The following is a 57,671-nucleotide window of genomic DNA, read 5'->3' as shown; positions in this document are numbered from 1 at the left end:
CCTCGCAGCGCTGATCCGCCCGCTGCCGGCACTGGTCCACCGTCACATCGAACTTATCGGCCAGAAAACCGGGGAGATAAGCCGTGGAAAAGGGCTTCAGCTCCTGATAATCATAGGGCTCGATGGAATCCATGTGGTCGTCCGGCATCTTGCTGGAGGCATCCGCCGGGATCTTCTCAAAGGCGATCCATCCGGCCCGGTAGACGTCGTAGTGCTCCGTCTCCGTGATCTCATAGTCGCCGGAGCGGTATGTATGGGAGCGGGTAGCGGCATAACGGGCATCGCCCTCCGCCTCGCCGTCGAACATCCAGAAGGGGACATAGACCCCCTGGATCTTCTGCACATGGTTCTCCTGGGTAAAGCTCTTGGGTAAGAGAATTTTCCCTTTATAGTGGTTTTTCAGGGCCTTGACGGCATCTTCCTTGCTCAGCTTGAAGGGAATGATGAAATCCGGCTTCAGCTGCCCGGAAAACTGCCCCGGCACCACGGTGGGATTGCCGCAGTAGGGACAGGAGGTGGCCGCCGTGTTTTCGTCGCAGATGAGCTCCGCGCCGCAGCTGGGGCAGCTGTATGCCCGCATGCCGTCGCCCTCCGTGCCCCAGTCCTCGGAAAAGCCGGAGGTGTCCCACGCGTCTCCATCCTCAGAAGGCGGGTTCTGTCCGGCATTCGCCTCCTCTGCCGCCTGCTGGGCTGCCGCCGCTTTTTCCTCCTTCTCTGCGTAAAGCGCCTCAATTTCCGCTACCTCATAACTGGCGCCGCAGTATTCACACTCCAGCTTTCCGGACGCTCCCACGAAATGGAGCGGGCCCGTACAAGCCGGACACTGATAATTTGTGACCTGTGTTGGCATGTAAATGCCTCCTTTCCGTACCGGAGCAGACCGGGAACAGCCCAGAATCCGCAGCAGTTTACCAGACCGAGCTTTCAGTGAACCAGCTGTCCAGCGTCAGCGTATACGGCTGTGGGTCATCCTGCGGCATAAACGGCAGACTGACACCGTTCTCACCGGCGCCCAACACCATCTCCTCGCCGCTGGGGCTGATCAGAAGGGGATAAGTCTCAGAGATATAATACGGGCCGTCTGTGACGCCATAGTTTTCGCCGCCCACCAGGGACAGACTGATAGTCACATAGCTGGGCCCGTCCATGACGGATGTGATCTCCCAGTAGCCGCCCCACATCTCTTCGAAAAGATCCGAGCCCTCGTACTGCCAATCCAGATCTACACTTCCGCCGTTCTCATCCTCAGGGAAGAACCACAGGTAGTAATTTGCTGTGCGGCCCGTATCCCACGCCGCTGCCTGTGTGGTCCAGCAGCCCTCAAGCCCCCACGAATAGACTCCGCTATAGCCGTCACTCAGCCACGGTGCAAGCTCCGAAGACACGTCCTGCCAGCCGTATTCCGTAAAGTCGAAGGAGAGGTAGTCTCCGGTTTCCGATATGCACGGCCAAAGATAGCTCATGGAGTCGAGGGATGGGTACCATTCGCAGGAATTCCCGCTGTTGTCAGTGATCCAGACCTGCGTGTCTGCCTCGTATGCAACGCCATTGAGATTGGCAAAGAACAGCACCGGTTCCCCGCTTTCCGACCGATAGCAGACCTCTGTGTTCTCGTAGGTATAGGTATTCTCATTCCATTGCACACGATTGATGGCGACCGTCGCGTTTTCATCCACCGGCACGATACAGTACAGATGTCCCGTGCTGCCGATGATATGGTTTTCATCGATCTCCGCAAGGAAAGGATATGCCTCCAGCATGGCCTGGTCTGCCGCGGACAGCCAGTCATCACCTTCTTCCACATAGCCCAGATACGCTGCGCCGAACATGGTCTGGGGGAAATCGATTCTGTCCCGCAGCCAGACAAGAGATTGTTCCGCTTCCGCGGAGAATCCGGTCGGTGTCGGCTGCATATCCGATCCCCCGGCCCCCGGGCGCAGCTTTTCCGGCAGTTTTTGATCGGGCATACCAGACAGCGTCTCACCATCGGCGCTTCGATTTGGTTCGTCTGTTCCCGCTTGCTGTTTTTGCGCGCAGGCACAGAGAGACAGCACCAGAACCAGTATTAGAAAAAATGCGATCACTCGTTTTGATGTCCTTTTCATAACTGCTCCTTTCAAACGTCACTGCTCCATACCATTGCGCAAACGGGGATCGCTCCGACCCAAATGGGGCGGGAACGATCCCCATTCTGGTGTCATCCGATGCTGTCCGGCATAGGCTCCTCCGCATCGATCAGAGGCAGATACCAGCTGTCATAGAGATTGGGCAGATCCTCCTCGTCCACATCCACCCAATAGGTCCCCCACGGGCGCAGGTAGATATCATAGTGGAACGCATCTCCGCCGTTTTCGTAATCACCGTCAATGTGGATCATGTCCCCATAGTCCACCAGTCCCGGGTCAACGATCCAGTCCCCGTGCTCCAGCGCAATATCCGTGAAGGCACCGCCCTCGGATGTCATGGTGCCATATATGCTGGTCCCATCATCACTGAGGCTGACCGATGCGGAGACCATCGGTTCCGATTTCGTGTAGTCCTCATCCCAGAGGGTGACAGTGCCCGTGCCGTCCCCGCCGATGTCAATGGCGCCGCATATGTCCCACCAGGCGCCCTCCAGATCCTCGTAGTCGCCCGAGCAGCCGGTCATGATCCACCAGCCGTACCAGTCGCCGTTCCACCAGTCCAGCAGTATATCTCCGGTTCCAGTATCCTGACCCGTACCGCTTCCCGCCGCTTCCCGGCTGAGTGTGGACGGATCGACGGTGATCTTACCGGTTTTGTCGCCGAACGCCTCCTCAAAGGTCACCTCGACCTTGCTGGTGGTATCCGCCAGCACAAAGGCGGTGCGGAGTTCAAGGGTTTCACCCGGCGCGACATCCGTAAATTGACTGTCGATCACCGTGTCGTAGGAGTCGCTGTTCGCAAAGACGGTGGCGATAGCCAATTCTGCGCCGTTCTGTATCGCTGTTTCAGAGATGGACCATACATAGGAGCCGCTGTCCTTGCTGTTGTTGGTAAAATCCAGCGTCAGGACCAGCGCGTCGTTTCCATCTGAGTCCTCCATGATGCTGGCCCCCTTGTAGAGCAGCGCATAGTCCCCGATCTGGAGCGAATTGGACTCTTTCGGGTCGTCCTTGCCGCAGGCGGCCAGACTGAGCAGCATCGCCGCCGCAAGCAGGACGCAGAATAACCTCGTGCGTTTCATGTCAGATCCTCCTTAAAAGCCGCTGAGTTTGAATGCCACCAGTTCCATCGCGGACTCGTCCGCCCGGTCTTCGGTCATGATAGCCAGGATGCTGCCGTCAGCCAGCTTCGCGCCGCCGCAGAACCAGGGATAGTCCGTGCCGAACAGGTCGCCGTCATCCGCCTCGCCGAGATAGGCGCCGTCCTTGGTCCAGAGCACCACCTCACGCATATTTCCGTCCAGGGCCAGATAGCCATTTGCGGTCTGCGTAATAAAGGTAATGCTTCCCAGGCCGCTTCCGTCGGAATCTGCCAAAGTCATTTGCAGCGCGCCATTGCTGTCATAGACAAACACCTTGTGACCGCTGCCATCCACGGCAGACCCGCAGACATAGATGTGGCTGTCGTCGATCAGCAGATGACTGAGGATATCCACTTCCTGGAATACAATGGGCTCCGTCTTGAGGGCTCCGCCGGAGAGGGTGATCTTTTCACATTCCGGGCCGGAGAACCAGCTGACGCCCCAGGTCCCGGATGGGTGCATGGTGACGTGATCCGGGCCCTCATAGGACGCCGTCTGTGCGCCGTCCTTCCAGCTGATCAGCGGCTCCATAAAATTCGCCAGCCAGAGGGTCCCTGTGGTGTCGGCGGAAATATCCTCATATTCCGCGTCCAGCACAATATCCTCCGCAAAGTTCAGAGATGCGCCGTCGTAATCGAAGCGCTTCAATTCTCCGTCCACCAGAAGGTAAGCCTGATCTCCTGTGACAGCAGCTGCGTGATTGAAGGTCTCCTTTGTGATGATGCAGTCTGTAATAGGCAGCCACTGGCTGCTGAGCGTATACGTCCCCACCATGACGCTGCGGGGCTGGGCGGAGAAGGGCTCGCCTTCCCAGTACCAGGGGCCATCCACATTTCCCACGTCCTCCAGGTTGATGGTCAGCCCGGACAGCAGCTTATCCACCCGCTCATCCTCGTACTCGCCGATGATCTCGATCAGAACCGTTGCACCGGCGCCCTCCGCGCGGCCAAAATACCGCAGGCACGGAGACCCCCAATAGTTTCCTTCGGCCTCGAGGCAGTCAATGCCGCCGACTTGGGTAAAGTCATAGGCCTGATTGACCGCATATTCGTATTCGTCAAAGCCAAAGCTGGTGAGATAGTCACGGAAGTTATACGGCCCTTCCACGGAAACACGGATCTCCGCATTGATCACCTCTGAGCCGTCTGCTTCATCAGGAATCACCAGAATGATCTTGGAGAAATCTTCATCATCATAAAAATCATCTTCTTCGTAGACCCAGCCGTCCGCTTCATCGTAGGACAGATCCCACAGGGGTGTATGTATCGTTGATTCAGCCGCTGGCTGCGCAGGTGGCTTTGTCTGCTCCGTTCCTTTCGGCGTCGGGCTCGGCTCCGGGCTGTCCTTGCCGCAGGCCGCGAGGGCGAACAGCATCAGCGACGCGAGAAGCAAGCAGGATATCCTTAACCTGGTTTTCATTGCTATTCTCCTCCCTGTCATTTCTTATTTTTTGCTGCCGAAAAACGGCGTCAGCAGTTCTGCCACCTTGCTGATGGGCATGGTCTGCAGGATCACCTTACCGGGGCCCCTGACAACGGTATTAAAAATACCCTCGCCGCCCAGGAGCATGTTCTTCGCGCCCTTGACCATCACCACATCCATGGAGCAGCTCTCTTCCATTGCCGCCAGATATCCCGTGCTGACCAGAAGCTCCTGTCCGGCGCTCAGGTCATACTCTGCCGCGTGACCGTCGATCTCAATAAAGGCGATCCCGTTTCCGCTCAGTTTCTGCATGATGAAGCCCTCGCCGCCAAAGATGCCGGAGCCCAGTTTTTTCTGGAAGTGCATGGATAGTTCCACACCCTCCTCAGAGGCAAGAAACGCGCTTTTCTGCACAATCATGGACCGGCCGGCACTGATGTTCAGAGCCTTGATGGCCCCGGGAAAGCTGGAAGCGAAGGCGATGAACCCGTCCCCACCCTCTGCGGTGAACTTGTTCTGGAATGCGGAATCACCGGACACCAGCCGCCCCAGCATCTTCTTCATACCGCCTCCGGTGGTGGTTTCCATTTTCATATTTGGGCTCATCCAGCTCATGCTGCCGCTCTCCGTGATCATGGATTCGCCTGGGGACAATTCACATACGACGACCGGCAGATTTTCTCCTAAAATTTCATACTTCTTCATGGTGAAGCTCCTTTCATTTTCGTTGTTTTCTATTGCTCCAAGATATTCTTATCCGTTGATTGCGCCGCCGCAAAACTCGCAGCAGCCGCTGGCATCCGGTGTGGTGGTCGCCCCGCAGTACGGACAGGTCACCGCCGCCTTGGGTGCTGCTGCCGCGGCCGCTTCCTCCCGCGCCTGCTGCCGGACCTGCAGCAGCGCATCCCGGATCTCACAGCCCATTTCCTCATATTGCCGGTATTCCACGCTGGAGCGCACCTCCTCCGCGTTGGAGGTCAGGGAGCCGCCGTCCATTCCGCCGGCTTTAGCCCGGAGACCCCCGCGGGGTCTGCGCATGGCGTTGGGCCCATCCAGCAGTGTTTCCTCATCGTTATCCACTGAGCTGCTGTTGAGTTGGAAGCGGATCTCGCTGAAATAGGGATTGTTGACGTTGATCACGATGTAGAAATCGTAGGAATAGGCATACCGTTTGGGATTGAAGCTCTGCCGCTCTCCATCCTTATCCCTGTATTCGATCTCCGTCCTGCGCTCGTCGATGTCCAGCTTGCAGCCGGTCACATCGGAGAAGGACAGCACATCCGGATTGGCCTCCTCCCAATTTCTGGCGGAGGTGACCATAAACAGACCCGCATCCTCGTCCAGCAGCACCTTGGTACGCTCACCCAGAGTACGGGTGGTGCGAAAAGAGGATACCTTGGCTTGATTGGCCTCCCGGTAGGTCAGCTGCTCCTGGATCTCCGCCACCGTGCTCTGGCGGCGGTCGCTGAACCAGGGGGAGAGCTTGGCGGCACATTCCTTGCACAGATTGCCGTCCTCCAGCTTGCGGTTGCCCAGCAGCCCGATCTCGCCGCCGCAGACCGAGCATTCCTTTTTATCAAATAGTTTTCCAAAGAGCCCCATCATCTGCACCCCTTTCTGAAGCCGCTTACGCGGTGCCCTTCATCTGCATGGCGCCGTAGACATACAATCCCGGCAGCAGAAGGTTGAGCACCAGACTGGTGATGCTGAACTGGCCTCCGCCTACAAAACCGATGATGATGGAGATGATCGCTAAGATCGCAATGATAATGCCCCATTTGACGCAGGAAGCGGCCTTCTGGGGTGCGCTGCAGGCCCCGATGCCCTTAATGCCCGCGATAAACTGGATCACAGAGGCCACAGTCACAAGAATGGAGCTGGCATAGAGCAGGCCGGTACCCTCCGCGCTCCCCGACAGGGCTGCCAGGGCGCTGACGCCGAGAATGGCGATGACGCCGGCGATGGCGGCGATGATGCCGCCGATGATCATGAGAATGGATGTGACTTTCAAAATCTTCTGACCTTTCATTTGTAGTACCTCCTATGTTCTGTTTTTATGGATCGCTTTGCGTACTATGGCTGTTCATCCAGCAGGCACAGGGCCAGCTCTGTAAAATACGCCCGGAGCTGCTTCGCTGTTTCCTGATCCAATTTCTTCTGCTGCTGTTTGCCGTCAGAGTAATAGAGGGTGCAGGCCGGCTTTTCCGAGCTGCCGTCCGGCTGTTCTTCCAGACGGATCTCCTCCGCAAACGCGGTGAAGGCATCCCACTCCTCATCTGACACGGCCCAGTCACTCCAGATCTCCTGCTTCCGACCGGACGGGGTAAACCTGGCCCGGAGGATATATGGGGCGTCCTCTCCGTACACAACAGACGAACCCCGGTCGAATTGGAAGGAATAGTCCTTGGAGAAGAGAGCCCCGGACTGCCCCATATAGAAGCCGCTCAGCTCCGGCGGGGCATAGCGGGGGATCTCCCGTCCAATGGGGTCGGCCAGCTCCTCCAGCAGAGCGATCAGCGTATGGATACGGCGGTCGTTTGGCGGATTATAACGGATGCTCCGTGTTCCGTCTTCTGTGCTCCAGGTCAGGATCAGGCTGGTGGAGTCCCCGCCATCCATGACTTCGATCCCCGGTGGCAGCTTCACCTCACGCCGGTTTTCCGGGATGGGCTCCATCAGCGGGTAGAGCTCCAGAATGATCTGCTCCACATCCGACCACTGAGCCGCGGTGATGGGGACATTCTCTTTGGTGGACGGATGATACCAGTCCTCGTCCTCCGCCGTATCCGGATCAAGGGCCGGATAATAGCTTGTTTCCAGAATAGCCACCGGCGAAAGCGTGATGGCAAAATCCGCTCTGGCAACCATGCCGCTGGTGTGGCTGTATGTGACGCCGGTCAAGGTACCGGGCGGCACGGCAGATTTCTTCTGTATGGATGAATCACCTCCCTGATGACCTCTGAAACAATATCCCGCAGCCGCCAGAAGCAGGAACAGACCTACAACAGAAAATACGGCGGTTTTTCTTCCACGGGTCATCCCTGCACATCGCCATCGTCAAAGGGATCGCCGCACTCCGGGCAGAACTTGGGCGGATGGGCGGGATCATCTGGCTCCCAGCCACATTTGTCGCATTTGTACTGGGGTACGCCAGCGGGCTTTTTCGCCCCGCACTCCGCGCAGAATTTCCCTTTGTTCACCGCGCCGCAGGAACAGGTCCAGCCGTCCGCTGCGGGCCGGGGCTTGCCGCACTCTGGGCAGAATTTTCCGGTGACGGCTGCACCGCAGGTACACTGCCAGCTCTCTGCTGCCGGCTTGGGCTCCGGCTTTTTGCTGCCGCAGTTAGGGCAGAAGCTGCCGGTGATGCCGCTTTGTCCGCAGGCGCAGGTCCAGCCAGGGGCGGCAGGCGGGGGCGTGGGTACAGGTGCGTGTGCGGGCTGAGCCTGCTGCTGCGCGCCCATCTGATAGAGGTTCTGGGCGTTCATGCCGCCCATCTGTCCAGCCATCCCCATGCCCATAAAAGCCATAGCGGGACCGGCATTGGGGTTGCTGGCCGCGGACTGCATGGCGCTGGCCTGTGCGCCTACCAGATGGGCCGCCGCCCGGGTGGGGTCCATAAAGGCCGCGTTGCGCTGCAGCTCCTTGATCATCTGCTCGTCTTCCTCGTTGGCCTTGACGCTGGAGACGCCAAAGGAAACGATCTCCATGCCCCGCAGGTCCCGCCACCGGGAGGAGAGCTGCTCGTTGAGGGCTTCTGCCAGCTCCAGGGTGTGGCCGGGAAGGGCGGAGTAACGGATACCCATTTCCGAGATCTTTGCGAATGCGGGCTGCAGGGCGGTGAGCAGCTCCGTCTTCATCTGCCCCGCGATCTGCTCGGTCTTAAAGTCCTCGCTGACGTTGCCGCAGACATTGGTATAGAACAGCATGGGGTTTTTCAGGCGGATGCTGTACTCGCCGAAGCAGCGGATGGCGATATCGATGTCGATACCCGCCCGCTGGTCCACCACCCGGAAGGGGACGGGGCTTGGGGTTCCGTACTTGTTGCCGGTGAGCTCCTTGGTATTGAAATAGTAGATGCGCTGGTCCTTGGGGGCCTCTCCGCCGAAGGTGAAACGCTTGCCGATGTTCTGGAACACGCCCTTGATGGATTCCCCCAGATCGCCGGTGAAGAGGCTGGGCTCGGTGGACATATCGTAGGTGTACTCGCCCGGCTCGGCGCACATATCCACCACCTTGCCCTGCTCCACGATGAGCATACACTGGCCGTTGGCCACGGCAATGACAGAGCCATTGGTGATGATGTTGTCATCCCCCTTGGTGTTGCTGGAGCGGCCTGTGGCCTTCTTCTTTCCCTTTACCGCCAGCACATCCGCGGGGATGGCTTCGCAGTAGAAGAATTCCTTCCACTGGTCGGCCATCACGCCGCCGGCTGCTCCCAATGCAGCTTTGATCAGTCCCATAATGCGATCTCCTCTCTTGTTTTATTTTGTTATGGTGTCAGGAATGTCCACCCATCCACCAGATACCCGTTTGTGTCGGTGATGGGCCAGAGGTACCAAAAATCCTCCCAGGAGCGCTTGATGTGCAGGCACAGGTTCGGTACGCCTTCCGGGATCGTCAGGGAAAACCACCGAGGCTCATCAATGTTGAGCGTTTCGTCGTACAGGATCTCGTCCGTGACCCAATCCAGAAGCCGTCCGCTGTCATCCCACAGGGGCTCGCCCGTACAGAACCGGATCTGTGTTTCATACCAGCGCCCCACCACCAGCAGCCTGTCCAGTCCATCCGGCTCCAGCTTTGTGACCGGCAGTACCTCCAGCCATGCGGATACCTCCTCCGGCGGGTTGGTCCAGTAGAAAATCAGGCTGTCAGACGGTTCCTCATACAAAGCCGTCTGCAGCGTTTCCGGCAGGAATGCGTCTACCCGCTGGTAGACCGCCGTGCGGACTGCCGGAGCGCCGTCCGTCTCATAATGCTCCTGGAGATACAGCGTATCCGGATCGGTCAGAGTGAGAAAGAACTCCGCGCCGGTATCATCGTGAAAGAGCCGGACGCTCCAAAGCTCGTTGGAGAGGCCGTGGAACAGCGGTTCCTCCAGCAGTTCCGTCCGAAGCTCGGCTTCCTGCCGGTATTCCGGCTCATCCGTATCCAGAAAGTCCGCAAAGTAATAATCCGCTCTCAGCACATATCCCTCGATGGCGTCGCTCCACCTGCTTTCAAAAACCAGCGTGGAGGCCAGGCCTTCTTCCCGAGCGTTATAGCTCCAGCCCTCCACCTCGCCTGTGGTCATGTGCCATGTCCCATGCAGGTTTGCGATACACAGTTCGCCGCCCGGGCCCGGCCGCTCCGCTTTTTCAAAATAGAATCGATCCCCATAGAAGGATTCCAAAATGATGCGGCCATCTTCAATGCGGCCATTCATCTCACCATCTTCATCGCCGTCCGAACTTGTCAGCCGCAGGGTGTGATCCGCGCCGAGCCACCAGGTCCCGCTGCCCAGATAGCTGTTAAAGCTGTCGCCCAGGACCTCACGGAATTGCGCCGTTCCGTCCTCGTTGAGAAAGAGATCGGCCCACCACCGCTCCGTGGGCATCTGGCTCACCTCTGTGCGATCAAAGAGATCGTTGTAGGACTCGTGCTGTACAGCCGTCCAATAGGTACCGCCCAATGAACTGTCGGAGTTATGGTCGGACGGAGGGGCGGAGGTCGCTGTGTCATCAGGAGACTCGGGCGGCCCTTCTTCTCCGCCGCCGGGGGTGCCGCCGCAGGCCGTCAGGCAGAGCGCCAACAGCAAGGCCAGCATAGACATCCATACTCGTTTCATCTCACTGCACACCTTGACATCATCATTTTCCTGTTTGCAGTTACTTGCATGACGACACCTCTTTTCTTTCTGTTTTTGTTCCTCTGCGCTCTACTATGGTTTCATTTTACCGGGTGCCGCTGTTTTGCGCCCTACCCGCAGCAGGTAGTTTTTCGGACAAAACGCAAAAAAGCGGAGCGGCATTTGCCGCCCCACTTGGTAAGAATATCCTGTTATTATTCCACATACCGATAGAGGAAGGTGACGACCTGGGCGCGGGTGCAGTTGTTATCCGAACCGAACAGGCCATTGCCGATCCCGCCAGTGATGCCCTTGTTCGCCGCCCATGTGACCGCGTCGGCATAGTAAGCGCCGGCCTTTACATCGCTGAATACACTTCCTCCGCTGACCGCAGGGCTGCCCGCCGCACGGTACAGGAAGGTGACGATCTGAGCGCGGGTACAGGTAGCGTCGGGGCTGAACTTACCGCCGCCTGTGCCGCTGGTGATGCCGTTCTCAACGGCCCAGGCCACCGCTTTGGCATAGTAGGCATCTGCGGGGACATCGGCAAAGCTGTTCATGCTCTTGGTGGCGGGAGATCCGGCAGCCCTCCACAGGAAGGTGACCGCCTGGGCGCGGGTACAGATGCCGTTGGGGGAGAAGGTGGTGGCGCTGGTGCCGCCGGTGATGCCCTTGTCCGCAGCCCAGATCACAGCGTTCTCATAATAAGCGCCGGAGGGAATGTCCGTGAAGGGATGCTTGCCGGCAGGCTGCTCGACCTTGAACCTGCCCGCTACGGTAACCTTGCCGGACGGCATAGTAAAGACATACTTGCCGTTTTTCTCAGTCAGCTTGATTTCCTTGTCCTTATCGTCCAGCACAGTGAGGGTATCCAGTACATAGCCCTTGTCGGGATCGACCGTCAGGGTGACGGTGGTGCCCTTGGCAGCGGACTTGTGGCTGGCGGTCACATCGCCGTTCTTGGCGCTCTTCACGGTGATGGGATAGGTGGTGACACCGCCGCCGCCGGTGCCGGTGGAGGCGTTCTTCTCGAAGATCGCCATGATCTCGACAGCCTCGTCAGGCATGGTGAACTTGTTGTTGGTGATGGTCATGCCACCCTTGACGACCTGCCACTCCTTGAAGTGATAGCCGCTGTCGGCCTTGGCGGTCAGCTTGATCTCCGTCCCGGCGACCGCCTTGGCGTGATCCGCAGAAGCCGTGCCGTTGCCATCGGTGTTGACCGTAACGCTGTACTCGATGAGTTTGGGGATACTCTCGGTCTTGTCAGCTGCGCAGGCAGAGCACTTGTAATAACGAGTCCCCTCGGCGGTCACAGTGGGCGGGACCTCGTGATCGACTTCCCAGCTGTGGTTCTCGGTCTTTTCATAGCCGCAATCGGTGCAGGTGCCGGTGTGGGTCTTGCCGTCGCCCTTGTCCGTCCAGCTGGTGATGCTGTGCGGGGCTTCCTCGTAAGAACCGTCGTTCGCCGTGCAGTAACGGATATGCGTATCGGGAGTTGCAAAGATCCAGTTACCGCCATAGGTGTGCGTATGGGGCCCAGTCAGTGCCGGGAAGGGGTAGCTGAGGGTCACGCTGGTAGTAGTGCTGTCCGCTTCGGGAGTAACCTTGTGGCCGTTGATGGTGAATACCGCATCATTTGCAAAGGTATAGTCCGTATCCGCGGTCAGCGTAACGGTTGCGGTATAAATCTTCTCGCCAAATGCTGCATCAGTGGGGTTCCACGTCACAGCGGAAGCCGTGCAGTGAGCAGTACCGGCAACCGTCGCCGTGGTGTCGGGCGCAACGCCGTAGGCCGGAGGCGTGATGCTGACGGCTGCGCCGTTCACGGTCTTATCGTCGGCAGCGGCGGGCAGCTTGTAGGTTACGGTGATCGCGCCGTCCGGACTCTCGTCAATCCGGGTTGCGGCCGTCGGATTCTTAATGGTGGTGTGTGCCAGAACGTATTCATTCACAGCAGGGATGGTCAGCCTGTAGGTCTGTCCGGCCTGCGCGATCACGCTCACGCTCTCGCCGGTGACAGCACTATTGTGAATCACACAGCTGGGGCCGCCCCACCACGCCATTGTCTCGCTACCGTAACAGTCCTTTACGAAATTGCCAGCGCCAATACCTTCAAAATCGGCCCACGTTGTCTTGAGATCGTCGCCGGCCTTCAGCTCCGGCAGGGTGATGTTCAGCTCGCCCTCGTTTCTTGCGGTGAGCTGGAACAGAACACCGACCTTGCTGGCACCCGCACTATCGTCATCAGGCGCCTGAGTATACCAGCCCCAACCTTCGGGGACATTATCATCATCATACGAAGGTCTCTTGCTGTAATAATACCACTTTTCAACAATATAGTTTTTGACTTCGATGCCGTCCATATCGGTGAAAAGCTTGAAATTGTTGTCCTCATTAAAGTCCTTGTAGAACGCATAACCGTCCTCGGCTTCAAGGAACAGACGCACACCGTAATTTTCACCTGTTGTAAAGGTTGATTTAGCGTTGTGCGTATCATGGTTTGGGTCATCACATACAGGTGCCAAACGGCTTCCGTTACGGCTCCACATTGCAAAGTCCGGGTTATCAGCCAGAACTTCATAAGCCTCCGGATTCAGTGCATAGAGCTTTGCCTTATCGCCACCGGAAGTAATGGCGAAGGACGGATAGGGAATGTTGCTGTTGCGCACGGTCAGCAGATATTCGCCGTCCTCATCCTTCGTTTCGCTGCCATTTTTCACAAAGTTATGCGGGCTCATGCCGTCCATGGGGTAGTTTTCCATGTTCAGCACAAGGCTGGTAACGTGCTTCACATTATTGTAGTCAATGGTGGTCTCGGTATAGCCGCAGCCACTGATGCAGGAGCGGTTATATACCACGCCGCCGCTCGAAAGCGTATCGCCCGCGACCCAAGCGCCCATGTTGTGCTGTTCGCTGGTGTTCATCATCTTCTGGCCGCAGGAGCAGGCCTTCCAGTGGTACTTGGCGTTATAGCTCACGTGATCTGCCTTATGCCGGTGAACTACATCCAGAGGGAAGCTGTAATTGAGCGCACCGTCGCCATCGACGTAGCCGATGACATCCACGCCGCCGAACTTCAGGGTCGTGACCTTGCCGTTCTCGCCGCTAAAGGTATAGCCCTTCGGGGCGGGAATCGTAAAGGAGACATGGTTGATGCCCTCTTTGATGTTGGTGGGGTCCCACGTTACATCAGGGTTGATTGCCACGGGCTTTCCGTTTTTGTCCGTTGCTTCGAAGCTCAATTCACCCGGCGCACCGACGTCAGCCTTGTCCACGTTGAACGAAACGGTAGAAATGAAGGTATCCGCCGCTTCGCTCACCACCAGCTTAACGATATGCTCGTTGCTTATGATACCGACGGAGCTGCCGTTCTTATCCAGATTCAGCTGCAAATCATAGGAATAGACCTTGGGGTGTGCACCTTTCTCAATGGTGATCGTATGCGAGGTTTTATCGGCATCGATGGTATCTGTCTGCTGTACCGCGGAAGAACCGGAGATATAATGCTCGCACTTGGTTCGATAGGTATAGCCCGCATTTACCAATTCACTCGCCAGAGGATACCACTCGAACTTGAGGGTATGCGCCTCGTCGTTGTTCAGATTCTCGACGGTGCCCTTCCAGTCCTTGAAGTAGTTGATGGGGTTGCCGTCCAGCGTGACGGACTTCATGCCCCATGCGTTGGGGATGACCTCGATGGGGCCCTTCAGGTTTAAATTCAGATAGAAAGACCCACCGTAATGACTGTCGTCAAATATCACGCGCGAGCCGATGTTCTCGGAGGTATAGATCTTCCCGTTCACCTTTATCGCGCTGTTCGGGAAGAACTTCATAACGCGCTCTATCACCTGCTGTTTGACCCGCAAATCGTACCCACGCTCTCTGGTGACACCGTAAATATCGAGCTTGAGATACTGGCCGGACGCGTCAAATACGCCGCTTTTGATCAGCATCGCCGGCTCGTTCCCCTTATAATTGCTTTCTTTTATGCTTTCGGTAACATAAAGGCCATCGTTGAAGCGCGCCCCGTCTATGACCATCTGCGTCTTATTTTCCAGCAGGCTGGTCACCGCAAACGGGAAGTTGAACTCGCCGCCGTTGAGAAGAACGCGCGGCTCCGCATCTCCCTCTTTCCACGACAGCTTATCTGTCCAGACTATGCCGTTGAAGGTGCCGCCCTTGACCGTGAGCTTCGAATAGCGCAGCAGCAGCGCCGTCGGCATATACTCAACCTGCCTCATACTGGCATTGCTCCTGTCCCAGCTGTACGGGCAGTTGATCGTGCCGCCGTTGATCGTGATCTGCGGGCGCTCACCGCCCTTGAACGGAACAAAATAGTTGTCGCTGATGCAGCCGTTGTTTCCATAGACATTCGAATCTATCGGATTCAGCCTTGTCAGCGTGCCGCCGTTCATTGTGAATTTGGCAGGCGCGCCAGCACTGTCGGGGCTTATCATGATGATGCAGTGCCCCTTGGAGTCCCTCGCAAATTCAACCTCGATCGCGCCGCCGCCCTTGCTGTCGTACAGCGTGAATTCGCCGGAGCGAATTGTGATCAGGTTGTAAAACTCCGCCCGCTTGCTTGCGTCGATCCTGATCTTATGGCCGTTCAGGTCCAGTTTTTGGCTTTTCTTTATAATGATCGCATCATCATCATATCCCGTCGTATAATCGATGTCATTTTCCAGCGTGAGATCTCTTGAAGTGGGCGAACTGAGATAGCTTTTAAACCCGCTCCAGTCCTTGATGTTGCCGTATCCGTAAGTATCGTCCGCCGCGCTCGCCGTCACGCCCATGGCGGGCACGAGGGAGAGCAGCATCACCAGCGTCAGCAGTAAACTGGTAATTCGTTTTCTCATGTTCTATCTTCCTCCTATTTTGATTGGATGCCCATTGTCCGCGCATTGTTTCTCGGCGGCGGCCTCTTTTTTCCTCCCTTCTGCCCCCTAAAACCGCAGCACTTTTTCCGTTGTCTCTTGGTGTTCGCCGCCAGGCCGTCTTTGTGTATAAAACCGAATCGACCAGAGCCGGATCAACGCCTACCGTGGTAGGCGTTGAAATGGGGGTACCCCCATTTCAAAATGATCTTTGCCTATCTCAAAGGGATTGCAGACTGGCGGCCAAATAGTCCAGAGATACATCATAAAACACAAAGTCGTCGATCTCGCCCCTACGCTTAGCCTCGATGGCGCGGCTCACAGCCTCCGGCTGTCCTTCGGGGCACATCAGCATGAGCCGGCAGTGGGGCGTGACTTCCCGCAGCCATGCGCACAGGGCCAGACAGAAGTCGATGCCGTGATCGCCGTCCTCGGAGACCTCCAGCAGTGCCCCAGAGGCCAGATGGCTGCGGATGGCCACATCCGCGTTGGCATAGTCCGGCTCATAGCACAGCTGTATTCCCGGGGCGTCCCGCACTTTCGCCATCAGGCCCTGAGCCAGCGATGCCCGCCGCATGATCAGGAGCACAGTTTTCAGCCTCCCCACCTCCCATACCTTCTGTATTACAGATTTATTGTAGAGCTTATTTCGAATTTGCACCCTACCCGCTGCGGGTAGTCTTTTCCCTGAAACAAAAAATCCACCGGCACAAAGCCGGTGGATAGGAAGTGCAATTCTTTAATACAGGGGATTGATCCAGCCGTTGGAGATCATATAGAAGGCCAGATCCACCGCCTTGGAAAAGCCTGTCTTGCCCAGCATGTTCATCTTGTGATATTTGACAGTGTTTTCGCTGATAAACAGCTCCCGGGCGATCTCCTGATTTGTCATGTGCTTGCACATCAGCCGCAGCACCTCCATCTCCCGGTCGGTGAGGGGAGCCTCCCCCTGGGGGAGAGGAATGGTCTTTGGCTCCGGAAAACTGCTGCCACCCGCCATCACCGTCCGGGCCACCTCCAGAAAATCGTGCAGGCTCCGGCTTTTGTAAACAAAGCCGTTGGCCCCGGCGGCCCTGGCCCGGGGGATATAGGTGATCTCGTCAAAGGCGGTCATGACGATGATCTTGACCTCCGGATCTGTTTTGCGGATGGCCTCCACCGCCTTCAGCCCAGAGGCGCCGCCCTCGGTGCAGACATCCATCAGCACCAGTTCCGGATGCAGATGCTTACAGAAATCCAGGGCATAGTCTGCGTTGGGCACTTCGCCCACCACGGAAAAATCTCCCGCCGCCGTCAGCGCCGTGGTCAGCGATTCCCGCATGGAAACGTGATCCTCCACAATCAGAACGTTTGTCATTTCTCCACAGCCTCCTTTGGAACAGACAGTTCGATTCGGAATCGGGGGACAGTATAGAGCTCCATTCTGCCGCCAAGCTGACGGACCCTGCGGCGCATCTCGCCGATGCCGCCGCCCTCCCGGATGGGTCCGGCGGGCGGGATGCCGTTGTCGGTGACCGTCATGCGCCAGCAGTCATTCTGGAAAAAGTGGAACTGGATGCGGGTGGCATACCCGTGGCGCACGGCGTTGGTGACACATTCCACGGCGATCTCGGCAAAACTGTCCGCCACCGCCCCATCCTCCGGCAGCGCGCCCTGGAACTCCACCGACACCTCCATGCCCTGGAAGGTCTCCCGCAGCATCTCCAGACGATGGGCAGGGCTGGGTGTGCGGTCCTCCCGGAGGGCCGTGGGAAGGCTGCGGGCAAAGTCCAGCAGCAGCGACTCATCCATCTGCCGGTCATCCCGCAGCGCCCGGAGCAGCAGGCTGATCCGCTGTCCCAAAAGGTCATGTACCCTCGCCTTGCTTCGGGCGATCTCCTCCGCTTCACAGATGGCCTGTAAATGCGCAATGGTGCTGCGAAGCTCCTGTCCGCGCTGCTCCAGCGCCTGGTTTTGCCGGGCAAGAAAGGTCACCGCGTCCCAATGCTCCGTGACATCATCGGCAGTCAGCAGAAGCATGGTCTGGCGCCCCATGGGGAGCTCATGGGCGGAAAAGCTCCATACGGAGGAATCGGGGAGGCGAAACACCTGCTGTCCACCCAGAACTTCCCGTGCGCAGCCGCCGCACAGCGGGCCGCACTCCAGCAGCCGCTGAAACAGCCTTCCGTCCTGTACCGGCTGCCCCGTCATCTGCCGTGCCAGCTCCTCCATGCTGCGGTTGCATAGCAGGAGTTCCCCCGACCGCCGAAAGAACAGCAGACCGGTATGCAGGGTATCAATGGCTTCCTTGACGGATACGGAGGAGAGCTGGGTGTAGAGCTCCCGCCGGCGCAGCACGCAGATATGTACGCTGCGCAGCAGGAAGAACGCCATACTCATCAGAAAAAAGACGGGATAGGCGGGCCCTGTGACCGTCTCTGTCAGGGGGAGCAGGACAGCCGCCCCGCCCACGGCAAAAAACGGCCAGATCAGTTCCATCCCCACCGCGGCGGTGGTCCCCAGCACCGCAGTCAGCAGAAACACCGCCTGCCGGACAAGGCCGTAGGCGCTGGGTGCCAAAAAGCCGCAGAACAGCCCATACTGCACCTGTGCAAGAAGGGCGGCGAAGAGGAATAGCACCCCGAGGATGGCGCACTCCATCCCATTTTCCACCCGGCGCACCCAGCCGGTGGGCAGACGTCGGATGCTGTAAGAGATGGCCCTTGTTTGAAACACGATGCACAGGGCGGCCGCCATCACCAATGTGGTCAGCGCCCAATGGGGAAACCGGTAAAATTCAGCCACAGGACTCACCTCCCAAGGGCAGCGTCATGCAGATCCCAACGGCATCGTCCAGATCCTTGCAGGCGATCTGACCGCCCAGCGCGGCAGCCGCCGTCGTCAGTTCCTCCGAAAAGCGCCATTGTCCGGGATCACCGCCCGGAAGAAAGCGGAAAACCAGATGGGCGCCCTCCGGCTCCAGATACCCCAGCAGAGGAGAGGCGTTCTCCCCCAGGGCCCAGGATATGGCTTCAAAGGCAAAGTCGTAGCACAGTGCCGCCCTGCGGATCTCCAGCACTCCACGCTGCCCGCAGCGGATGAGCAGCTGCAGCCCCGCATAGCGGGCCAGTTCTGCCAGCTCATCCAGATAAATGCTCAATTCCTCTCCGGGCAGTCCATCCCCCTGACGTGCCAGGAAAAACAGATTGCATCTGCGTTTGATATGGCACAGGCAAAGAGTGATGTAGGCGGTCAGGCCCCGGGGATGGGGGGTCTCCGGCAGAGTCTCGATCAGCCGTCCCAGCGTCTGGATGCGGCGCTCCATGTCCCGGTCCAGCTGTTCAAACATGGCGCGGTTTGTCTCCGCGGCCAGCAGGCGCTTTTTCACCTCGCTCTCCTCACGCAGCAGGGCGTTGGCTGCCTCCAGACGGGCCTGCACAGCCTGGATCTCCCTGCGCAGCCGGTTGAGCTGGGAGAGGTCCTCCTGCCATACCGCCATACCGCCGTGAATGGGAACTGCGTGAAGCTGGGTGTCGCTGTCCCGCAGCAGCGGATGGGCCATATCCATGGAGATCCTCCGCCAGATGGAGCGGGAGACGGGAGGCGCGCCCCAGGAGGACAGGACGGTGCGGCCCTGCTCATCCAGCAGCGCCAGCCCAATGGGAGTGGCGGTGAACAGGCGCTGATACTGAAGATTGACCGGGATGAACCCCGCGTGGAGGGCCGACTCAAAAAACAGGGTAGACAGCACACAGATGTTCACGGTAAGGTCGCTCTCCCACGCCAGAGGCACCCGCCTGATGTAAGCAGTGATGTAGGCCAGAAGCCCCGCGCAGAACAGCAGCGGAACCACCCTGCCGGCCCAGTAAGGGCTATACCGCCCCCTGTGGAGCAGCTTCCAGACTGCGCAGGCCAGGAACAGGAGGGATAAAGCCATTACGCCCCAGTATCCCGGACCGTACCGGTAGTCTGAGGCCCAGTCCCCGGCCGGGTCAAAACGAAACACCAGCTGGTGGAGATCGTTTGTGAGTACCAATAGCACAGAGAGGGCATAGCAGGCCAGAGGCGGCCACAGAGGGCGCAGCGGCTTTTTCTCACCCTCCGGATGGTCCAGGATTACTGCCAGATACAGCAGCGTTACCGGAAGGGCAAGCTGAAAGATGTAATAGCCGTACCAGCACATCCGGCACAGAAGCCCATCTGCTGTCAGCTGATATTTGAACAGGCGCAGCAGCAGCCATCCCACCATCAGCCAGCCCATGACCCCCACTACCCGGCGGACATCCCGGCGGATCATCCGATGGGATACCGTCCCCTTCCACAACAGGATGGCGGCGGCAAGGAGCAGGGCGGATAAAATATGCTCCCGGAGATCTGCTGTGGTATAGCGCCGGATGTGGAGCACCTGCCGGCGTAGGTCCCGGCTGCTGTCCCCGGTCAACTCCAGAAACCAGCCGTAGTCCTCCTCGCTCAGGGTACGGGCCGGCCGGTAATCATCGGGAAAATCAGCCGGTCTCTCTCCGTCCGCCAGGGGCAGCCCTGCTGACAGAAGGGTTTCATCCAGCCCCGGCTCCAGCGTCAGAGGGGCATCGGAGAGCAGCCCCATACGGCAGGACAGCGTGCCCTCCGCCGGCACGATGATCTCGTAATTTCCTCCGTTCCGGTTCCACGCAGCAGCCTCGCAGTCCAGACAGATCAGAATAGGGGCATCCGGCGCCTCCAGCCGGAAGTTTCCGTTCTGACCAAGGTGTTCCAGCAGCTCCAGAGCGTCACGCTTGGAGGGCGCCTCCCGGTCCAGCCCGTAGGACAGGGCGCCCAGAGCCAGCATATTGCGGATCACGGAGCTGCTGCTGATACCTACGGGGACTGGACTCTCCCGAAGGCTGTTCCAGCCGGTGACGGCGGCGTCCGTCCGGCTGCGGTCCACTGCCAGGATCACGGTGGCCGTGACATGGGGATACCAATACCGGCCGATGCCCCGCTCCAGCGCCGGGATGGCCTGTACATCAAAGCAGGCCACGGCGCTGCCCCGGCTCACCTCCGCGTAGAGGGTATCCTCCCCATCCCGGAGCGCATATCCGGGAAGGAAGGGGAGCAGCGCCTCACTGTATGCTCCGGAGCCCTCTGCCGCGGAAATCAACTGCCCTCCGGAGGCCTCCGCGCTGCATCCGGTCAGCAGCAGGCACAGCAGGATCAGGAGCGACCATCGCCTTTTCATGGTGCCACCGGCTCCCCGGGCTCTTTCATGCGAGCAGCGCACTCCCGGCACAGGTCCATCTCATCGCAGATGAGAAAACAGGCATCACAGACCAGCCGCCGGCAGACAGGACATTGGCTGAACCGTTCCCTGGCTTCCTGTCCGGCTGCCAGCTTGGCCCGCTCCTTCTCCCGCTGATAGATGGCGTCATAAAGCTCCTTCTTTTCCCGGTGCTGGGCCGCCTGCGCCGCTTTGGAAAAGGAGATGCTGCTGCTGTACCAGTATTCTCCGCACACCTCGCAACGAACAGAAAAGCAGAAATACTGGGGCGTGGAGCAATCCTCCAGATGACCGAACAACAAGTTTCTCATAGAGCGCACCTCCTTTCTGCTCCTGTTATAACAGGAGCGGGGGCCTACGTATATGGTCTGCCGGATACTTTTTCCCGCTTTTTACAAAAGGTATCCATTGGATAATAGAGAAAGCGCACAAAACCAAAGGGCTGGTTTTGTGCGCTTTACTGTGTTGTGGGTAGGATATCAGAACAGCTCCTGGAGCCGTCCGCACCGGCGAAGCAGATCGATATAGAGCATCAGTTCATCCCGGGAGGCCACCCCCAGCTTCTCGTAGATGCTCCGGTTATGCTTTCGGACCGTGCTCATGCTGATAAACGCCAGATCCGGGATGTCCGCGATCTCATGTCCATCGATGTAGTAACGGAGGATATTCCGTTCCGCCTCTGTCAGCAGATCCTTCCGCGCCACAAACTGGTCGAAGAGCTCGGCAATATTGGGGGGAAGCTCGCCCTGCTCCAGACGCTGGTTCCGGGCCCGGGCGTTGAGAAACTCCGCCAGTTCATCCACCTCCGAGATCCCGGAGGACAGCCCCTGTTCCGGCAGTTCTTCCTGCTGGAACCGCTTCAGGCTGTCGGTAATAGGCCGGACAAATCTCCGCGCCAGGAAGAAGGAGAGGGCCAGCAGCACCACCAGCAGTCCCAGGGCCGCAATGATCCATGTTTTTTGTATTTCAGCGGTGTATGCCGCATAACTGTCCTGGGGGATCAGGATCGCAGCGGCCCAGGCAGTGCTCTCTGCCTCTCCCCTAGAAATGGGGATGGTCTGATGCAGGCCGATATACCGCTCGGTACCCGTGTCATATTCGTTATAGTACCGCCCCTGATGGATAACAAGTGTCTCCTGTCCGTCCAGGTAGGTACCGGTGACGCTGCCCACCAATCCATCCATCAGCAGGAGGCGGCTGTCCTGAATGGGAGCCAGAACGGTAACGGCGGAGCCGAACTGCCCCTCCGCCGCGGGATAGGACAGCTGGAAGTACAGCGCGCTGAGCTCCACGCCGCAGACGCCGTATACGCTCCCATCGCTGCCCACGATGGGAACACACAGCAGCATGGCAGATTCCCAGGTACCCTTCAGGTCGATGCGGCGGGACCAGAAATAGTGCTGTGCGGGCCGGTCCAGAGGGGAATCCATCAGTTCCCGGCAACCCGGGATCAGGTCGGTGTCAAATTCCAGATTCCATCGGTTGTGCAGTTCCAGATCCTTTTGCCGGGCAATATTCGGAATGCCGCGGAAGTAGACCACGGTAGGGGCTACCGGATTACTGGCGCTGAGGTTGGTGTAACGCAGGTAGAGCCCGCTTCTGGAGTGATCTGCCACCTCCAGGGTGGTATTGGCCGTGGCATTCAAAATTACATAAGCTCCGTTGCAGTTGGCGGTCTGGAGGGTGGTATTGACCAGCGGGTACATGATCTGCTGCAGTTTCAGCAGCCGCTCCGAGTCATCGTTGACCTCTTGCAGCGAGATGCCCTCCCGTACCAGCTCCCCTTCGATCTCGCGGCTGAGTTCTTTGGAGAGATTCAGGCTCTGGGCGGTCAGGCGATCCAGGCGACTGGCCAGGCTATCCTGTGTATTTTTCAGTTGGAGCTCCATCACCTCATGGAGCTGCTCGTCGTTTTGGGAAAAGGCCCCGGCGATGGACAGAAGGAGGATCACCGCCGCAAAGACCACCAGGATCATGGACACCCAGTAGAGCATCAGTTTTCTCTGCATGCCCACGCTCTGCTTTTTGGCAAAGGCGTTCAGCGCCCGCAACTCCCGGAATTTGTTCAGCACGGTGTTTCCTCCTCTCTTTTGTTTATCGCTCCATGATCTCCCGGAAGGCCTGGAGCCGCTCTGCGCTGATCTGCTCCAATCCGGTTTCTCCGGCCCCCAGATAATCCTGACGGCCCAGCGCAAGCTGTGAGCGCACCTGATCTTCCAGGGTCGTTTCCAGACTCAGATAGCTCTCCAGCTGGGGCGGCACATAAAACTCATAGTTTGCCTGGGTGTCCAGATATGCCTGATAGAGGGAGGCGTATTTGGCACTCTCCAGCCCTTCGATAGCCTTCGGCAGCTCATTTTCAAAGGCGGCCCGGGTCACTGGCATGTAGCCCGTTCGGGTCACAAATTCCACGTTGTGTTCCGGTTCGGTCAGCCACTTGAGGAAGGTCACGGCAGCCTGCTCCCGCTCCGGAGTGGAGCGCACGGTACAGAAGCCCGCCCCTCTCTGCATAACCAGTTTTTCCCCGTTTTCAAACACCGGGCAGGGGCGGGAGACGATGGTGATCTCCTCGGACGTATTGTCCGGATAGGTTACCACATCGCTGTAATAGAGGATGCTGGCCGAGGATGCCACGCTCACAATGCTGTCACCGGTGCGAATCGATTCCGTGGCGTAACCGCCCTTGAGCCAGACGCCTCCATGAAGCGCGGCCCGGGCCAGCGGCTCCCACGCCGCCTGGAATGCGGGGCCAAAGGCCAGCTTGTCACCCTGGAAGAAATCCTCGCCCAGGGATTCCGCCCCCACCTGGAAATAGTTGAAATAGTAGTCGTGAACGAACATGGACTTGGCGTCGCCCGGAATATCCGGCGTCTGAGCGTCGGTCCAGTCCGCATAGACCTCTGCTGCCTTGAAAAGCCCCTCCCAGGTGTCCAGGTCCGCCAGCGTCACGCCGGTCGCCTGGGAGAAGCGGTCGAAGATCGTCTGGTTGATATACATGATCTCTGTGGATTTCGCCACGGGAAGGACCACCAGCCGGTCATTGACGATCCCCTCTTCCACGAAAGCCGGCAGGAAAGCGGACAGTTCTTCCTCGCTGAAGTAGTCCTGATAGTCCACCAGAATGCTGTCGTCGGGCAGCGCCATCACCGTCTTGGGATAGGATACGAAAAGGTCGGGCAGCTCCGGAGCTCCCGGCTCTCCGTTGGCGGCCGCCAGCACCAGCTCGTGGATGGTATTGGTGTTGGACACAGAAGTGACCTGCACATTGATTTGCCGATCTTTTCCCACTGTCTGGTTGAACTGCTCAATCAGGTCATTGAGCGGGGAATCGGTCTGTCCGCCATAGACGTGCCAGACTGTAATGGTGGTGGGCATCTCTTCTTTTTTCCCCATACTGGAACAGCCTGCACACAGCAATAACGCAGCAATCAGAAAAAAGATGAAAGCTCTGCATTTCATGCATCCAGCCCCCTTATATTGTTTGCGATATCAGACGCAGCCAACCACTTTTCAAAGGCATTCTCTTCGGAGTGAGGCAAATTGCTGTCTTTTCAGTATAGCACAGATAATGCTTCCCTTCACTACCCGTAACGGGTAGTTTTGCAATCGGTTCTCATGATTTATTGCATTGAGGATGAACGTTCAGCCACCGCATCCAACACAAGATGCTTTGCTCGTTGAAGCTTCCGGGCAAAACTACCCTGAAATCGGTTTTGCAGGTGTTTCAGGGCTTGTTCCTTGGCTTTTTCCACACCGGGCTCCTTCATGCGGTTTCGCATGGCGATTTCCCGCAGATCTGACTTAGGAAAACCGTACACACCGAAATACCGTCCCAAAATCTCCTGATCCCTTTTGGAAAGCCGCATAAACTCTTCCCGCAGGCATTTCATGGTCAATGCGCGGATCACAGCATCCTCTGCAGAGCCTGAAAGGCGGTTCGTGGTGAGCCGCTCATAAACATCGCCATCATCATCTGGGTCTTGCAGATCATAGACAGAGAAGAAATGTGTGGGGTAGGCAACTGCCCTGGCAGCCACACGGAAAGAGATTCCAAGGAATATACAGATCTCGCTAAGTTCTTTCCCTTCCTGATGATAAAGACGCTGGGCCTTTCTCACCAATCCCATGCTGTCCCGGTCCAGAGAAAGTGTTCCCATACTGCATTCCAGATGCCGCCGCATGGCTCCGTCCAGAAACGGAATGACATAAGTGGTGAATTGACCCTTTCCAGCGTCGTAGCTGCCGGTGCGGGCGCATTCTACCAGCGCCAACTTTCCCACGCTCTCCAGTTCGGAGAGCGTTTCTTTTGCGTAATCGCTCAGGCTGCCGTATTTGGTTTGCCGCAGGCAATGATACTGTCGGGCAATGAACCAAGCGCGATCCTTGACTAGCCCTGTGTTCATCATGCACAGCTTGGCCAGAGCAGATTCATCACCGTTGGAGATCTGCTCCAACAGTTCCTCGTTGCTCATACGTCGTCACCGTTCTCCACCTTGCGGGGACGTCCCCGAGGCTTGGCCTGGCGGGCTATGCCGTAAAGTGGGTAAAGGCGCTCGGAGGAGATTGATTGCTTGAAGTCCTCATTGGAGATATCGGGGCTGCTCAGTGCGTTAAACAACTCGTCCCGCACAGCGTCCTTCAGGCGGCGCATCTCTTCCTCTGTAATGGCTCCCCGCTGATAGTCCTTCCGGATTCGGTTAAAGGCGGTGATCTTGGCCTGGATTTTCGGTACATCCCGGGCCAGTTCCTTCTGGATTTCATAGCTGCCGTACTGCCTGCAGGTGAAGCGCCCGTCCAACGGGCAGCGCCCCTCGCAGTAAAGAACATGGGCACCGCTGCGAACCAGGAAATATTTCTTACAGACAATGCAGCGGCGAATATTATGTCCGGCATTCAGGGCAGTCATGTAGTCCGCCTTCAGCAGCATCTGCAAACTGTCCGTTATGTGCTCCTGGGCAATAGCAAAGGTTCCGTCCGGGAATTCTCTGGGCAGATAGCTTACCACGCAGGGATCATACTTCTGGTAGAAGGGGCGGTCCGGACCGATGGGGTTCGCGATCAGCTTCTCCACCAGCCGCTCGTCATTGTAAAGCTGATACAACGCGGCGGCGTACGCCTCCGGGGAGTTCCGTTTCAATTTGGAGAGAAGAAAGTTGATAAAGTTATGGATGGTGGGATTGAACACGATAACATCATCGATGTATCGCTGATAGCGGGCCATCTGCAGTTTGTAGTACCGCCACTTGTCCGCCCTACCTCCATTCACAATGAGGAGAAAAGGTGGTGTCCGGTGTTCTTCTTTCTCCTTCTGGTACAGATCAAGACATCGTTCCACAGTGCAGTCCTTCTCATCCATCTCCTCGTCAGTGAACAAGGAATAGCTCTCTGTGTACTGCTGGGTCTCGTTGAGAAACTGGTCATCCTCTTTCAGTAAAATTTGAAATACCCGATACCGCATCAACTGACTGCGCAGCTCGATCAAATGATTGTTCAGTTCCCACCATATGCCGCGCTCCAATGTGTCCTCGTACTGCCTGACTAACTCCTTCATGCGCTCCAAAAGACGCTGGATGGGTCGGTAGTCCTGGGGAGTAAAGTTCAATATGTCTGCGGTCAGCTCGCCGGCCGCAAAAATTTCACCGCCGTACTCTATGGTACTGCCATGGGTGTAAAATACAATCTCTCCATGCATATAAACTTTGCCCCCCTCAAAATTGTCCCACCTGGAAAATAAATTGTCCCGCCTTTTTCTCAGTCTATCAAAATCTCCGACACAATACAAGCAGAAGGACATCAGTATCGCCGCTGGTGTCCTTACTTTTTTGTAAAGGAGAATCTGAAATGAAACAATCTGTCTACAAAACCTACGATGACCTGCCGCTGTTCCTGAACTCAGCCACAGTGTCAAAAGTATTGGGCGTGTCACCATCCAGCGCTTACGAGTTGATGCACGAACCGGACTTTCCGGTGCTGCGTGTGGGCAGCCGCATGGTGGTACCCAAGGAGCAGTTCATTCAATGGGTGATGGAGAACACAGAGGGAGGTGTGCACAAATGAGTTTCTTTTTCAATCAACCAGATCCGAAGCGACGCCGCTTCCCAATTCCGAATGATGTCTGGAAATGGGAACTGAAGCCCCAGGGATTTGCCATCCTCGCCTATCTCTGCTATCTGCATGTCCACTGCAACAAAAATGCCTCGCCCAGTGCAGATGAAATCGCATCCCAATTGCATATGAGCAAAGACATGGCTGCGAAGCAGATTGCCGAACTCAACCGTCGCGGACTGCTGGATCAGCACATGGTTCCGATGCTCGAAAGCAACGGCAAGAACTTTTTCTCTCTGCCCAATGAATTGTTTTTCCTGAACATCGGTCACGGAGCCATCACGGTCTACGCCTACCTGCTCTACTGCGAAGATCGTCGGACACATCAGTGTCATCCCAGCTACCGCACGATCTCGGATGCGGTACATCTTACCGTGTCCACGGTGATGAAGCTCATCGCAAAGTTGGTGGACAGGCAGTTCATCACGGTAGAAAACACCAGCTACATTGATAGACGCGGTATGAAGTGGAGCGGGAATAACCTCTACACCATCCTGCCAATCCAGACGGCGATGGAGCATTGCTATCAACAGCAGCTGCTTCGCCTGGAAGCGTAAAACATCTGTGTATCCCGCAGTGAGGCACTGTGTGCCCTCCTTCGGGGCTAGGTAGAGCCCCTGCCCCACCAGGGGCTTGGGGGGCGGATTGGGCCGCTTCTGAGGGACGAAAAAAGAAGCGGGATAAAGGCAAGGCGTCAACATCGACGCCTTTTCCAATCACTTCTGCCCGCAGTGCGGGCAGTTTCAGGCGCTTCTGTAAGTGCTGAGAATGGGGTCAAAAGCAGAGAGAACAGGAAATTCTGCGGTCGTTATCCCGCTGCGCTTACTACCACAAGGAAAAAATAGGGGTCAAGCCCCGGAAAGGAGGCTGTTATGAGCAAAAAAGAGAAATTCCCCCTCTACCTGTCGCCGGAGAAAAAAGCGACACTGGAGCGGCGGTATCAGGAGGATGGCAGCCGGAGCATCACCGGGTTCATCGAGAACGCCATCGACTTTTATCTGGACTATCTCAGCGCAAACAACTCCGGATTGTTTCTGCCCTCCGCCGTCCAGTCCTATCTGAACGGCAGGCTGGATCAGATGGAGAGCCGCATGGCGTCGTTGCTCTTCAAACAGGCGGTGGAGCTGGACATGGGACTGAGCATGCTGTTCAAGTGTGTCAATGTAAGTGAGGAGGAGCTGCGCCGTCAGCGGGCGGAGAGCGTGGCCAACGTGAAAAAGGCCAACGGCAAGGTGTCACTGGTACAGAAGCTGCGGGAGCTGGAGGATGACCCATGGCAAGACTGATCGTCAAGAGCCCGTATATCAAGTGCGGCGGCGGACAGAGCGCAGGCGGCTACATGAAGTACATCGCAACGCGGGAACGGGTGGAGATCATTCCGGATGACCGTCCGCCCACACGCAAGCAGGAGCAGCTCATCACAAAACTGGTAAAAGATTTTCCTGACACAAAAGATCTGCTGGAGTATGAGGACTACGCACAGCATCCCACGAAAGCCAACGCCTCGTCCCTCATCACTCTGGCACTGGAGGAGAACTGGTCCCAGGTTCAATCCTCGGAGGGCTACGCCAGGTACATCGCCACCCGTCCCAGAGCGGAACGTCTGGGTGACCACGGGCTGTTCGGTGACGAGGACGGTGTGGAACTGGACAAAGCCATGTTGGAACTGGAGCACTACACTGGAAATGTGTGGACACACATCATCTCCCTCCACCGGAAGGACGCCGCACGTCTAGGCTATGATAACGCCCAGGCGTGGTGTGCGCTTTTGCGTACACACCGCAACGATATCGCCGCCGCCATGAATATCAAGCCCCAGGACTTCCGGTGGTACGCTGCCTTTCACAATGAAGGGGAGCATCCCCATGTGCACATGATGGCGTGGTCGGCGAACCCTGGACAGGCCTACCTATCCAGGGACGGCATCCGGCAGATCAAGTCAGCCCTCACCAATCAGATCTTCAAACAGGAGATGCTCCACCTCTATGAGCAGAAGTCTGAAAGCCGGGACGAACTGGTGCGGGAGACCCGGAAGGCCATGCTGGAACTGTCCCGGCAGATGAGCGAATCAGTCTGTGAGCATCCTGAAGCAGAGCGGATGATCTTGAATCTTGCCCAGCAGCTTGGAGAGGTAAAGGGCAAGAAGTCCTATGGCTATCTTCCAAAGCGGATAAAGCGACAGGTCGATGAGATCGTAAACCAGATGGAACACCTGCCTGTTGTGGATAGGTGCTACCAGAAGTGGTGGGAACTGCAGTGCAAAGTGAATGACTACTACTCTGAGAAGGAGCGGCAGCGCCCGCCGCTCTCTGAACAGAAAGAGTTCCGCGCCATCAAGAATGCGGTGATTCGGGAGGCCGAGCACGTCCGGCTGAACCATATCTCTTTCGAGGACAGAGATATGGAGGATAACGGTGACTGGGTGGATGAACGATCACTCACCTGGACATGCCGGGAGATGTGGAGAATTGTTGAAAACGAGGCGTTTCCACTGGAAGAACGGGACAAGGCCGCCGAGAGGCTGGAACTGCTGGCAAAGATGGGTGATCCCTATGCCCAGACCTTCCTGGGGCAGATGTACCGGGATGGCGGTTTGCTGATCCCGGATGCAGAGAAAGCCAGGCACTGGCTGAAGCAGGCGGCGAAGCGTGAACTGCCCCAGGCGCAATATGCGCTTGGAAAACTGCTTCTCTCAGACGACCCAAATGTGCATGATCCCAGCGACAGCATCCGGTGGCTTAACGCGGCGGCGCAAAACGGGAACGACTACGCCGCCTACGCCCTGGGCAAGGAGCATCTGAGGGGTGAGCACGTACTTAAAAATGCGGATAGGGCGGCGGAGTATTTCCGGCAGGCTGCAGAGGCACAGAACCCCTGGGCGCAGTATCTGCTGGGCAAGCTGCACCTGATGGGAGAGGGTGTGGGGCAGGATCAGAACATCGCCTATGGCTGGTTCCGGGCTGCGGCAATGCAGGGCCACACCTATGCGCAGTTTTTCAAAGAGCGCATGGAGCAGGGCCAGCCTGGGCCGCCCGGCCTTCTGCTTTCTGCCACACAGCTCCTCCACCACATGGGCAACATCTTCCGGGACAATGTGCCAGAGGATTCCACAAGCACCGGGCTGCACATTGACCACAAGCGGCTTCAGGCGCTCCAGGAAAAGCGGATTGCCCTGGGGCATAAACCGAATGACCATGTGGAGCAGATGATGGGTGGTATGACCATGAGGTAGAGGTAAAAAAATCCCCGCCATATGGCGGGGAGCAAAGTAATTACAGAATGAACAAGCTGCAGCATGGTGCTGCTGCTGGGCTCCATAACCCTATTCTGCTGTCACGACATGGTCGGGCCGGAAAATGAATTATGCCCTTGCTGCAGACGAATCTGTGCCGCACAAAAGTCACGTAATTCTATAATCCCGGCCTCCGAGGTCTCCCATATTGTATCAATGTCAATATGGCCATACTCATGAGCAACTACATTTCGCATACCGCGAATTGCTTTCCACGGTATTGTGGTATGCGACTGGACAAATTCATCAGAAAGTTTCTTCACCAACTCCCCAATCTGCAAAAGGCAGAGCGCAATCGCGTTCCGATAGGTTGGATTGCTGCAAAAGGTGTTGTAGTTGCGGTCATACTCCGTATGGGTAAACATGATGTCATCACAATATCCCTGAATTTTCTGTAGGATCTGGATGTCACGATTGGGTATGGTCATATAACAGCACCTCCTCCTGAGCAATATGACTGAGGAATTGCTGGTCCAGACTACCCGTGGTCAACAGGTCCAGCTTTTTCCCAAGCCGTTCTTCCAGGTCGCTGTATAGTGCCCCCAAAGTAAACAGCCCCTTCACATTTCCTTTGTCTATGCGCAGGTCGACATCGCTGTTTTCTGTGGCCTGTCCTCTGGCATAGGAGCCAAAAAGAAAGATGCGGTCTACACCATATTGGGCGGCAATAGGGGATATCAATGCTCTCAGTTCGTCTATCGCATAGATTTTACCATCTGCCATGTAAACCTGCCCCTCCCTAAAGTGTCGTAAAGTAAGGCTACATCTGCATTGTAGCATAAGAATTTTATAGTTGCAAATCGAAAACGCGGGGTGATTTTAATACAGTGTATAACAAAGAAAGCTCCCCTGCAAATGATAACAATTTGATAACTGTGGTCAAAACCACTGGCTATTCCTCTGAGATTAGGGTATTGTGTGTTGCTGCAAAGGAGGCGGCACACATGGGCTACTACATGAGCAAACTGTACCGGCGCTACTTCCGGGCCACAGGTTTCAGTGAATTGGAGGAAGAGATTGAAAACACCCGCCAGGAGGTTCGGGACTGGCTGAACCAGGCGCAGCGGCAGCCGCTGATGCGTCTGATAGATGCGCAAGAGCAGTTGAAAGTGGAGTTGGCCCAGGCCAGCTTCGAGGCCGGGTTCCGGCTGGCTATGGGGCTGCTCCGGGATCTGGAGATGGAGCGTATCCGGCGGGAACTGGAAGAGGAGGGGTAAACATGGGGAACACACAGTTTCCCGTTCAGCGGTGCCAGTATTGCGGAAGCGAGGATATCGGCCTGGGCTGGCAGCACGGCGAAGCACTGGTGACCTTCAAAAAGCATGGCCTGCTGGGCAACCGGTTGCAGTATCTGATCTGCCGCCACTGCGGTGCGGTACTGTACCAGCGGGTGGCTGAGCCACACCGGTTCCTCCCTGTAAAGTAGCGTACAAAGATAAGACATAGGAGGTGAAGAAAAATGGCAAAGAGACGACCATCCGGGGACGGCATGGTGCGTAAAAGGGAAGATGGCCGCTGGGAGGGCCGCATCGTCATCGGCCATAAGGAGAACGGCGACTCCATCTTCCGCTACATCTATGCTGACACCCAAAAGGAGCTGACCGCCAAGCTCCGGCAAAATATCAACGTCTATCAGGGCGTGGACCTGACAGAAGAGTGTAAGATGACGCTGTCGGAATGGTTGGATCGCTGGCTGGAGCAGATGTCCTCCGTGCTCCGTCCCGGCACACTGGAGCACTACCGCAGTGACCTGGAGCATCATGTCAAACCCTACCTGGGGCAAAAGAGGCTCACGCAAATTACAGCAGACGATTTGCGAAAGCTCTACGACGCCTTAAAGCAACGAGGCAGAATACACCCCCGCCCCGGCCAGAGCCGTGGACTGTCCACAACAACCATTCACGGCATCCATACCACGCTCCATCATGCTCTAAAATCCGCAGTAGATCAACGGCTGCTACCTTATAATCCCGCTGACCATGTGGCTCCGCCTAAGGTAGCGCACAAAACCATGACCACTCTGAACGACGAGCAGATGGATATCTTTCTGTCAGCGGTGAAGCAGGACCCTATCTGGTACGACTTCTTCTACACAGAACTGACCACTGGCCTGCGTCTGGGAGAGATCTGCGGCCTCATGTGGTCTGACCTTGATGAGCGAAAGGGAACGCTCAGTATCCACCGCACCCTCCACAAAGAAAAGGGCGGGCGGTTGGTAGTAGGTGATCCCAAGACCTGCGCCGGCGCCCGCACCATTGTCCTGCCAGACAGCACAGCGGAGTTGTTGCGGGTGCGCAAAAAGGCATCTTACTCCCCCTGGATCTTTTACAATCCACTGCAGCCGGAGGCGCCCATGAATCCCTCCACAGCTTACCATCATCTGAAAAAGATATTACAGGAAAACAAGCTACCCGACATTCGATTCCACGATCTGCGCCACACTTTCGCTACCCACGCTTTGGCCAATGGCGTGGACGCCAAAACGCTATCCGGTATTCTAGGCCATACAAAAGCCAGCTTTACCGTCGATACCTACACCCACGCCACAAGCGATATGCACCGGAAAGCGGCTGAGATCGTAGGCAACTTTCTCACCGACTACCTGGGAGAGGAGATGGCCCCATGGCAAAGCACAGAAAGCGCGGCAACGGCAGCATCCATCTGAGGAAGGATGGGCGCTGGGAAGGCCGGTATGTGATTGGCCGCGACGAGAAGGGTTTTCCGGTCACCAGAAATGTGCTGGCAAAAACCAGGGCAGAATGTACGGCAAAGCTGGAGCAGTTGCGGGAAAGTCTTCAAGAACCTGTTAATAATCAACCAAAGCCGGGGGTTCTACTAAGGGACTGGCTGAACCTCTGGTACCAGGGATATAAGAAAGCAAACCTACGCCCCAACACCCAGATGTCCTATGAGCGCCGGATCTATCAGCACATCATCCCTGCTCTCGGAGGTATCCAGTTGGACAAGTTGACCACAGGAGATATCCAGAAGTTCTACACAAACCTCAAAAAAGGTGGCAGACTGCTGCGGGCAGAACTCTACGGCGAAGGTCTGTCCGACCAGACCGTTCGGGGCATCCATACCACTCTCCATGCAGCACTGAATTACGCGGTAGAAGAAAAGCTAATCTTTCGAAACCCCTCAGACGGATGTAAACTTCCGTCTTCCAAGCCCAGAGAAATGAAGGTGCTGACACCGGAAGAAATCCAGCGGCTATTGATCCAGGCCAGGGAGGACGGCTGCTACGAAATGCTTCTGCTGGAACTATCCACTGGACTGCGCCGTGGCGAAATCTGTGCGCTAAAATGGGATGACCTGAACTTTAAAACAGGGGCCCTTCGGGTAGAGCGGCAGGTACATCGAGTACAGGGGGAGCTGGTGGTGTCGCAGCCAAAGACAAAAGCCTCCAACCGCAGCGTCATACTCCCTCCCCCAGTTCTGGCCGTCCTTAAAGCCTACAAAAAATCCGCCACCACCCAATGGATATTTCCCTCACCAGTGAAAGTGGACTCACCACAAGACCCGGCAGCGGTGCGGAAACGTTTATCCACAATCTTAAAGCGCGCCGAGTGCAAGCATATTCGCTTCCATGATCTGCGGCATACCTTCGCCACTGCCTCCCTGGAGCACGGGATGGATGTAAAGACGCTCTCCACTATCATCGGCCATGTGTCCAGCAGCACCACGCTGAATATCTACGCCCATGTTACAGACGAAATGCAGAGGACTGCGGCAGCAAAGATTGATCTAGGCATTGGTAAGAAAACTCCAACGGCAGAAGCAGAAAATACTCCCCGGAAACCTGCCCCCAGCACCTTTCAGCCCTACAAAGGACAACGACGCAAACCCGGCACGGGCTGCATCAGCCAAATTAACGACCACCTTTGGGAGGGCCGATACTCCCCCGTCGTCAACGGCAGGCGCATGGCTCGGAACATCTATGCCAAAACTGAGGCAGAATGCGAGAAAAAGCTGGCGGAACTCATCAGGCAGATGAAGTCGGAAATCGCAACAGAGAAAGCCAGCTAAAAAGTATCAGGCCTCTGGAGCACACACTCCGGAGGCCTGATTTTTTCTGTCTGTGGCTTGTTGTGTGGTCAACTCTTTGACCACACAATGTTACACCGTTAGAAAGTCACAAAAGCAAAACAAAAACCGCCCTTTTCAAACGAAAAAAGCGGTTTTTTTGGAGCTGCTATCCGGATTTGAACCGGAGACCTCATCCTTACCAACGCAAAATTTTTAGTTTTTCTAATCTTTTTGCGTGGTTTATAGTCATTTCCGCTCCGAACAGGTTGCTTTCCAGCACTTTTGAAACGCAGAATTTTCGGTTGTTCCAACTGTATCTGTGGCTGGTTGTGTGGTCAAAATAGAGGAAGCATGTCCCATGTTCAAGCGGTCAAAATACAGGTGTTCTTCTTCATCTTGACTATAATATTTTAGCGCAGTGTTATCAAAGATAAGGGACAGACATTTTAGATGCTTAGTGAATGGGACCACCAGGGCCAGAGACGCGTTGTAATTTGTGAAAGGTCTTCCTTACTCCACTTTCATCATACGATATCCAACACCAATGTGCGTCTGAATATACTGCGGGGAGCCCGGTTCTTTTTCCAGCTTCTTACGCAGCGTTGCCATAAACACGCGAAGCGAGGCAACATCATTTTCCCAGCTCCGGCCCCAAATCTGCTGTGTAATAAAGGTGTGGGTTAGTACTTTTCCCACATTTTTGCACAGCAAGCACAGCAGCTTATACTCGCTGGGAGTCAAGTGGAGCTCCTGCCCATCTAAAAATGCACATCCAGCCGCATAGTCCACTTTCAGCTTCCCGTTTGTAAAGACCGCTTCTGTATTTGCTGAACCTACTTGAATCGCTGTTAATCGTCTCTGTGTCACGCGAAGCCGTGCCAGTAATTCTTCCACCGAAAAGGGCTTTGTCAGGTAATCATCTGCACCGGCATCCAACGCATCAATCTTATCGGTATCTTCACTCCGGGCACTGATGACAATGATGGGCAAATTCGACCAGGAGCGGACTTTATGAATGACCTCCACCCCGTCCATATCAGGTAGCCCAAGATCCAACAAAATGATATCCGGATTATGAGAAGATGCTTCCAAAACAGCGGATTCTCCGTTTGCCGCTGTCAGGAATCGGTAATCATGGGCTTTTAACGTAGTCGTAATCAGGTTGCGAACCGGTGTATCGTCCTCAACCACCAAAATCAACGGTTTATTCATGCAGCTCAACCTCCCCGGCTGGTACAGAAAATGTAAAGATGGAACCATGAGGCAAATGATCCGTTACGGTAATTTCCCCGCCATGTGCGTTGATAATTGACTTGCACAGCGCCAATCCAAGCCCCATGCTGCGGCGGCTGTCGGCAATCGGATTGGATGCACTGTAAAACATATCAAAAATATGTGGTTTGGCCTGGTCAGAAATCCCCGGACCGTTATCGGCCACGGAAACATAAATAAAGTTCCCTTGTTTCCGCCACCCAATGTCGATTTCAGACCCTGGGGGCGTATACTTGATCGCATTATCCACAATATTGATCATGACCTGAATCATCAGCTTCGCATCGACCTGTACCAAGAGATACTCTTCGCTGTTCTGCACGTTGATATGGTATTCTACGCTCTTCCGGTTGATATGCCGAAGTGCTTCCGCAACAATCTCATCCATCAGTTCTGTGGATATACGCAGGTTCATCCGCCCGTCTTCCAGGCGGCTGACCGACAACAGATTTTCCACCAGATTAATGAGCCACATGGCATCATCGTAAATGTCGGTATACATCTGCTCCTTCGTCTTCTCATCAAACAACGTTCCGTTGGAAAGCAGATTGCTGGCATTCCCTGAAATGGAAGTAAGCGGCGTACGCAGATCATGAGAAATGGAACGCAGCAAATTGGCGCGAAGCTGCTCATTTTTTGCCAATACGGCTGCCGCTTCTTTTTCCTCCAGGTTCTTCTGATTTTCAAGGGCAAGTGCACATTCTCCCAGCACAGAAAAGAGAATGCTTGTTTCAAAGGAATCCAGCGGCTTATCCGACGCAGCAATCCCTACCACCCCGTATACCTGCTTACCTGTGCGGACCGACAGATAGGTGCAGCACGCGTCCGAAAGTGTTTCCGTTCCCGCTCCCGCCCGCTTATTATTGGTAAGAACCCACTTTGCTACGTTCTGCTCCTTCTGCGTCGTGTAGCTGTCCGTGGACTTGTCTTCCTCCAAAAGGAATACTTCCGGGCCCATCAATTGTTCTTGCTTGACGCGGTATGCAACGATATCCCGCTGAAATATTTTCAGCAGCTGCCTTGCCGTAACAGAAATAATTTCTTCCTGATTTCGTGCCTTTTGCAGGCTCTGGTCCGTTTCAAACAGAAGCTTTGTTCGCCATGCCACTTGGGCAGAACGCTTGGCATGAGACTTCAGTCTCGAGGCCAGCGAACCGGTAATCAGCGACGCAAGGAACATGACCAGAAATGTAACGGGATATCCGCTATCATAGGCGTGCAGAGAAAACCTCGGCTCCGTAAAAAAGAAATTGAATGTCAGCACACTGACAATAGAGGCAATAAAACTGCAGACCGAACTCTTCGTGGACACAGAAACCAACATCACGCCTAAAATGTAAAGGGTAATAATGTTGGCCTCAGTAAATCCCCAGTTGTAAAACAAAAATCCGATTACCGTACTGAGGATAAGAATGGACGCACTTTTCAAGAGATCCATCACGGATACCGCCTGCATGTGCATGATTTCCCAATGCCTGGCGGAAAAATGTTTGTTTAATCCATTATCCGGAATGATATGAATATCCAATTCAGGGGTAAGCTCTATCAATCGTTCCGTTAAGGATGCCTTTCCCAGCCATGGGCGCGGCACGCCGCTGCGGCCAAGCACAATCTTTGTCACTCCAGACAAGCGTGAAAACTCGGCAATCTGATACGCCACATCATCGCCATAAACAGTCTCAACCGATGCTCCCAACTGCTGGGCCAGATGAATATTGGCCTGAAGCCGCTCTTTATCCGCCGGAGTGATCCACTGGAACTCCTTCGTTTCCACAAATAACGCAGTAAAGCCGCATCGAAAAGCACCCGCCATTCGAGCAGCTGTACGGATAATCTTCTCATTGGAGGGAGCGGAGGAAAGGCACACCAGAATGTGTTCATGGGTGCGGTACCCTGTTTGGCTGTGATTGGCCTGGGTGTATAACGCCGCCCGATCCGCGCAGCGGCGCAGCCCCACTTCCCGAAGGGCGCTTAATTGGGATAAGGAGCAGCTGGAGAGCAAGGCTCCCTTCTTTTGCTGCAGCAGCCGCTGCTGCAGCCGTTCCGGCTCAACATCAATAAACTCCACCTGTGCCGCCTGGTCAAATACATGATCGGGAATGCGTTCCAAGATCGGAGCGTTCAAGATGGAGAACACAGAATCCTGAATGCTTTCGATATGTTGGATATCCAGCGTGGTATAAACATCCACGCCCGCTTTCAGCAGCTCCTCTATGTCCTGATAGCGTTTCCTGTGGCGGGAATTGTCCGCATTTCTGTGGGAGAGCTCATCAATCAAAATGAGCTGCGGCCGCCTTTTCAAACAGGCGTCCAGGTTCCTATCATCGTCTGACTGCCCATTTGGCTGCGCCGGGCAGCAGGGCACCCGCTCAAAGCGAGCTGCCAATGCCTCGGTATCAGGCCACTGCTCCGAGGGGCTCAAGCCAATTACCACATCGACTCCAGCTGCCTTGGCCTTTTCCGCCGCCTTCAGCATCGCGTAGCTTTTTCCGGCACCGGAAAAATAACTTGCAAAAACAGTCAGCTTTCCTTGTTGTTTTGCCTGATCTTCCATTTGTCTCTCGGCAGCCATTGCAGCTCCCCCCTTCCAGCGGAATTATTATAGCATAATGCTACGCTCCCTGTCCGCAAAGCTTCTGCACGAATTCCAGAATAAAAGGCCGGCGGTCCCGATTGTTCCAGGCAACAAATTGGCTTTGCATGGCCGGATGAATGGGCGTTATTTCTACGCCATCCTCATTGATAAAAGGCTGCGCTTGAAGCATGACCGCCCTTTGCCGGACCGCTTTGTTCCGTTCTGCCTTAGAATACAGAATTACAATATCCACATTCCCTGTGCCCAGAGCATACAGCAGCTCCGGTTCCTCCCCCATGGAAAGCGTGCAGTGCAAATTGGGGTGTTCCTTTTTCATGTCTTTTAACACTTTAGACCCCACCTGCATGGCACAAAGGCTTGCAGCCGCAATGTTCAGTTCCCCTTGTTCCTCCGGCTGAATATACTCTTCCTCTCTGTCTGCCTGGTTCTGATCCAGAAAGTCCCCCAGCTTGGAAATGGCATAGTAGCCAAATGCCGCAAATGCCAAAAATCCTCCAAACAAAACGATTCCTTCTACAAATGCTTTCATGGATGCCACTTCCTCTCCCAATACGGGCAGCTGTTATATGTGAAAACATTTTTGAATATCACGCTGTGTTCCCAAAACCAAAATTGTACTATGCTCAGGCAAGAATGTATCGGGTTTAATCACCGTCATAGCAAACTTTCCGTTCTGCTTTACCGCCAGAATGTTGATATTGTATCGTCTTCTGACATCCAACTGTCCAATGGTCTTCCCTACCCAGTTGCTTGGAACTTCAATTTCAAAGATGGCGTGATCATCTCCCAGCGCAATATAATCATAAATATGATCCGAGCTATAACGAATCGCGGTCCAAATGGCCATCTGCTTTTCCGGATATACCACTTCATCGGCCCCATTGCGCAGCAGGAATTTTGCCTGCACATCCCGCTCTGCCCGGGCGATCACTTTTTTGGCGCCTAACTCCTTTAAAAGGCAGGCTGTTTCCAGGGAACTTTGAAAGTTATCTCCAATTGCCACAATACACAGGTCAAAGTTTCTGACCCCTATGGCAGTAAGAAACTCCTCACTGGTGCTGTCTCCAATCTGGGCGTTTGTGACGAAGGGAAGAATTGCGTTGACTCTCTCTTCATCCTTGTCTACCACCATGACCTGGTGATTTAATTCATTCAGTTTCATAGCAATATGGCGTCCAAAGCGGCCTAAGCCAATCAATAAAATTGTTTTCATAACTCCTCCATTACACCGTTACCCTACGGTAATTCGTTCCTGTGGAAGTCTGGCGCTGTTGCCCTGCACATGAGACAGGGCCGCAAAAATCAAGGTCAGACCTCCCACGCGTCCAAAAAACATGAGTGCGATCAGAAGCAGATGGGAAATGCAGCTGAGCTGTGGGGTGATGCCCAGGGAAAGTCCCACGGTGCCGATGGCCGATGCCGTCTCAAACAGGCAGGTGAGAACGGGCAGGTCCTCCACCCTGCTGATGACCAGTCCGGCCGTTAAAAACAGGACTAAGTACATGATCAAAATTGTCGATGCCTGAGATACGACTTCGTTTGATATCCGGCGGTTAAAAAAGCCTGGATGTTCTCTGCGCCGGAACACCGCAAGCGTGTTGGCCAGCAGGACCGCTAATGTAGTTGTTTTCATACCGCCTGCAGTGGAACCCGGAGAACCGCCGATCAGCATGAGAATGATGATCACGAACTGTCCGGTCTCGCTCAGCAAGGTTAAATCTGCTGTATTAAACCCAGCGGTCCTTGGTGTAACAGCTTGAAAGAAGGATAACAGGACCCGTTCTCCCATGGGTGCCTGAGTGAATTCAAACAGGAAAAAATAGATGGTGGGAACCAGAATCAAAGCGCCCGTCACCGTAAGGATGACTTTGCTCTGCATGCGATACTTGTGAAAATGCAGGCCGTTTGTCCTGATATCTGCCCAGGTCAAAAAGCCAATGCCGCCAATGGCGATGAGCAGCGCGATCACAATGGAGATGACTGGATTGTCCGCATAATCGGTCAGGGAAGAAAACGGGGCTTTTACCCCCATTAAATCAAAGCCTGCATTGCAAAAGGCGGAAATGGAATGAAAGAGGGAATACCACGCGCCCTTTAAAAGCCCAAACTCACGAAAAAACACCGGAAAGAGCAGCACTGCGCCGAATAGTTCCACCGCCAGAGCCGTTTTTAAAATAAACCCGGTCAGCCGTACAATTCCTCCCACATTGGGGGCCGCAATCGCTTCCTGCATGGTACTGCGCTGCATCAGTCCTATCTTTCTGCCTGAGAGAATTGCGAACGCACCCGCCACCGTAATGACTCCCAACCCGCCAATCTGGATCAGCAGAATAATGACAGACTGCCCGAAATTAGACCAATACGTGGCGGTATCGTGGATCACCAATCCCGTAACACAAACGGCAGACGTTGAAGTGAACAGCGCATCTAAAAAGGGGGTACTCTCCCCCGCTTTTGTTGATACGGGGAGCATGAGCAGGAAACTTCCCATTAAAATAACCAGCAGAAACCCAACTATAATAATCCGGAACGGGGACTTATTGTTCTTATGTAAAAGCTGCCACATAAGCCTCCACCTCTTAATACATCTTTATCTCCTCTTTATACGTTCATTATCTACATATGGTCTAAAGGAGGTATTAACGTATTAAGGCATGTATTAAGGCGGTATTAAGAAGCCGCTTTTGCCCCGAATATCTGTCTGACTGAACGCGTTTTGAATCGTCCGGTTCCATTAAATCCATCCGCATACAAGCGCCATTGGCAAGACAATGACGATCGTACAGGTGCACACCGCAGCCAACGTAAGGATGGGCATTCCGATAAACATCATGCAAAAGCCCCAAACTCTGTGACGGAACATAAACCGTTCCATTGAAGCATCCATTTGCTTTTCAAAACGAGAAACGCGCTTGATAAACGTAGCCATATCTCTTCCCTCCTCGCGGCACTATCATAACGTGCAGGAACTAAAACTGGGAAAAAGATTGCATGTATGAAATTAAGAATCAATAAACGACCATCGGCCTGCCTGAAACACGCAGGCCGATGGTCGGTTTGCTTGTCTCCAGAAAATCGGGAGAACGATCCTTATTCTGTTGTCTGGCTTATCAGACCCATGGCCTTTGCAATGTCCAGGTTCACACCCAGCACATTGACGGTTTCTTCCCCGAAAACACCCAGCAGCTTACCAGTGGTATTGTCCGCCACAATCTGACTGAGCTCCTCCTCGCTCAGACCGGATGCCTCGGCCAGGGCAGGGATCTGCACCTGAGCGCTCTCGGGTGAGACATGGGGGTCCAGGCCGGAGCCGGAGGCGGTCATCAGGTCGGCGGGAATATCCTCCCGGCTCACGCCGGGATTGGCAGCCAGAAACTCCTCAATGTCAGCCTCTACCCGCTCTGTCAGGGCGGGGTTGGAGGGGGCATAGTTGTTGTTGCCGGAAGCAAGCCCGGCAAACTCGCTGCCGTCATTGTAGAACTGGTTGCCTTCCTCGTCCTCATAATAGGTATTGTAATGGCAGGCGGAAGGACGGCACTTCATAAAATAAGGCTCCGTAAAGTCCTGGCCCACGTTGGCAGCGCCTACCGCTTCCCCATCGGCAGTCACCAGGCTGCCCTTGGCCTGGCTGGGAAAGATCACCGCAGACAGGCCGCTGAGCACCACTGGGAAAACAAAGCCGCACAGCAGCAGAAAAATCAACGTCACGACCACGGATTGGCGAATCCAGTGCACCGCAGTTTGCTTGTTTGTATTGTTCATGACAGAAACCTCCTTACACAAGGCCAATGAGAAGCGGGGAAATGATCATGTCGATCAGCTTGATTCCCACAAAGGGAGTAATCACGCCGCCCAAACCATAGATCATCATATTCCGGGCCAGCATTTTGCTGGAAGACATGGGGCGGTATTTGACGCCCTTCATTGCCAGCGGAATGAGGCAGGGAATAATGATTGCGTTGAAAATCAGAGCCGACAGGATTGCGCTGTACTCTGTGGTCAGATGCATAATGTTCAGCACACCCAACTGGGGAATGGATGCCATGAACATGGCGGGGATGATGGCAAAGTACTTGGCAATGTCGTTGGCAATGGAGAAGGTGGTCAAAGAGCCGCGGGTAATGAGCAGCTGCTTACCGATCTCAACGACTTCCAGAATCTTTGTGGGGTCGGAGTCCAGATCCACCATGTTGGCGGCTTCCTTGGCGGCGCTGGTGCCGGAGTTCATGGCCAGGCCCACATTTGCCTGGGCCAGAGCGGGTGCATCGTTGGTGCCGTCGCCGGTCATAGCTACGATCTTGCCCTCGGCCTGCTCTTTTTTAATGACACTAATCTTGTCCTCAGGCTTACACTCTGCGATAAAGCCGTCCACACCGGCCTCCTTGGCAATGGTAGCTGCCGTCAGGGGGTTATCACCGGTGCACATGATGGTCTTAATGCCGATGGCACGCAGACGGGCAAACCGCTCGGCCATGCCCGGCTTTACGGTGTCCTTCAGGTAGATGACACCCAGCACTTGATCGTTCTCACACACCACTAGAGGCGTACCGCCCAGGGAGGACACCTCTTCCACATGGGCGTGCAGGTCAGCCGGGATCGTTCCTCCCTGCTCTTTGACATACTGCTCAATGGCGTCGGAGGCCCCCTTCCGGACACAGGTGCCGTCCGGCAGATCGACACCGCTCATGCGCGTCTGGGCGGTGAACTCCAGAAAGGTGGAGCCGGGCTGCTCCTCACTGGTGTCACCCAGGCGGCGGGCCAGCTCCAGAGTGGACTTGCCTTCGGGGGTCTCATCGTGCAGGCTTGTCAGGGCCGCACAGCGAATAAGCTCGCTGCGGTCGGCCCCCTCCACGGGGAAAAAATCCGCAGCCAGGCGGTTGCCAAAGGTGATAGTGCCTGTCTTATCCAAAATCATGGTATCCACGTCGCCGCAGGCTTCCACCGCCTTGCCCGACATGGCGATGACATTGAAGCGGGTCACCCGGTCCATGCCGGCGATGCCGATGGCGGAGAGCAGGCCGCCGATGGTGGTGGGAATCAGGCAGACCATCAAAGCAATCAGCGTGGAAACAGGCAGCTGCACGCCGCTGTAAATTCCAATGGGGTACAGGGTCACAATTACAATTAGAAAAATGATGGTCAGAGAGACCAGCAGGGTGTTCAGGGCGATCTCATTGGGGGTCTTCTTCCGGGAGGCACCCTCGACCAGGGCAATCATCCGGTCCAGAAAGCTGTTGCCCGGTTCCGAGGTGATCCGGATCTTCAGCCAGTCCGACACCACGGTGGTGCCGCCGGTCACCGAGCAGAAGTCACCGCCGCTCTCCCGGACCACAGGGGCAGACTCACCGGTAATGGCAGATTCATCTACGGAAGCAATGCCCTCAATGACCTCGCCGTCGCCGGGAATGACCTCTCCGGCCACCACCATCACCACATCGCCCTTTTTCAGCTGGCTGGAGGAAACAATGGTCTCATTGCCGTTTTCATCCAGCCGATGGGCTTCGGTATCCTTTTGGGTCTTCTTCAAACTGGCCGCCTGGGCCTTGCCGCGCCCCTCTGCCACCGACTCTGCAAAGTTTGCAAAGAGTACGGTCACCAGCAGAATGACGGATACGATCAGATTATACGTACGCAAGCTGGCATCGGTCTCCCCGAACAGGGTGGGAATAACGGTCAGCAGCAGCGTAATGAAAAAGCCGATCTCAACCACAAACATCACCGGATTTTTCATCATATACCGGGGATCCAGCTTTTTTACCGACCCAATGAGCGCCTGCTTGAGGATCTCGGGGGTCAGCAGCTTTTTGTTTTGCTTCTTACTCATAGTGGACAAATCCTCCTTAGCCCCAGATGGTCAGATGCTCCGCGATGGGGCCCAGAGCCAGCGCCGGGAAGAAGGTCAGCGCGGCAAAAATGTAAACGACAAAGACGAGAATGACCGCAAAGGAAACGGTGTTGGTCTGAAGAGTACCGGCCGACTCGTTGACATAGTTCTTCTTCATCAGGGAGCCTACAATGGCCAGCTGGATCACAATGGACAGATAGCGGCCGAAGAACATAGCCAAACCAGTGGTCATATTCCAGAAGTAAGTATTGTCCGCCAGTCCCTCAAACCCGGAGCCGTTGTTGGCGGCGGAAGAGGCGTACTCATAGAGCACCTGGCTCAGCCCATGGAAGCCGGGATTGGTGATGCCGGCCTGGCCCGCCTGAGTTGCCACTGCCAAAGCGGAAAACACCAGAATCAAGAAGGGGTGGATGATAATACACAGGGCGGTGAGCTTCATCTCCCGGCCCTCGATCTTCTTGCCCAGGTACTCGGGGGTACGTCCCACCATCAGGCCGCAGATAAACACCGCCAGGATAGCGTACAGGATCATGTTCATCAGGCCCACGCCCTTGCCGCCAAAGACCACATTGAGCATCATGTGCAGCAGGGGCACCATGCCTCCCAAGGGGGTCAGGGTATCGTGCATGTTGTTGACAGTACCGGTGGTAAAGGAGGTGGTAACGGTGGTAAACAAGGCCGACTGGGCGACGCCGAAGCGGACTTCCTTGCCCTCCATGCTGCCCATGGACTGGTCCAGACCAATCTGAGCCAGCAGCGGGTTGCCCTGGCTTTCCGCCCAGTAGCACAGGCTCAGGCCAACCAGGAACAGGATGCCCATAGCCAGGAAAATGCTGCGCCCCTCGCGGCCATAAATCTTGGCGGTGATGCCCTCACGATGCTCAGGCAAGGCATTGTCCGGAGCCAGCTTAGCCAGGTGCTCCTTTCGGCTGTCGCCTACCATCTTGCCGAAGGTAATGACGCAGGCGCCGGGCAGCAGCATCATGGAGTAGAGCTCTATGAGGTTGGACAGACTGGTAGGATTCTCCAACGGGGTGCTGGAGTTTGCACCCAGGAAACCGCCGCCGTTGGTACCCAGATGCTTGATAATTTCCAGAGCGGCAATGGGCCCCATGGCAATGACCTGATAGGTGCCCTCCAGCGTCTGGACTACCACATTCTCATCAAAGTTCTGGGGCACCCCCTGCCACACCAGCAGCAGGCCGCCCACGATGGAGAAGGGGAGCAGAATGCGGGTGGTGATGCGCACCAGGTCCACAAAGAAGTTGCCCACGTTGCCCTTCGTCCGCCCGGCCAGCCCTCGAATAAAGGCCACGCAGGCGGCATAGCCGGTGGCCGCCGAGACAAACATCATAAAAATGATGACCAACATCTGGGAGAGATAGCTCAAGCCGCTCTCGCCGGAGTAGTGCTGCAGGTTGGTGTTGGTCATAAAACTGATGATGGTGTTAAAGGACAGGGTGGGTTCCATGCCCTCGATGCCATTGGGGTTGAAAACGGAAATGCTCTGGATACGCAGAATGAGATAGCCAACGCCAATCATCACCGCGTTGGTCCCGATGAGGGCCAGCACATACTGCTTCCAGTTCATCCCCTTGTCGGGGTTTACCCCGCCGATTCTGTAAATCACCCCGTCCACCCGGTCAAACACCGGGTCGGCAAAGGTGTGCTTTCCTGCGGCGATATGATAGAGATACCGCCCCGCCGGAATGACAATGATCAAATAGATGAGAATTGTCAGTACCAGCTGTACCATAGGTAATTCCTCCTAACACTGTGTGTCCTTAAAATCGCTCGGAGTGGGCCAGGGCATAGACCAGATATCCACCCAGCAGCACAACGATGATTCCTAATGCGATCATAGGTATCCCTCCTCAATGATTACTCTTGGGTGTCTATTTGCTTCTGGCACCACTTGACCAGAAGCCATACCAGTCCAAATGAGAGCAGTAAAGTCCCGGCCATCAATAGATCCATCATTGTCGAAAACTCCTTTCCGAATTCACACTCAGCAAAACAAGCACCGCTCCGTTTTGCTTTCCTAGGATACTCCCAGGAGTCATAAATAGGGATTAAGGAAAACAGATCGACATTAACGTAACGTTAACGTCGATCTGTTTTCAGGAGGTACTTTTTACTCTGCAATTGGGGATTGGGCTTGAAGCTCTGCTCGGTTGCGTTCTTCCTGCAGCTGGATTCGTTCCTGGCTCAGGCCACATTCGTTTAGAATCGCAATCATCAGATTTTTTTCAAATGCATCCGGGATGGAATACCCGACAACGGGAATTCCCACAATGCCCATCACACCTTGCGTTCCTCTCACCGACAAAAACAGCCACTTTGCGTCAGGCAGCGTATTTGTGGTGGCTCCTGCGTGCTTGTTGTTTTTCTGTACCCACTTGGCTACACCAATATCTTCGGAATCCAGTCCAGCCAAAACAGTGTTTTCATCTTTCGGTTCAATCCGGAAATGCAAGGTCCCTTCCCCTTCATTCAGCGCGTAGAGAATGGGCCGGTCATACATTCGGTTGAGCTGCTCCGCCGCCAGATGCAGACACTCCCACTGGGTACGCCCTTTTTGAAATTTTTGACTGCTCTCCAGCAGCAGCTGCGTATAATAGCTTTTTTCCGCGGCCAAGCGGGCCTGCGCTTTTACCCGGCTGGCCAAGGAACTGGCAATCATACTGGAACAGAGCATAATCAGGAATGTAACCGGGTAGCTGGGATCATAGGCTTGAAAACTGAATCTGGGAACGGTAAAAAAGTAATTGAACGCGGCAACACTCAGCAGAGAGGCAAGAGCCCCATAAATATGTCCGCCCGTCCAGACGGCCGTAAGCAGCACCCCCAGGATATACACCGTAATGATGTTGGACTCGCTGAATCCTGCCCAGAAAAATCCCAGAGCTATCACAGTGGATAAGGCCAGGGACAGCAGCATAATGGCAGTATCCTTCCAGCTAAAACGGGGGCTGGACATCCGAATTCTGCCCATACGCTTTTTATACAAGGGCTGATGATCCGGGATAATATAAATATCCAGCTCTGTTAATTCGATCAGCCGATCCGCCAAGCTCTTTTTCCCGGTAAGCAAATTCTGCTTATGGTTCATACGTCCCATCACAATTTTGGTTACACCGCTGACTCGCGCGTATTCCGCGATTTGCTCCGCAGGATCCGCTCCATAGACGGTCGCGATCTGCGCTCCCAGCTGTTCGGCCAAACGAAGATTGCTGCGAAGACGTTTCAGATTTTCTCCCGAAAGCTCCTTTGTTTCCGGTGTCTGCACAAACAGCGCCGTAAAGCCGCTGTGGAAGGCTTCCGCCATACGCGCTGCCGTTCGGATCACCTTGGCATTGGACGGAGCGGAGGACAGACAAATCAAAATGTGTTCTCCCGCCCTGGCGCTTTTCTCCTTCCCCGTCTGAAGAGCCGTGTGATTCAGCTGGTCTGCGGTACGCCGCATTGCAATCTCGCGCAGGGCAGCCAGATTCTCTGCCGTAAAGAAATTTTGAAGCGCCTGCTTTGCTTGGCGCTCCCGATATACTTTTCCAGCCTGAAGCCGCTTTACCAATTCATCCGGCTCAATATCGACCAGTTCGACTTGATTGGCCCGCTCAAAAATATGATCCGGTATTCGCTCATTCACTGCGATTCCCGTAATGGACGACACCAAATCGTTCAGCGACTCCAAATGCTGCACATTTACTGTGGTATACACATTGATCCCGGCTTGAAGCAGTTCCTCCACATCTTGATACCGCTTTGTGTGGCGGCAGCCCTGTGCATTATTGTGGGCCAACTCGTCCACCAGAATCAGCTGCGGCTTTCTTTGCAGCGCTGTATCCAGGTCAAGCTCCTTTAATTTGATCCCACGGTAGTCGATCTCTTTGCAGAGCAGGACCTCCAGTCCATCCAGAAGCGCCAGTGTATCCGGTCTGGCATGAGGCTCTACATAGCCCACCACAACATCAATTCCCTCCTTTTGTGCCTGATGGGCCGCCTCCAACATGGCGTAGGTTTTACCAACACCTGCGGCATAACCAAAAAATATCTTTAATCTACCGGGAGAAACCGAATCTTTGGAAAAAGATAATGCATATTCCAGGCCGCTTTTTTCTTCGCCCATATGCACATTTCCCTCCTGTTCTTCATCACAAATATACGATTTATTTTTATCCTATCATGACCAGTACTATGAAATTATAAATAATGCGCCTATGTGATTAAGATGGGATAAAGGCCGTAAAAAACCGGACACCAAAACCATTTGGCATCCGGTTCGTATTTGTACGTCTCACTCCACCCTAAAATACGCTTGGCCATAGCATAAATCCCTGGTTTATGGAGGACTAGGACCACATCCAGCGCTGGATGCCTCTCCACAAAATCAAAAATTGTCTTCCCCGCGATCCAAATTGTCTCCTCTACTCCTTCCACAAAGAAGAGACAGATCATATCTGCAGTGGGGTGAAAAAAGAGGTTAAAAAGCAACAGGCCTCTGGAGCGTACGCTCCGGAGGCCTGATTTTCTCTGTCTATGGCTTGTTGTGTGGTCAAAGAAATTTGAGAAGAGAAGATTTTGCCAGGTCACTCCAGAGCGCGATCCAGCCTCTGAGTTTTGTTTTTACGGATCTCAGCCCATGGTAATTTTAATACACTGTTATCAAAGATAAACGAATGCAAAAGTAATTTACCCATCTGTAGCTTTCTTACCATGTTAGCGTAGTAACTCTTTCTCAATCTCACACCATAAGTTTTTCTTACACCTAACTTTTAATCATATTGCAACTTGATTGCAAGTTAGTTGCAAGTTGGTCGCAAGTCTATTGTCCTCCCCGTTTCTCCTCCTCTGTCAAAAACCACTTAGCCGCACTTGTTTTTCCTCTGCAGTAAACTCTACCGTCAGCACGAAGTTCGCGCATTAAAACCTGAATTTGACTACGGTTATGTCCAGGCAACACCTGTTGCAGTTCTTTAAAAGGGGTACCGCTGTCTCCGTTTGCACGAATATGTTTTAAGAGCAACTCTTTATTAGTATCTCTATCCAGTCCCACTACTCTTGTGTGTACTCCGGACTTGCCTGCCACCGCATATAGATTTCTGGCTAAAACATATCTATTGCGGCCAATATGTTCTACAATTCCAAGTTCTCCTAGTTTTTTAAGGCAAGGTTTTAGGTTTTCTGTAATACCTTGTTCATGATACAGTGCATTGATTGCCAAAAAATCTCCAGTCGAAAGGGTTTCCATTCGGTCGTTTCCAATCTGATTAATCAACGAAAGCATCTTTGTATCAAGTACCAAACCATTCAGAGTAATACTGACAAAATCCTCATCTGTGCCAGTAAAATCTGGAAGTTGTTTCGCTTCTTTGATGCTCAGCTCATAGATAAGATTCATTCCTTGACCAGACCGTTCGACCAGACCGCAAAGAGCCAAAATCTCCGCAATTCGACGATTACGGGGCAATTGTCTATCAAGAATATTATCCAGTGAGATCCCATTGGGAAATCCTCCAGGACTTTCTACGACAAGTCGATCCCGATACTGGCGAATAAACACGCTTCCGCCCATTTGATAATTCCTATGACTAACAGCATTCAGGATTGCTTCACGAACTACTCTCTCATTAAATGTAGGAATATCGTAGACAAAAAATCCCTCCTGATAGTGCTGCCTATCATTTCGAAGGTTAATCAACTCCCACAAGCGATTATAACAGGCAAAGAAGCCTATCCGGAACTCTTCCCGCTGACTCGCTGGCCCCGACGCTTCTGATGAGCGATACTCAAATATAATTTCTGCCTGGGGCAAATACTTTCCAAGCGATTCTCTCTTCCCAAACAACGCTAACGCCGCATAGGTAATCCCTTCTTCTGTAATCGCTTCGCAATCACGGAGCAATTGTTCTATAGACAGAGTTTTAATTCGTCGATTCCCGCTCTTTTCCACCCATTTATCGCGAAACGATTCGATTGCAGACTCATCCAAGTCGCACAATTTAGCAAAGGGACAGATACTCCCCGAGAAGTCAAAACCTGCCTCTGCATAAATCCTACGCCTAATCTCCTCTGGCATGGGAATCAGGCTATCTCCTTCATACCACCATGCTATACCATCAGCTAGCACTGGTAATCCCAGGGGCCGACTTGCTACATCAAATACCAAAATGCGCTTGCCTTGATATTCATAAAGTTGGAAATCAACCATGATTTTCAACTTATCAATCAGGCCTTTCCTGGTTCGTTCAGGCTGGTCAAAAGCTTTACTACCCACCACCTGTCGGGGTCGTTCATCACTGATTCCAAATACTAACTTCCCACCGCCACAGTTTGCCAATGCGCAACAACATTGTGTCGCCTCCTCATAAGAAAACCGATTCTTCGCCTCCTTAAACTGAACCCGTTCTCCTTCCTTAGCTTCCAATAATTCTTCAATTGTCATCGGAGTATACAAATTGCTTTCACCTCCTATTGCATCTGCCATACTGCATTATACCTTTAACCTTCATTTTCCTTCAAATTTTCAATCTGTTCCATCTTTTCTTAGGTCAATTATGTATGTAGTATCATATCAAGTATTGTTTGACTTTTCAACTGAACTTAGGAAATCTCAAAAAACAGTTGAAAATTTCAACTGCTCACTTACAAAAGACCAGGGCGAGGAGGAAAACGTCATAGCACAACAATCACTCGTAAATCTATGCTAAAATTTAAAACAGATATTGACACAGAACATATGTTCTGTTAATATCAAAATATAAGTTCATACTCGCAAACATGCTGCACCGAGCTACGGGTCCTAAGATATTGTCTTTGAGTCACCAAATTGCCGGGCGCATGAGAAGAACACGAAACCATGCAATCTCCTGCTGGTCACCGTGTTGTTCTCGTGCGCCCGGTTTTTCTTTTCCCCCAGCTAACTATACTCTAAAAATTTTGAAAACAGGTTATGAAACAGCCTTCTTCCACCCCTATACAATTGGAAGTCATATCGCGCCTGCAGTTCTCTGATCAAAAATTAACAAGACAGTAAACAGAAGAAAGACATAGGAGGTACACATGCAAGAATCAGATTTCAAAAGCTACGATGAACTTCCACTGTTTCTCAATGCAAAAACAGTGGCAAAGGTGCTGGGCGTGTCACCGTCCAGCGGGTACGAGCTCATGCACGAGCCGGGCTTCCCGGTGCTGCGGGTGGGCAACCGCATGGTGGTGCCCAAGGAACAATTCATTCAATGGGTCACAGAACACACAGAAGGAGGAGAATGCAAATGAATATGTTTTCCAATCAGCGTAATCCGGAACGATGTCGTTTCTCACTCCCCAATGATGTTTGGAAATGGGATCTCAAACCACAGGGATTTGCTATCCTCGCCTATCTCTGCTATCTGCACATCCACTGTAAAAATGATGTCCTGCCCAGTGTTGATGAACTCGCATCCCACCTGCACATGAGCAAAGATATGGCTGCGGAGTGGATTGCCGAACTCAATCATCGAGGTCTGCTGGATCAACACATGGTTCCCATATTCAAAAACACCGGCAAGAATTTTTTCTCTCTACCCAATGAACTCTTCTTCCTGAACATTGGTCACGGTGCCATCACGGTCTACGCCTACCTGCTCTACTGCGAGGACCGCCGCACGCATCAGTGCCATCCCAGCTACCGCACGATTGCCGCAGCGGTACATCTTACCGTGGCCACTGTGATGAAACACATCGCGAAGTTAGCGGACAAGCAGTTCATCGCGGTTGAAAACACAGCCTATATTGACAAGCATGGCATGAAGTGGAATGGCAACAATCAGTACACCATCCTGCCGATCCAGGCGGCAATGGATCATTGCTACCAGCAGCAGATGCTTCGACTGGAGGAACAGCAGAAGTGGCAGCAGGCGCAGGCGCTCTTGGCACAGAGCACAGAGAGCACCCCATGTGCCCCGCTGTAAGGCGCTGTGTGCCCTTCTTCGGGGCAGGGGAAGTCCCTGCCCCACCAAGGGCTTTCGAGGCAGATTTGGGCCGATTTCGATAGCTCTGCGGAGGACGAAAAAAAAGCAGGTAGAAAGGACTGGCGTCTTTGTGCCGCCTGTCCGCCCACAACCTCCCGCAGTGCGGGCGGTTCCGGGGATTTGAAACAACGCTTTTCCGGCTCCCGGCAATGCCCTTCACCGCCTTTTGACGCCCAAAACAGCCTGTGTCCTTAGAGTACCAAGGCATTTTCTTGACGCTTTTCCCAAAATTGAGGAGGAATTTGATATGAAAGAAACCAGTAAGAACCGCCACACTGTATGGCTGACAGACGAGGCCTGGAAGATGGTCGGTGACCAGTACAAAGACGACAACTGCTCCACACAAAACGAGTACATCGAAAAAGCGATCCTGTTCTATGCCGGATACCGAAACGCGGAGTGCGACGGCTACTACCTTCCCAGCACACTGTCCTATATGCTGGAAGGAAGCCTGACTGCACTGGGTGATCGAATCGGACGTCTGCTTTTCAAACTGTCGGTAGAGGAGTCTATGATGATGCACATCATTGCCCACGATACGGATATCAACTTGGAGACACTAAAAAAACTGCGCGACAGGTGTGTCCAAGATGTGATGCAGACACACGGGCAGATCAGCTTCAAAGATATCCTGAAATTTCAGAAGAGGCTATAACACATTCCTAAATTGGTGCATATGTCTGGTCATCCAAAATTAAAGATGAGGAGACATACATCACGTCTGGAGTATGCGTATGACAGATGCATGCATATCAAAATCTGCGTCGCAAAACAAAGATAAAAGTTTTTTGAAAATAGCACAGTGTTAACAATGATAAGAGCCGCGCAAAAACGGCGCAGAGAAATTGATAACAGTTTGATAACTATGGCCAAAAGGCCTGGCTATTCTCTCTGTTCTTCGGTATTGTGTGTTGCTGCAAAGGAGGCGGTACACATGAACGACTACATGAGAGCACTACACCAACGGTTCTACCGTGAACCGGACTTCAGGGAATTGGAAGATGACATTGAGAACACCCGTCAGGAGGTGCGGGACTATCTTAATAAGATGCAACGACGAAGGCTGATGCACTTGGTGGACAGTCAGAATCTTTTGAAAGAAGAAACCTCTCTGGCCAGCTTCACCGCCGGATTCAAACTGGCCTGGGGATTGAGCAAAGAACTAGAGGCGAACGGCCTGTACTCCTTCGATGAGGAGGAGACAGACCGGGCCTGCCGCCAAATGGGAAAGGAGGATTGATCCTATGAGTAAGCGCAGGCCATCCGGTGACGGCATGGTGCGCAAGCGGGAAGATGGCCGCTGGGAAGGCCGTATCGTCATCGGCCACAAGGAAAACGGTGATCCCATCTTCCGCTACATCTACGCCAGCACGCAAAAAGAGTTGACCGCTAAACTTCGTCAGAATATCAACGCCTACCAGGGTGTGGACTTGACCGAAGAGAGTAAGATGACTCTCTCGGAGTGGTTGGATCACTGGCTGGAGCAGATGGCCTCTGTCCTCCGTCCCAGCACCCTGGATCACTACCGCAATGATCTGGAGCACCATGTCAAACCTTACCTTGGGCAAAAGAGACTCACGCAAATCACAGCAGCCGATTTGCGAAAACTCTATGATACCTTAAAGCAACGTGGCAGGTTACGTCCCCGTCCCGGTCAGAGCCGTGGACTATCCACTACCACGGTTCACGGCGTCCACACCACCCTCCACCATGCGTTGAAATCCGCCGTAGATCAGCGGCTGCTGCCGTACAATCCCGCTGACCATGTGGAGCCGCCCAAGGTGGCGCACAAAACCATGCGCATCCTGAACGACGAGCAGATGGATGTCTTCCTGTCAGCCGTGGAGCAGGACCCGATCTGGCGCGACTTCTTCTACACGGAACTGACCACCGGTCTGCGTCTGGGTGAGATCTGCGGCCTCATGTGGTCCGACTTCGATGAGCGAAAGGGCACCTTACATATCAGACGTACGCTCCATAGAGAAAAGGGCGGACGGTTGGTAGTGGGTGATCCCAAGACCTGCGCTGGCGCCCGAACCATCGTCCTGCCCTCCAGCACAGCGGAGCTGCTGCGGCTGCGTAAAAAAACGTCCTACTCCTCCTGGATCTTTCACAATCCACTCCATCCAGAAGCGCCCATGAATCCTGCCGCCGCATACCGCCAGCTGAAAAAGATCCTGGAAGAAAGCAATTTGCCTGATATCCGTTTCCACGATCTGCGCCACACCTTCGCCACCCACGCACTGGCCAATGGCGTGGATGCCAAAACGCTGTCCGGTATCCTGGGCCATACAAAGGCCAGCTTCACCGTGGACACCTACACCCACACTACAAGCGATATGCATCGGAAAGCCGCGGAGATCGTGGGCGGCTTCCTGACCGACTATCTAGGAGAGGAGATGGCCCCATGGCAAAGCGCGGAAAACGCGGAGACGGCAGCGTCCACCTGAGAAAGGACGGGCGCTGGGAGGGCCGATATGTGGTCGGCCGCGATGAAAAGGGCTTCCCAATCACCAAGAACGTTTTGGCAAAAACCAAAGCGGAGTGTGCGGCAAAGCTGGATCAGCTGCGGGAAAGTCTCCAGGGGCCTGTGCCCGATCAGCCAAAGCCAGGGATTCTGCTTGGTGACTGGTTGAATGTCTGGTACCAGGGATATAAGAAAGTGAATCTCCGGCCCAACACCCAAATGTCCTACGAGCGCCGGATCTATCAGCATATCATCCCTGCTCTCGGAGACATCCAGCTGGACAAACTGACCACAGGGGATATCCAGAAGTTCTATGCAAACCTCAAAACAGGCGGCAGACTGCTGCGGACAGAACTCTATGGCGACGGTCTGTCCGACCAGACCGTTCGGGGCATCCATACCACCCTCCACGCAGCGTTGAACAAAGCAGTAGAGGAAAACCTGATTGGCCACAATCCCTCCGATGGGTGCAAACTGCCATCTGCAAAGCCCAGAGAAATGCAAGTGCTGACGCCGGAGGACATCCAGCGACTGCTGATTCAGGCCAGGGAGGATGGCTGCTACGAACTGCTTCTGCTGGAACTGTCCACTGGCCTTCGCCGTGGTGAGATCTGCGCGCTGAAATGGGAGGACCTGAACTTCAAAACAGGAGCTCTGAAGATAGAGCGGCAGGTGCATCGGGTCAAGGGAGAACTGGTGGTATCGCAGCCTAAGACGAAAGCCTCCAACCGGAGTGTCGTCCTCCCCGCCCCGGTTCTGGCCGTCCTCGAGAGCTATAAGAAAGCCGTTCCTTCTCAATGGATGTTTCCTTCACCAGTAAAAGAGAACTCCCCACAAGATCCAGCAGCAGTACGAAAAAAGCTGTCCGCCGTCTTGGAGCGAGCAGACTGTAAGCACATTCGATTTCATGACCTACGCCACACCTTCGCCACCGCCTCCCTGGAGCACGGCATGGATGTGAAAACACTCTCCACCATCATCGGTCATGTCTCCAGCAGCACCACCCTGAACATTTACACCCATGTGACAGACGAGATGCAGCGGACCGCGGCTGCAAAGATTGACCTGGGGATTGGGAAACAGCCTCCCAAGGCAGAAACGGAAGTTGCTCCCCGAAAACCTGCTCCCAGTACCTTTCAGCCACACAAAGGGAAGCGGCGCAAACCCGGCACCGGCTGCCTGAGCCAGATCAACGATCACCTCTGGGAAGGACGCTACTCCCCCATCTGGCCGGACGGCAAAAAGCACGCCCGCAATGTCTATGCAAAGACCAAAAAAGAATGCGAGCAACTGTTAGCTGAACTCATTGAGCAGATGAAGGCGGAGATCGCCGCGGAAAAAGAGCGGCTGCGGCAGGCTGAAACGACAGGCTGAAAAAGCAGCGGGCCTCCGGAGGCAAAGCACCTTCGGAGGCCCATGTTTCTCTGTCTGTGGCTGGTTGTGTGGTCAAATAAAAAAGCAAAAGCTCAAACATCATGAAAAAGTCAGAAAAGCAAAAGAAAAACCACTTAAACCCGAAGATTTAAGTGGTTTTCATGGAGCTGCTAGGCAGATTCGAACTGCCGACCTCATCCTTACCAAGGATGCGCTCTACCGACTGAGCTACAGCAGCATAATGGCGACGCGGAAGGGACTTGAACCCTCGACCTCCGGCGTGACAGGCCGGCGTTCTAACCAACTGAACTACCGCGCCATATATGCATCTATCTGAACAGCTTCTACTGCAATCTTCTGGCAGGGGCAGAAGGATTCGAACCCTCGGCACTCGGTTTTGGAGACCGATGCTCTACCAGCTGAGCTATACCCCTAAATGGTGGGCCTTCACGGGCTCGAACCGTGGACCGGCCGGTTATGAGCCGGCTGCTCTAACCAACTGAGCTAAAGGCCCATACACCGTTCCACAATTTGAAAAAGCGGGCTTGCCGTCACATTTGTGGCGGCAAGCCACATCTTCTTTGGCTCCCCCTGTTGGACTCGAACCAACGACCCTGCGGTTAACAGCCGCATGCTCTACCGACTGAGCTAAGGAGGAATATCAAAAGGGTCCGGCCTGGTCAGGCCAGACCCTTTCGGTTTGTGTTGGCGTTACCTATCTTCCCGGTCCGTCTCCAGACAAGTATTTTCGGCGCAGGTGAGCTTAACTTCCGTGTTCGGGATGGGAACGGGTGGACCCTCACCGCAATCAACACCAACTTACTTTTCTTTGAAAAGAAAAGTAAGCAAAAGAAACTTCAACAACTTTCTTCTCCTTACCGTTCTTCTCAACGATAAGTTATTATATTCACTTGACGTCCTCTTGTCAAGAGGGAATTTTGGTGACCCGTGCGGGAATCGAACCCACGTTTGCGGCGTGAGAGGCCGCCGTCTTAGCCGCTTGACCAACGGGCCGTTTGGTGCGCCTTCACGGATTCGAACCGGGGACCCACTGATTAAGAGTCAGTTGCTCTACCAGCTGAGCTAAAGGCGCATCTGAATCAGTGCTTTGTCAGCACCCTCAAAACCGAACAATGCAGATCTTCAGTACCAGGCAAGCGCCTGCATTCATCATGTTAAGGTCAAGCCCTCGGCTTATTAGTATCGGTCAGCTGCACACGTTACCGTGCTTCCACCTCCGACCTATCAACGTCATAGTCTACGACGTGCCTTACTCCCGAAGGATGAGAGATCTAATCTTAGGGGGAGTTTCACGCTTAGATGCCTTCAGCGTTTATCTCGTCCGTACATAGCTACCCAGCTATGCCCTTGGCAGGACAACTGGTGCACCAGAGGTACGTCCATCCCGGTCCTCTCGTACTAAGGACAGCTCCCTTCAAATCTCTTACGCCCGCAACAGATAGGGACCGAACTGTCTCACGACGTTCTGAACCCAGCTCGCGTGCCACTTTAATCGGCGAACAGCCGAACCCTTGGGACCGAATTCAACCCCAGGATGTGACGAGCCGACATCGAGGTGCCAAACCTCCCCGTCGCTGTGGACGCTTGGGGGAGATCAGCCTGTTATCCCCAGGGTAGCTTTTATCCGTTGAGCGACGGCACTTCCACTTGCATACCGCCGGATCACTAACTCCAACTTTCGTTACTGCTCGACCCGTCGGTCTCGCAGTTAGGCTCGTTTATGCGTTTACACTCAATGCACGGTTTCCGTCCGTGCTGAACGAACCTTTGAGCGCCTCCGTTACCTTTTAGGAGGCGACCGCCCCAGTCAAACTGCCCACCTAACAGTGTCCCCCGACCGGATTCACGGCCGCAGGTTAGAAATCCAGCAAATCAAGGGTGGTATCCCAAGGGTGGCTCCACCAAGGCTGACGCCCTGGCTTCCAAGCCTCCCACCTATCCTGTACATGATTTACCGAATTCCAGTATTAAGCTACAGTAAAGCTCCATGGGGTCTTTCCGTCTAGTTGCGGGTAACTGGCTTCTTCA

General features: G+C 54.5%; 49 protein-coding genes, 7 tRNA genes and 2 rRNA genes (1 of these 58 running past the window's edge). 15 read left to right on the top strand and 43 right to left on the bottom strand.

The features are described 5' to 3' along the window. The 11 genes from ACTNB1_RS11740 to ACTNB1_RS11690 all read right to left on the bottom strand — a co-directional run. Positions 1–850 carry the 5' portion of a hypothetical protein gene (locus ACTNB1_RS11740; RefSeq protein WP_204859627.1) on the bottom strand. 287 nt of this gene lie to the left of the window's left edge, so 850 of the gene's 1,137 nt are visible here — the first part of the coding sequence; it begins with the start codon at positions 848–850; its stop codon lies off the left edge, out of view. 58 nt (positions 851–908) lie between these two features. Continuing rightward, positions 909–2,120 carry a hypothetical protein gene (locus ACTNB1_RS11735; protein ID WP_441169690.1) on the bottom strand — a complete coding sequence of 404 codons (1,212 nt, stop codon included), beginning with the start codon at positions 2,118–2,120 and terminating at the stop codon, positions 909–911. Between the two features lie 77 nt (positions 2,121–2,197). Then, positions 2,198–3,208 (bottom strand): DUF5067 domain-containing protein, encoded by a 1,011-nt coding sequence (locus ACTNB1_RS11730; RefSeq protein ID WP_116721480.1) that lies wholly within the window; start codon positions 3,206–3,208, stop codon positions 2,198–2,200. A 12-nt stretch (positions 3,209–3,220) separates the two neighbouring features. Continuing rightward, a complete protein-coding gene (locus tag ACTNB1_RS11725; protein WP_441169689.1) occupies positions 3,221–4,687 on the bottom strand; it encodes an LptM family lipoprotein in 1,467 nt (488 codons plus the stop codon). Between the two features lie 24 nt (positions 4,688–4,711). After that, positions 4,712–5,395 (bottom strand): TIGR00266 family protein, encoded by a 684-nt coding sequence (locus tag ACTNB1_RS11720; protein WP_441169687.1) that lies wholly within the window; start codon positions 5,393–5,395, stop codon positions 4,712–4,714. A gap of 48 nt (positions 5,396–5,443) precedes the next feature. Beyond that, positions 5,444–6,292, bottom strand: a complete 849-nt coding sequence (locus tag ACTNB1_RS11715) for a DUF4428 domain-containing protein (RefSeq protein WP_441169686.1) — start codon at positions 6,290–6,292, stop codon at positions 5,444–5,446. Between the two features lie 25 nt (positions 6,293–6,317). Next, positions 6,318–6,719, bottom strand: a complete 402-nt coding sequence (locus tag ACTNB1_RS11710) for a hypothetical protein (protein WP_087347549.1) — start codon at positions 6,717–6,719, stop codon at positions 6,318–6,320. Between the two features lie 44 nt (positions 6,720–6,763). After that, entirely contained in the window at positions 6,764–7,606 is an 843-nt protein-coding gene (locus ACTNB1_RS11705) for a hypothetical protein (protein ID WP_441169684.1), read from the bottom strand. A gap of 119 nt (positions 7,607–7,725) precedes the next feature. Beyond that, positions 7,726–9,150, bottom strand: a complete 1,425-nt coding sequence (locus ACTNB1_RS11700; RefSeq protein WP_441169682.1) for an SPFH domain-containing protein — start codon at positions 9,148–9,150, stop codon at positions 7,726–7,728. A 29-nt stretch (positions 9,151–9,179) separates the two neighbouring features. Continuing rightward, positions 9,180–10,514: a hypothetical protein gene (locus ACTNB1_RS11695; protein WP_441169681.1), complete on the bottom strand. Its 1,335-nt coding sequence runs from the start codon at positions 10,512–10,514 to the stop codon at positions 9,180–9,182. A 215-nt stretch (positions 10,515–10,729) separates the two neighbouring features. Then, positions 10,730–14,320, bottom strand: coding sequence for an S-layer homology domain-containing protein (locus ACTNB1_RS11690; RefSeq protein ID WP_441169679.1), 3,591 nt, complete (start codon positions 14,318–14,320; stop codon positions 10,730–10,732). Between ACTNB1_RS11690 and ACTNB1_RS11685 the strand changes: the two genes are divergently transcribed. Further along, the gene (locus ACTNB1_RS11685; RefSeq protein ID WP_441169678.1) at positions 14,258–15,220 is read left to right on the top strand and encodes a hypothetical protein; all 963 of its coding nucleotides are present in this window, start codon (positions 14,258–14,260) and stop codon (positions 15,218–15,220) included. The two genes, ACTNB1_RS11690 and ACTNB1_RS11685, sit on opposite strands and share 63 nt — an antisense overlap. A gap of 394 nt (positions 15,221–15,614) precedes the next feature. On the opposite strand, the gene ACTNB1_RS11680 is transcribed toward ACTNB1_RS11685, so the two are convergent. From ACTNB1_RS11680 to ACTNB1_RS11640, 9 genes are all read right to left on the bottom strand, one after another. Further along, positions 15,615–15,983, bottom strand: coding sequence for a hypothetical protein (locus ACTNB1_RS11680; protein WP_075705364.1), 369 nt, complete (start codon positions 15,981–15,983; stop codon positions 15,615–15,617). A gap of 150 nt (positions 15,984–16,133) precedes the next feature. Next, a complete protein-coding gene (locus tag ACTNB1_RS11675; protein WP_441169677.1) occupies positions 16,134–16,751 on the bottom strand; it encodes a response regulator in 618 nt (205 codons plus the stop codon). After that, positions 16,748–18,178, bottom strand: coding sequence for a sensor histidine kinase (locus ACTNB1_RS11670; RefSeq protein WP_441169675.1), 1,431 nt, complete (start codon positions 18,176–18,178; stop codon positions 16,748–16,750). Before ACTNB1_RS11670 ends, ACTNB1_RS11675 begins: the two co-directional genes overlap by 4 nt. Beyond that, positions 18,171–20,591 carry a histidine kinase N-terminal 7TM domain-containing protein gene (locus ACTNB1_RS11665; RefSeq protein WP_441169673.1) on the bottom strand — a complete coding sequence of 807 codons (2,421 nt, stop codon included), beginning with the start codon at positions 20,589–20,591 and terminating at the stop codon, positions 18,171–18,173. The genes ACTNB1_RS11670 and ACTNB1_RS11665 overlap by 8 nt, the downstream gene beginning before the upstream one ends. Next, the gene (locus ACTNB1_RS11660) at positions 20,588–20,941 is read right to left on the bottom strand and encodes a hypothetical protein (protein ID WP_295717381.1); all 354 of its coding nucleotides are present in this window, start codon (positions 20,939–20,941) and stop codon (positions 20,588–20,590) included. The genes ACTNB1_RS11665 and ACTNB1_RS11660 overlap by 4 nt, the downstream gene beginning before the upstream one ends. A 168-nt stretch (positions 20,942–21,109) precedes the next feature. Continuing rightward, positions 21,110–22,702: a response regulator transcription factor gene (locus tag ACTNB1_RS11655; RefSeq protein WP_441169672.1), complete on the bottom strand. Its 1,593-nt coding sequence runs from the start codon at positions 22,700–22,702 to the stop codon at positions 21,110–21,112. A 22-nt stretch (positions 22,703–22,724) separates the two neighbouring features. Next, a complete protein-coding gene (locus ACTNB1_RS11650) occupies positions 22,725–24,023 on the bottom strand; it encodes an extracellular solute-binding protein (RefSeq protein ID WP_441169671.1) in 1,299 nt (432 codons plus the stop codon). Positions 24,024–24,250: 227 nt separating this feature from the next. Further along, positions 24,251–25,102 carry a hypothetical protein gene (locus ACTNB1_RS11645; protein ID WP_441169670.1) on the bottom strand — a complete coding sequence of 284 codons (852 nt, stop codon included), beginning with the start codon at positions 25,100–25,102 and terminating at the stop codon, positions 24,251–24,253. Beyond that, positions 25,099–26,322 (bottom strand): DUF6076 domain-containing protein, encoded by a 1,224-nt coding sequence (locus ACTNB1_RS11640; RefSeq protein WP_441169669.1) that lies wholly within the window; start codon positions 26,320–26,322, stop codon positions 25,099–25,101. Before ACTNB1_RS11640 ends, ACTNB1_RS11645 begins: the two co-directional genes overlap by 4 nt. A gap of 149 nt (positions 26,323–26,471) precedes the next feature. Here ACTNB1_RS11640 and ACTNB1_RS11635 point away from each other — a divergent pair, with 149 nt between their 5' ends. From ACTNB1_RS11635 to mobP3, 4 genes are all read left to right on the top strand, one after another. Continuing rightward, positions 26,472–26,687 carry a helix-turn-helix transcriptional regulator gene (locus tag ACTNB1_RS11635; RefSeq protein WP_441169667.1) on the top strand — a complete coding sequence of 72 codons (216 nt, stop codon included), beginning with the start codon at positions 26,472–26,474 and terminating at the stop codon, positions 26,685–26,687. Continuing rightward, complete coding sequence (locus tag ACTNB1_RS11630) at positions 26,684–27,292, top strand: helix-turn-helix domain-containing protein (protein WP_441169665.1); 609 nt, start codon at positions 26,684–26,686, stop codon at positions 27,290–27,292. The genes ACTNB1_RS11635 and ACTNB1_RS11630 overlap by 4 nt, the downstream gene beginning before the upstream one ends. Positions 27,293–27,607: 315 nt before the next feature. Next, complete coding sequence (locus ACTNB1_RS11625) at positions 27,608–28,021, top strand: hypothetical protein (RefSeq protein ID WP_441169663.1); 414 nt, start codon at positions 27,608–27,610, stop codon at positions 28,019–28,021. Further along, positions 28,009–29,967, top strand: a complete 1,959-nt coding sequence (gene mobP3, locus ACTNB1_RS11620; RefSeq protein WP_441169662.1) for a MobP3 family relaxase — start codon at positions 28,009–28,011, stop codon at positions 29,965–29,967. Before ACTNB1_RS11625 ends, mobP3 begins: the two co-directional genes overlap by 13 nt. A gap of 101 nt (positions 29,968–30,068) precedes the next feature. Here the strand turns inward: mobP3 and ACTNB1_RS11615 are convergent, their stop codons facing one another. Continuing rightward, positions 30,069–30,455 (bottom strand): HepT-like ribonuclease domain-containing protein, encoded by a 387-nt coding sequence (locus tag ACTNB1_RS11615; RefSeq protein WP_154251071.1) that lies wholly within the window; start codon positions 30,453–30,455, stop codon positions 30,069–30,071. Continuing rightward, complete coding sequence (locus tag ACTNB1_RS11610) at positions 30,436–30,750, bottom strand: nucleotidyltransferase family protein (RefSeq protein ID WP_130870214.1); 315 nt, start codon at positions 30,748–30,750, stop codon at positions 30,436–30,438. The genes ACTNB1_RS11615 and ACTNB1_RS11610 overlap by 20 nt, the downstream gene beginning before the upstream one ends. Positions 30,751–30,971: 221 nt before the next feature. On the opposite strand from ACTNB1_RS11610, the gene ACTNB1_RS11605 reads away from it, so the two are divergent. From ACTNB1_RS11605 to ACTNB1_RS11590, 4 genes are read left to right on the top strand one after another with little or no spacing between them, the layout of a single operon-like run. Then, complete coding sequence (locus tag ACTNB1_RS11605; protein WP_441169660.1) at positions 30,972–31,244, top strand: DUF6809 family protein; 273 nt, start codon at positions 30,972–30,974, stop codon at positions 31,242–31,244. A gap of 2 nt (positions 31,245–31,246) precedes the next feature. Further along, positions 31,247–31,453: a hypothetical protein gene (locus tag ACTNB1_RS11600; RefSeq protein ID WP_441169658.1), complete on the top strand. Its 207-nt coding sequence runs from the start codon at positions 31,247–31,249 to the stop codon at positions 31,451–31,453. 33 nt (positions 31,454–31,486) lie between these two features. Then, a complete protein-coding gene (locus ACTNB1_RS11595; protein WP_441169656.1) occupies positions 31,487–32,692 on the top strand; it encodes a tyrosine-type recombinase/integrase in 1,206 nt (401 codons plus the stop codon). Continuing rightward, positions 32,650–34,056, top strand: coding sequence for a tyrosine-type recombinase/integrase (locus ACTNB1_RS11590; protein ID WP_441169654.1), 1,407 nt, complete (start codon positions 32,650–32,652; stop codon positions 34,054–34,056). The genes ACTNB1_RS11595 and ACTNB1_RS11590 overlap by 43 nt, the downstream gene beginning before the upstream one ends. 510 nt (positions 34,057–34,566) lie before the next feature. Here ACTNB1_RS11590 and ACTNB1_RS11585 read toward each other — a convergent pair. The 12 genes from ACTNB1_RS11585 to ACTNB1_RS11530 all read right to left on the bottom strand — a co-directional run bounded on the left by ACTNB1_RS11585 (position 34,567) and on the right by ACTNB1_RS11530 (position 50,226). Beyond that, entirely contained in the window at positions 34,567–35,268 is a 702-nt protein-coding gene (locus ACTNB1_RS11585; RefSeq protein ID WP_441169653.1) for a response regulator, read from the bottom strand. Further along, positions 35,261–37,900 (bottom strand): DUF4118 domain-containing protein, encoded by a 2,640-nt coding sequence (locus ACTNB1_RS11580; protein ID WP_441169651.1) that lies wholly within the window; start codon positions 37,898–37,900, stop codon positions 35,261–35,263. Before ACTNB1_RS11580 ends, ACTNB1_RS11585 begins: the two co-directional genes overlap by 8 nt. Before the next feature lie 40 nt (positions 37,901–37,940). Next, entirely contained in the window at positions 37,941–38,453 is a 513-nt protein-coding gene (locus ACTNB1_RS11575; protein WP_441169649.1) for a LysR substrate-binding domain-containing protein, read from the bottom strand. 33 nt (positions 38,454–38,486) lie between these two features. Then, entirely contained in the window at positions 38,487–39,137 is a 651-nt protein-coding gene (locus ACTNB1_RS11570; protein WP_441169647.1) for a potassium channel family protein, read from the bottom strand. An 18-nt stretch (positions 39,138–39,155) separates the two neighbouring features. Beyond that, positions 39,156–40,490 carry a TrkH family potassium uptake protein gene (locus tag ACTNB1_RS11565; RefSeq protein WP_441169645.1) on the bottom strand — a complete coding sequence of 445 codons (1,335 nt, stop codon included), beginning with the start codon at positions 40,488–40,490 and terminating at the stop codon, positions 39,156–39,158. 168 nt (positions 40,491–40,658) lie between these two features. Further along, positions 40,659–40,853 carry a hypothetical protein gene (locus tag ACTNB1_RS11560; RefSeq protein WP_441169643.1) on the bottom strand — a complete coding sequence of 65 codons (195 nt, stop codon included), beginning with the start codon at positions 40,851–40,853 and terminating at the stop codon, positions 40,659–40,661. Positions 40,854–41,014: 161 nt separating this feature from the next. Continuing rightward, the gene (gene kdpC, locus ACTNB1_RS11555; protein WP_441169641.1) at positions 41,015–41,686 is read right to left on the bottom strand and encodes a potassium-transporting ATPase subunit KdpC; all 672 of its coding nucleotides are present in this window, start codon (positions 41,684–41,686) and stop codon (positions 41,015–41,017) included. Between the two features lie 13 nt (positions 41,687–41,699). Further along, complete coding sequence (gene kdpB / locus ACTNB1_RS11550; RefSeq protein ID WP_441169639.1) at positions 41,700–43,748, bottom strand: potassium-transporting ATPase subunit KdpB; 2,049 nt, start codon at positions 43,746–43,748, stop codon at positions 41,700–41,702. A 16-nt stretch (positions 43,749–43,764) separates the two neighbouring features. Beyond that, positions 43,765–45,525, bottom strand: a complete 1,761-nt coding sequence (locus ACTNB1_RS11545; RefSeq protein WP_441169637.1) for a potassium-transporting ATPase subunit KdpA — start codon at positions 45,523–45,525, stop codon at positions 43,765–43,767. Positions 45,526–45,553: 28 nt separating this feature from the next. After that, complete coding sequence (gene kdpF / locus ACTNB1_RS11540; protein WP_441169745.1) at positions 45,554–45,631, bottom strand: K(+)-transporting ATPase subunit F; 78 nt, start codon at positions 45,629–45,631, stop codon at positions 45,554–45,556. A 272-nt stretch (positions 45,632–45,903) separates the two neighbouring features. Then, positions 45,904–47,898, bottom strand: a complete 1,995-nt coding sequence (locus ACTNB1_RS11535) for a DUF4118 domain-containing protein (protein ID WP_441169635.1) — start codon at positions 47,896–47,898, stop codon at positions 45,904–45,906. Positions 47,899–48,594: 696 nt separating this feature from the next. After that, on the bottom strand, positions 48,595–50,226 hold the full coding sequence (locus ACTNB1_RS11530; protein WP_441169633.1) for an ATP-binding protein: 1,632 nt from the start codon (positions 50,224–50,226) through the stop codon (positions 48,595–48,597). Positions 50,227–50,831: 605 nt separating this feature from the next. Here ACTNB1_RS11530 and ACTNB1_RS11525 point away from each other — a divergent pair. From ACTNB1_RS11525 to ACTNB1_RS11500, 6 genes are all read left to right on the top strand, one after another. Beyond that, positions 50,832–51,047, top strand: a complete 216-nt coding sequence (locus ACTNB1_RS11525) for a helix-turn-helix transcriptional regulator (protein ID WP_441169631.1) — start codon at positions 50,832–50,834, stop codon at positions 51,045–51,047. Further along, positions 51,044–51,721: a helix-turn-helix domain-containing protein gene (locus ACTNB1_RS11520; RefSeq protein ID WP_441169629.1), complete on the top strand. Its 678-nt coding sequence runs from the start codon at positions 51,044–51,046 to the stop codon at positions 51,719–51,721. Before ACTNB1_RS11525 ends, ACTNB1_RS11520 begins: the two co-directional genes overlap by 4 nt. A gap of 307 nt (positions 51,722–52,028) precedes the next feature. Next, positions 52,029–52,436, top strand: coding sequence for a hypothetical protein (locus tag ACTNB1_RS11515; protein ID WP_441169627.1), 408 nt, complete (start codon positions 52,029–52,031; stop codon positions 52,434–52,436). Positions 52,437–52,715: 279 nt separating this feature from the next. Next, positions 52,716–53,021, top strand: coding sequence for a DUF6809 family protein (locus ACTNB1_RS11510; protein ID WP_441169625.1), 306 nt, complete (start codon positions 52,716–52,718; stop codon positions 53,019–53,021). Between the two features lie 4 nt (positions 53,022–53,025). Further along, positions 53,026–54,231 carry a tyrosine-type recombinase/integrase gene (locus tag ACTNB1_RS11505; RefSeq protein ID WP_441169623.1) on the top strand — a complete coding sequence of 402 codons (1,206 nt, stop codon included), beginning with the start codon at positions 53,026–53,028 and terminating at the stop codon, positions 54,229–54,231. Then, positions 54,189–55,622: a tyrosine-type recombinase/integrase gene (locus ACTNB1_RS11500; RefSeq protein ID WP_441169621.1), complete on the top strand. Its 1,434-nt coding sequence runs from the start codon at positions 54,189–54,191 to the stop codon at positions 55,620–55,622. The genes ACTNB1_RS11505 and ACTNB1_RS11500 overlap by 43 nt, the downstream gene beginning before the upstream one ends. Before the next feature lie 162 nt (positions 55,623–55,784). On the opposite strand, the gene ACTNB1_RS11495 is transcribed toward ACTNB1_RS11500, so the two are convergent. The 9 genes from ACTNB1_RS11495 to ACTNB1_RS11455 all read right to left on the bottom strand — a co-directional run. Beyond that, positions 55,785–55,860 (bottom strand) — tRNA-Thr (locus ACTNB1_RS11495). 4 nt (positions 55,861–55,864) lie between these two features. Further along, positions 55,865–55,941: transfer RNA gene (locus tag ACTNB1_RS11490), tRNA-Asp, on the bottom strand. Positions 55,942–55,980: 39 nt separating this feature from the next. After that, positions 55,981–56,056, bottom strand: a tRNA-Trp gene (locus tag ACTNB1_RS11485). A 3-nt stretch (positions 56,057–56,059) separates the two neighbouring features. Continuing rightward, a tRNA-Ile gene (locus ACTNB1_RS11480) sits at positions 56,060–56,136 on the bottom strand. A gap of 68 nt (positions 56,137–56,204) precedes the next feature. Beyond that, positions 56,205–56,280: transfer RNA gene (locus ACTNB1_RS11475), tRNA-Asn, on the bottom strand. A 45-nt stretch (positions 56,281–56,325) separates the two neighbouring features. After that, a 5S ribosomal RNA gene (rrf, locus tag ACTNB1_RS11470) occupies positions 56,326–56,441 on the bottom strand. Between the two features lie 120 nt (positions 56,442–56,561). Further along, a tRNA-Glu gene (locus ACTNB1_RS11465) sits at positions 56,562–56,636 on the bottom strand. 3 nt (positions 56,637–56,639) lie between these two features. After that, positions 56,640–56,715, bottom strand: a tRNA-Lys gene (locus tag ACTNB1_RS11460). 84 nt (positions 56,716–56,799) lie between these two features. After that, positions 56,800–57,671: ribosomal RNA gene (locus ACTNB1_RS11455) — 23S ribosomal RNA — on the bottom strand; the annotation flags it as partial.

Source organism: Flavonifractor sp. HCP28S3_F3 (genome assembly GCF_052065355.1).
In the GTDB taxonomy this organism is placed as follows: domain Bacteria; phylum Bacillota; class Clostridia; order Oscillospirales; family Oscillospiraceae; genus Flavonifractor.
The sequence above is the reverse complement of the archived record's forward strand: the minus strand, read 5'-3'. Positions and strand labels throughout refer to the sequence as shown.

Bases quoted from the DNA above. Each gene is read 5' to 3' on its own strand.
- ACTNB1_RS11730 (WP_116721480.1), bottom strand. From the start codon at position 3,208: ATGAAACGCACGAGGTTATTCTGCGTCCTGCTTGCGGCGGCGATGCTG.
- ACTNB1_RS11725 (WP_441169689.1), bottom strand. From the start codon at position 4,687: ATGAAAACCAGGTTAAGGATATCCTGCTTGCTTCTCGCGTCGCTGATG.
- ACTNB1_RS11720 (WP_441169687.1), bottom strand. From the start codon at position 5,395: ATGAAGAAGTATGAAATTTTAGGAGAAAATCTGCCGGTCGTCGTATGT.
- ACTNB1_RS11715 (WP_441169686.1), bottom strand. From the start codon at position 6,292: ATGGGGCTCTTTGGAAAACTATTTGATAAAAAGGAATGCTCGGTCTGC.
- ACTNB1_RS11710 (WP_087347549.1), bottom strand. From the start codon at position 6,719: ATGAAAGGTCAGAAGATTTTGAAAGTCACATCCATTCTCATGATCATC.
- ACTNB1_RS11700 (WP_441169682.1), bottom strand. From the start codon at position 9,150: ATGGGACTGATCAAAGCTGCATTGGGAGCAGCCGGCGGCGTGATGGCC.
- ACTNB1_RS11695 (WP_441169681.1), bottom strand. From the start codon at position 10,514: ATGAAACGAGTATGGATGTCTATGCTGGCCTTGCTGTTGGCGCTCTGC.
- ACTNB1_RS11685 (WP_441169678.1), top strand. From the start codon at position 14,258: ATGACTGTCGTCAAATATCACGCGCGAGCCGATGTTCTCGGAGGTATA.
- ACTNB1_RS11675 (WP_441169677.1), bottom strand. From the start codon at position 16,751: ATGACAAACGTTCTGATTGTGGAGGATCACGTTTCCATGCGGGAATCG.
- ACTNB1_RS11665 (WP_441169673.1), bottom strand. From the start codon at position 20,591: ATGAAAAGGCGATGGTCGCTCCTGATCCTGCTGTGCCTGCTGCTGACC.
- ACTNB1_RS11660 (WP_295717381.1), bottom strand. From the start codon at position 20,941: ATGAGAAACTTGTTGTTCGGTCATCTGGAGGATTGCTCCACGCCCCAG.
- ACTNB1_RS11650 (WP_441169671.1), bottom strand. From the start codon at position 24,023: ATGGGGAAAAAAGAAGAGATGCCCACCACCATTACAGTCTGGCACGTC.
- ACTNB1_RS11645 (WP_441169670.1), bottom strand. From the start codon at position 25,102: ATGAGCAACGAGGAACTGTTGGAGCAGATCTCCAACGGTGATGAATCT.
- ACTNB1_RS11640 (WP_441169669.1), bottom strand. From the start codon at position 26,322: ATGCATGGAGAGATTGTATTTTACACCCATGGCAGTACCATAGAGTAC.
- ACTNB1_RS11635 (WP_441169667.1), top strand. From the start codon at position 26,472: ATGAAACAATCTGTCTACAAAACCTACGATGACCTGCCGCTGTTCCTG.
- ACTNB1_RS11630 (WP_441169665.1), top strand. From the start codon at position 26,684: ATGAGTTTCTTTTTCAATCAACCAGATCCGAAGCGACGCCGCTTCCCA.
- ACTNB1_RS11625 (WP_441169663.1), top strand. From the start codon at position 27,608: ATGAGCAAAAAAGAGAAATTCCCCCTCTACCTGTCGCCGGAGAAAAAA.
- mobP3 (WP_441169662.1), top strand. From the start codon at position 28,009: ATGGCAAGACTGATCGTCAAGAGCCCGTATATCAAGTGCGGCGGCGGA.
- ACTNB1_RS11615 (WP_154251071.1), bottom strand. From the start codon at position 30,455: ATGACCATACCCAATCGTGACATCCAGATCCTACAGAAAATTCAGGGA.
- ACTNB1_RS11610 (WP_130870214.1), bottom strand. From the start codon at position 30,750: ATGGCAGATGGTAAAATCTATGCGATAGACGAACTGAGAGCATTGATA.
- ACTNB1_RS11605 (WP_441169660.1), top strand. From the start codon at position 30,972: ATGGGCTACTACATGAGCAAACTGTACCGGCGCTACTTCCGGGCCACA.
- ACTNB1_RS11600 (WP_441169658.1), top strand. From the start codon at position 31,247: ATGGGGAACACACAGTTTCCCGTTCAGCGGTGCCAGTATTGCGGAAGC.
- ACTNB1_RS11595 (WP_441169656.1), top strand. From the start codon at position 31,487: ATGGCAAAGAGACGACCATCCGGGGACGGCATGGTGCGTAAAAGGGAA.
- ACTNB1_RS11590 (WP_441169654.1), top strand. From the start codon at position 32,650: ATGGCAAAGCACAGAAAGCGCGGCAACGGCAGCATCCATCTGAGGAAG.
- ACTNB1_RS11585 (WP_441169653.1), bottom strand. From the start codon at position 35,268: ATGAATAAACCGTTGATTTTGGTGGTTGAGGACGATACACCGGTTCGC.
- ACTNB1_RS11580 (WP_441169651.1), bottom strand. From the start codon at position 37,900: ATGGCTGCCGAGAGACAAATGGAAGATCAGGCAAAACAACAAGGAAAG.
- ACTNB1_RS11575 (WP_441169649.1), bottom strand. From the start codon at position 38,453: ATGAAAGCATTTGTAGAAGGAATCGTTTTGTTTGGAGGATTTTTGGCA.
- ACTNB1_RS11570 (WP_441169647.1), bottom strand. From the start codon at position 39,137: ATGAAAACAATTTTATTGATTGGCTTAGGCCGCTTTGGACGCCATATT.
- ACTNB1_RS11565 (WP_441169645.1), bottom strand. From the start codon at position 40,490: ATGTGGCAGCTTTTACATAAGAACAATAAGTCCCCGTTCCGGATTATT.
- ACTNB1_RS11560 (WP_441169643.1), bottom strand. From the start codon at position 40,853: ATGGCTACGTTTATCAAGCGCGTTTCTCGTTTTGAAAAGCAAATGGAT.
- kdpC (WP_441169641.1), bottom strand. From the start codon at position 41,686: ATGAACAATACAAACAAGCAAACTGCGGTGCACTGGATTCGCCAATCC.
- kdpB (WP_441169639.1), bottom strand. From the start codon at position 43,748: ATGAGTAAGAAGCAAAACAAAAAGCTGCTGACCCCCGAGATCCTCAAG.
- ACTNB1_RS11545 (WP_441169637.1), bottom strand. From the start codon at position 45,525: ATGGTACAGCTGGTACTGACAATTCTCATCTATTTGATCATTGTCATT.
- kdpF (WP_441169745.1), bottom strand. From the start codon at position 45,631: ATGATCGCATTAGGAATCATCGTTGTGCTGCTGGGTGGATATCTGGTC.
- ACTNB1_RS11535 (WP_441169635.1), bottom strand. From the start codon at position 47,898: ATGGGCGAAGAAAAAAGCGGCCTGGAATATGCATTATCTTTTTCCAAA.
- ACTNB1_RS11525 (WP_441169631.1), top strand. From the start codon at position 50,832: ATGCAAGAATCAGATTTCAAAAGCTACGATGAACTTCCACTGTTTCTC.
- ACTNB1_RS11520 (WP_441169629.1), top strand. From the start codon at position 51,044: ATGAATATGTTTTCCAATCAGCGTAATCCGGAACGATGTCGTTTCTCA.
- ACTNB1_RS11515 (WP_441169627.1), top strand. From the start codon at position 52,029: ATGAAAGAAACCAGTAAGAACCGCCACACTGTATGGCTGACAGACGAG.
- ACTNB1_RS11510 (WP_441169625.1), top strand. From the start codon at position 52,716: ATGAACGACTACATGAGAGCACTACACCAACGGTTCTACCGTGAACCG.
- ACTNB1_RS11505 (WP_441169623.1), top strand. From the start codon at position 53,026: ATGAGTAAGCGCAGGCCATCCGGTGACGGCATGGTGCGCAAGCGGGAA.
- ACTNB1_RS11500 (WP_441169621.1), top strand. From the start codon at position 54,189: ATGGCAAAGCGCGGAAAACGCGGAGACGGCAGCGTCCACCTGAGAAAG.